Source organism: Blastococcus atacamensis, assembly GCF_002938425.1.
Classification (GTDB): domain Bacteria; phylum Actinomycetota; class Actinomycetes; order Mycobacteriales; family Geodermatophilaceae; genus Blastococcus; species Blastococcus atacamensis.
The window spans coordinates 1-57,671 of sequence record NZ_POQU01000011.1 but is presented as its reverse complement, the minus strand read 5'-3'; the positions used below and the strand labels follow the sequence as shown (position 1 = coordinate 57,671).

The following is a 57,671-nucleotide window of genomic DNA, read 5'->3' as shown; positions in this document are numbered from 1 at the left end:
CGGGGTGGCCAGGCTGGCCATGACCCCCGGCACCAACACCGGCTCCTGGCTGTCGACGCTGGGGCAGACCAGCGCGGACGTGCGCACCTCCTTCGTGCTGGCGGCCGTGCCGACCGGTGGCGGTGCGATGGTCTACGTGAACCCGCGGCAGGTCGACGCCTATGTCGCCTACAAGGCCCGGGTCCGGGTCTTCTCCGACGGCACGGTGCGGGCCGGCCTGCTGCGGCAGACCACCAGCGGTGACGAGGCGCTGGTGGGGGGCGAGGTCCTGGTCCCGGGGATCACCTACACCCCGGGCATGGAGATCGCCGTCCGGACGCAGGCCTCGGGCACCGGCACCACCCAGCTGGCGATGACCGTCTGGGCGGCGGGTGCGGCGGAGCCGGCCACGCCGACGGTCACCCGCACCGACACCACCGCGGCGCTGCAGGTCCCCGGTGGGGTGGGTCTGAGCGGCTACCTGTCGGGCAGCGCCGCGGCGGTCGATCTGCGGTTCACCGACATCCGGGTCGCCCCGGTGGGTGCCGTTCCGGTGACGCCGCCGGCGAACGCCGCGCCGAAGGCCGCCTTCACCTCCTCGGTGAACGGCCTGACCGCGTCGGTCGACGCCTCGAGCTCCACCGACTCCGACGGCACGATCGCCTCCTACTCGTGGGCGTTCGGTGACGGCCGGACCGGTACCGGGGTGACCGCGTCGAACGCGTACGCCGCGGCCGGCACCTACACGGTGCGGCTCACCGTCACCGACGACAAGGGTGCGACGGCGACCAGCGAGCGAGCGGTGACCGTGGCCGCCGTCGCGCAGCCGGAGCAGCCGGAGCAGCCGGAGCAGCCGCAGGAGCCGGGCGAGCCCGAGGCCGTGGCCCGTGATGCCTTCGACCGGTCGGTGACCGGTGGGCTGGGCACCGCGGACCTGGGCGGCGCGTGGACCTCGTGGTCCGGTGCGGTCCGCCAGTCGGTGGCCGACGGGGCGGCCACGCTGGCGCTGACGAAGGGCACGAACACCGGGTCCTACCTGGCCGACCTGAAGCTGACCAGTGCCGACGTGCGCACCTCGTTCTCCCTGTCGGGCGTGCCGACCGGCGGCGGGGCGATGCTCTACGTGGGTGCTCGCCAGGTGGAGGTCTACCAGTCCTACAAGGCGCGGGTCCGGGTCTTCGCGGACGGCAGTGTCCGTGCCGCCCTGGTGCGGCTGAGCGGTTCCACGGACGAGGTGCTCATCGGTGCGGAGGTCCTCGTGCCCGGTCTGACCTACACGCCGGGCATGGAGATCGCCGTCCGGGTGCAGGCGTCGGGCACCGGCCCCACCGACCTCGCGCTGAGCGTCTGGGCGGCGAGCGGGCAGGAGCCGGCGGTGCCGACGCTGACGCGGACCGACAGCACGGCGACGCTGCAGGCGCCCGGCGGCGTGAGCCTGGGGGGCTACCTCTCGGGCAGCGCCACGGCCGGTGTGGACGTCCGGTTCACCGACATCCGGGTGACGCCCGTCGGCTGACGGGCCGGTTCCACCGGCAGCCACCTGGTCGAGGGTTCGTCCCCCGACCAGGTGGCTGCCGCGTTCCCGGGGGGAGAGGACGACCGCGGTGCCCAGTTGGGGTGAGGTCGGCCCGCGATCCCGACCGGTCGCCCGGGAGCGGGGGCAGGATGGGTCCGTGAGGGCCGTGCTGCGTCTGCTGCGCCGGCCCGCGACCGGCGCGCTCGCCGGTCAGGCGAGCCAGGCCGTCGCCGGGCTCGCCCTCCAGGTCGCCGCCGCGCGTGAGCTCGGGGCCGCCGGCCTGGCGACCTTCTCCCTCATCTACGGGGCGATCGTGCTGGCCACCGCCGTCTGCAGCGGGCTGGTGGGCGACTCCCTGACCGTCCTGGACCGCAGGGCTCCGGGCATCCGCGCCGCGCTGCACGTGGGCACTGTCTCGGTCTCCGTCGTCGCGGCGGTGGGAGGCGGCGTGCTCGGCGTCGTCACCCATCTCGTACCGCCGGAGGCCGGTCTGCTGCTGGGCCTCGCGACGGCCGCGTTCGTCGTCGAGGACACCCTCCGGCGCCTGCTGATGGCCTGCGGCCGGTTCTGGTCGCTGCCCGTGGTCGACGGCACCAGCCTCGTGCTGTCGCTGGGCTGGTTGGTGCTCCAGGCCAACTCCGGCGAGTTGACCGTCACCTCGTTCTTCGGAGCCCTGCTGCTCGGTCAGACCGGAGCGGCGGTGGTCGCCTGGCTGCTGACACCGCGCGACGAGCGGCCGCGCGGGCCGTGGCGGCGACCCGGCCTGGCCGAGGTGGCGTCGTTCGGCGCCTGGCGTGCGGCCGCGCAGACGATCCGCCCGGCGATGCTGACCGTGCTCCGGCTGCTGGTCATCGGCGTCGCCGGGGCCGCGGCGTACGGCCCGCTGGAGGCCGCCCGCGTCTACACCGCCCCGACGCTGGTTCTGGTGGCCGGCATGGGCTCCTTCCTGCTCCCGCACTTCGTGTCGCTGCGGCCCCGGGGACCGGCCGTGGGGCTGAAGGCCGCCGACCGTGCGGCCGCCGGGCTCGCGCTGGGCGTGGGGGGGATCGGCCTCGCGGCGCTCGTCCTCCTCCCGTGGGCCGGCCCGCTGCTCACCGCCGGCTCCTATCCCGTGCCCGCGGCCGCCGTGGCGGGGTGGTCGGTCTACGCGGTGGCGAGCGCGGCGCTGCTGCCGTACTCCTCGCTGGCCTCCGTGCACGGCGGCCAGCGCCAGGTCCTCGCGCTCCGCTCGCTGGAGTTCGTGTCGCTGGGGGCGGTGCTGGTCCTCCTGCTGGTCGTGGGTGACGGCGCCGTCTGGGCGCCGCTCGCCCTGGCCCTCGGGCCCCTGCTCACCGCCGGGGCCGTGCGCCGGCTCGTCCTGACGCCCGGCAGCCGCGACTCCGCCGAACATCCGGCCGGCGCGCCGGCCGCGGGCTGAGGTCACCGTGCCTCCCCCCGCTCGGGAGCGCGTGGCGCCGCCACCGGCGGTCCCCGGCTCTCTAGCATCTGCCCGCGTGACGACGCCCGTGCGAACCCGTGCCCAGCCCCGGGCCGCGGCCGACCCCCGCGCGGACCGCGTCGTGTCGACGGCGGCGCTGCGCGCGGTGGCGCTGCTGGTCGTGGTGGGTGCGGTCGGCTGGCGCCGGGGCGAGTACTTCTCCGGCTCGGCCGACCCGGTGGTCGTCGCCAAGGCCGTCGTGGGGCTGATCGCGTTCGGCCTCGCCTTCCTGCTGGCCCAGTCGGGTCCCCGCCGTCGGGTCGGGACCGGGTCCTTCTGGGTGGCCGGTCTCCTGCTCGGCGGCTCCGTCGTGGGCGCGGTGACCGCCGACAACATGCCGGCCGGGGGAGTGGTCGCCGTCCGTGTCGCGCTGCTGGCCGGCACCACGTTCTTCCTGGTCCGCGCCGCACCGGCGGTCAGGGTGCTCACCACCCTGGCCTGGGCCTGCGGGGTGGTCGCCACGGTCGCGGCCGTCACCGGCTGGTCCACCGTCGCGGAGGGGCGCCTCGCCGGGGGTGTCCCGGCGATCGACCCGAACGACCTGGCTCTGCTGGCCGGCGTCGCGGTCGTCGTCCTGGTCTGGCGGTTCGTGCAGGATCAGGTGTCCGCACCGGAGATCGCCGCCGCCCTGTTCCTGCTCGCCGTCGTCTGGGCCACCGGTTCCCGCACCGGGTTGCTCATGCTCGTGCTCGGGATGCTGCTGATGGCCGCGCACATCCGGCGGCCCCGGGTGGGCCTGGTCGTGGCGGGGCTGGTCCTGGCCGCGGCCGCGGCGGTCGCGGTCGCGACGACCGGGGTCATCGAGGGGTTCGCGGCGCGTGGCGGCGACGGCACCAGCACCCTGGGGTCCCGCTTCATCGCCTGGCGGGCGTCGCTGACCTGGGCCGACTCGGACTGGCAGCAGATCTTCGGCGGCGGCCTGTCGGTGAAGATCATTCGCGTCTACGGGCAGTTCTGGGACACCCAGCCGCTGGACAGCAGCTGGGTCTCGCTGCTGGTGCAGGCCGGCGTCCTCGGCGTCGTCACCGCCGCGCTGTGGGTGGTGTGGGTGCTCCGCGGGGCCTTCCGCGCGCCCCGGCCGCACCGGATCCTCTTCCTGGGGATGCTGGTGTTCCTGCTCGGGCGCAGCGTCCTGGAGAGCGGGCTGTTCGACGCGACGCCCGCGTTCCTGTTCTTCTTCGCCCTGTCGCTGCTGGGTGAGGGCGGCACGCGGGAGCGGCTCCGCGCGGAGGCCGCCGGGCCCGACCGGGTCTGAGCAGCCCGGGGTGGGCGCGCTCCCCGGCGGGCCGGGGAGCGCGGGTCAGCGACCCGCGAGCGCGGTGCTCTTGCCGGCAGGCTGAGCCGGGCGCGAGGGCGTCGGGTCCTGACCGATCCCCTCGGGCGCCGTGTCCGGCGTCCACCGGCGGGCCCGGGGCGGGCTGAGGACGACGGCGAACAGCCGGGTGCCGGCGGCGGTGAGCACCGACCGGATCTCCTGCAGGTCGGCGCGGTCGGTGTGGCCGGCCTGGGCGACGAGCACCACGCCGTCGAACTCGCGGCCGATCCGCCGCCACTCCTTCAGCGAGGCCTGCGGCTGACCGGTCGCGAGCTGGACGCCGGCCGTGGCACCGCGGTCCTTGGCGCCGCGCGCCGGACCGGCGACCTCGACCGGCACCCCGCCGGAGGTGAGGTCCTCGGCGATCTGCTGGACGAGGGTCCGGGCCGGCTCGTCGTCGTCGGGGGAGGCGCTCAGCACCACGGCGCGCACCGGGCGGTCGTCGGCCAGGGAGCCGAGCCGGCGGGCGACCAGGGCGGCCGGCCGTGCGGAGAGCTGGCCCGAACGCCTCCGACGGTCGGGCGTCGGGTGCACGGTGAGCTCGTCGGCGCCTTCGCCCCAGGCGGTCCGGACGTCGTCCTCGGTGTGGAGGCGGGTGTCGACCCGGCTGCGCACGACCGCGATCGCCGCGCCGATCGCCAGGCCGACGACGAGGCCCAGACCCAGGAGCAGCGCCGGCACGGGGAACACCGGCGTCGAGGGCACGGTGGCCGGGTCGGTGACGGTCAGGTCCACCGGCGACCCGCCGGTCCCGGGCCGCTCGAGGTCCTCGACCGTCGAGCCGAACTCCTCGGCGATGGCGTTGGCGATGGTGGCAGCCCGCACCGGGTCGCTGTCGGTCACCGAGATGTCGATTTGGGAGCTGTCGAGCGGGTTGGTGGCCGAGATCCGCAACCGGAGCTGGGAGACGGTCTCGGAGAGCTCCTCCTCCTCGATGACCGTGCCGAGCACCGCCTGGCTGCGGGCGACGTCGGGGTAGCTGGTGACCCGCTGGCGGATGAACTGCGCCCCGCTGGTCGCGTCACCGGACGTCGCGGCGACGAACACCGACGCCGTGGCCTGGTAGGAAGGGGTGCTGACCACCACCACGCCGAGGGCCAGCAGCAGCGCCGCGAGCGTCACACCGACCCAGGTGGTCCAGTACCGACGCAGCGCCGCCAGGTAGTCGCGCAGTTCCATGTCGCCCGCTTCCTCATCCGTGCACCCGAGGGACGCGGTGGCGGGTCCCCCGGTCGTGGCACGCCTCGCGCGCCACCGATTCCTCCAGAGGCTAGGGCGCTGACCAGCGCGGCGACCCGGATCCGGCCCATGCCCTCACCCCTATGGGGGCGGGTCGGCAGTCGTCGCCCCGCAGTGCGGGCCAGGCCCGCCGGCGAGCACCCCCCGACGGGGTGAAAGCCTGCGCGAACCTCACTGGCCGTGATCGACCGCGGCTAGATTCTGCTGGTCACAGCGGACTGGACCGGTGCGCTGCGCCAGTCTGATCACTGAGCGTGCTCATCAGGGGGAACTTCATGGCGACGGACAGCGCATCTCGGCGGAGCGGCGAGGTCATCGGGTACGCCCCTGGTGCCTACGACCTCTTCCACGTCGGGCACCTGAACCTGCTCAAGCACGCCGCCGAGCACTGCGACCGGCTGATCGCCGGGGTGGTCTCCGACGAGATGCTCCTGCTGACCAAGGGCCGCGCTCCGGTCATCCCGCTCGCCGAGCGCATGGAGATCGTCAGCAACCTGCGGTTCGTCGACGCCGTCCACGCCGAGGTCGTCCCCGACAAGATCGACACCTGGCGCGACGTCCGGTTCGACGTCATCTTCAAGGGCGACGACTGGCGGGGCACCGCCAAGGGCGAGAAGCTCGAGCGCGACTTCGCCGAAGTCGGCGTCCGGGTGCACTACTTCCCGTACACGATGCACACCTCGAGCACGATCCTGCGCAAGACCCTGGCGGCCATCGACGCCGGTGAGCCGGTGGGTCGGAAGGCCTCGGCCCGCACGTCCTGAGCTCGACGGCGCGTGTCGGCCCCGCCGTCTAGCCTGGGACCGGCCCCTGCCGCATTCGGCGGCACCGTGCGGCCGTCCGAACCTCAGGAGTAGAGAAGCGTGACCCTGCGCGGCGTGCTCGACGTCGTCCTCACCGACCCCGGCATGGCCCGCGTGGCGGCTGCCGCGGGCAATGCGGAGCTCGCCGTCACGGCGCCCCCGGCCGTACAGCCGCTCGTCGCCGCGGTCCTGGCCGCCGCCGGCGGGGGCGACGGCGTGCCGGTCCTCCTGGTCACCGCCGGCGAGCGCGACGCCGACGCGGCCGCGGACCTGCTGCGCTGCTTCCTCCCGCAGCGGCGGATCGAAACCTTCCCCGCGTGGGAGACCCTTCCGCACGAGCGGCTCAGCCCCCGGGCCGACACCGTCGGCCGCCGGCTGGCCGTGCTGCGCGACCTCACCCACCCGGGTGCCAACGGCACGGTCGACGTCCTCGTCGCCCCCGTGCGCAGCGTGCTGCAGCCGCTCGCTCCGGGGCTCGGCGACCTGGTGCCGGTCGAGCTGCGGCCGGGGGACTCCGCCGACCTGGAGACGGTCGCCCGAGCGCTGTCCGACGCCGCCTACACCCGCGTGGAGCTGGTGGAGAAGCGCGGCGAGTTCGCCGTCCGCGGCGGTCTGCTCGACGTCTTCCCGCCCACCGAGCCGCACCCGGTCCGGGTGGAGTTCTGGGGCGACGAGGTCGACGAGCTCCGGTACTTCTCCGCCGCCGACCAGCGGTCCCTCGACGAGCGGCCGGAGCGGCTGTGGGCCCCGCCGTGCCGCGAGCTGCTGCTCACCGAGGAGGTCCGTGCCCGCGCGGCTGCCCTGGCGGTCGAGCACCCGGGCCTGATCGAGGTGCTCGGCAAGCTGGCCGAGGGCATCGCCGTGGAGGGCATGGAGTCCCTGACGCCCGCGCTGATCGGTGCCGGCGGGGCGGGTGGGGGCAGCTCAGCGGCGATGCAGCTGCTCACCGACCTCGTGCCCGCCGGCACCCACGTGCTGGTCTGCGACCCGGAGCGGGTGCGCAGCCGTGCCGCTGACCTGGTCAGCACCGCCGAGGAGTTCCTCGCCGCGTCCTGGGCGATGGCCGCCGAGGCGGGGGAGGCCCCGCTGGACCTGGGGGCGTCGTCCTTCCGCGACCTCGCCGATGTCGAGTCCGCCGCCCGCAGCCGCGGCCTGCCCTGGTGGACCACCGGGTCGTTCACGCTCCAGGCGGTCGACGACGACCGGCAGGTCACCCTCGACGCGACCGTCGTCGACCGCTTCGCCGGTGACGTCGGCACGGCGATCGAGCAGCAGCGCGCCTGGCACCGCGACGGCTGGCGGGTCGTCGTCACCTTCGCCGGTCCCGGTCCCGCGCAGCGGGCCGCCGACCAGTTCGGCCAGGCCGAGCTCGGTGTCCGGCTGGTGCCCGACCTCGACCGGGCGCCGGACGCGGGGCTCACCCACGTGACCCAGGGCAACATCGAGACGGGCTTCGCCTTCCCCGGCATCGGCCTGGCGCTGGTGACCGAGCACGACCTCACGGGCCAGCGCGGCACCTCGATGCGCGACGCCACGAAGATGCCCGCCCGCCGGCGCAACGCCGTCGACCTGGTCCAGCTGCAGCCGGGCGACCTCGTCGTCCACGAGCAGCACGGCATCGGCCGTTACATCGAGATGATCAGCCGCACCGTCAACGGCGGGCAGCGCGACTACCTGATCGTGGAGTACGCGGCGTCGCGGCGGAACCAGCCGCCGGACCGGCTGTTCGTCCCCACCGACTCCCTCGACCAGCTCACCCGGTACGTGGGCGGTGAGGCCCCGGCGCTGTCCAAGCTCGGCGGTGCGGACTGGAAGAACACCAAGAGCAAGGCCCGCAAGGCGGTCAAGCAGATCGCCGGCGAGCTGATCCGGCTCTACTCCGCCCGCATGGCGACGAAGGGTCACGCCTTCGGCCCGGACACCGTCTGGCAGCGCGAGCTGGAGGACGCCTTCCCCTTCCAGGAGACCCCCGACCAGCTCGCCGCCATCGACGAGGTCAAGGCCGACATGCAGCAGACGGTCCCGATGGACCGGATCATCTGCGGCGACGTCGGTTACGGGAAGACCGAGATCGCCATCCGGGCGGCGTTCAAGGCCGTGCAGGACGGCAAGCAGGTCGCGGTCCTCGTGCCGACGACGCTGCTGGCCAACCAGCACGTCAAGACCTTCTCCGAGCGGGTCGCCCAGTTCCCCGTGACGGTGAAGGTGCTCTCCCGGTTCCAGTCGGACAAGGAGACGACCGAGATCCTCCGCCAGCTGGCCGCCGGCGAGATCGACATCCTGGTCGGCACGCACCGGCTGCTGCAGCCGACGACCCGGTGGAAGGACCTGGGCCTGGTCATCGTCGACGAGGAGCAGCGGTTCGGCGTCGAGCACAAGGAGTACCTGAAGACGATGCGGACGGCCGTCGACGTCCTCTCGATGTCGGCGACCCCGATCCCGCGCACCCTGGAGATGAGCCTCACCGGCATCCGTGAGATGTCGACGATCCTCACCCCGCCCGAGGAGCGGCACCCGGTGCTCACCTACGTGGGCGCCTGGAACGACAAGCAGATGGCCGCGGCGATCCGCCGCGAGCTGCTCCGCGACGGCCAGGTCTTCGTGATCCACAACCGCGTGCAGTCCATCGACAAGGCCGCCGCGAAGATCCGCGCCCTCGTGCCCGAGGCCCGGGTGGCCGTGGGCCACGGCCAGATGAGCGAGGCCGAGCTGGAGAAGGTGATGGTCGGCTTCTGGGAGAAGGAGTACGACGTGCTGGTCGCGACCACGATCGTCGAGTCCGGCCTGGACATCCCGAACGCCAACACCCTCATCGTCGACCGCGCCGACACCTTCGGCCTCTCCCAGCTGCACCAGATCCGCGGTCGCGTCGGTCGCGGGCGGGAACGCGCGTACGCCTACTTCACCTACGACCCGTCGCGCACGCTCACCGAGACCTCGGTGGACCGGCTCACCACGATCGCCAACAACACCGACCTCGGCGCCGGCATGGCCGTGGCGATGAAAGACCTGGAGATCCGCGGCTCGGGCAACCTGCTCGGCGGCGAGCAGTCCGGGCACATCGCCGGCGTCGGCTTCGACCTGTACGTGCGGCTGGTCGGCGAGGCCGTGGCCGACTACCGCGCCCAGGTCACCGGCGAGGAGGCCCCCGCCGAGCCGGTCGAGGTCCGGGTCGACCTGCCGGTGGACGCGCACCTGCCGCACGACTACGTGCCCGGCGAGCGCCTTCGGATGGAGGCCTACCGGAAGGTGGCCGCCATCTCCGACGAGGAGCAGGCGCACGCGGTGCTCGACGAGCTCACCGACCGGTACGGCGCTCCGCCGGCGCCGGTGCTCAACCTGCTCGCCGTCGCCCGGTTCCGGGTCGCCATGCGGGCGCTGGGCATCACCGAGGTGTCGCTGCAGGGCCGGGCGATCCGGGTCGGCCCGGTGGCGCTGCCGGAGTCCAAGCAGATGCGGCTGGCCCGCCTGGCCGAGGGGGCCTCCTACAAGGCCGCGGTGGAGACGATCGTGCTCAAGATGCCGGTCGGTCCCGACCGCCGCACCCCGCTGCGCGACGTCGCCCTGCTGGACCACCTGCACTCGGTGCTGACCGCGGTCCTCGACGTCCCGGTCGCCGCCGCCTCCTGACGAAGGACCCCGTCCCTCTTCCCGCTCGCACGCTCTCGGCGAGCCTCCGGACGGGGCCGGACCGGGGCGGCTGCGGCGCGGGTCACACGAGGTGTGGGAGTCTCCCCGCGTGCTGACGCGTCGAGCTCCCCGCGCACGGGCCGCCGTCCTGCTGGTGGCCGCTGCCCTGCCGATCCTCGCCGGCTGCCGATCCGCGCCCGACGTCGCTGCGTACGTCGGCGACGAGCAGGTCACGGTGGCCGAGCTGGACGCCGCTGTCCGCGAGCGGCTCGCGGAGGGCGGCGTCGCCGCCTTCGCCGAGGGCCGGGAGGACGACTTCACCCGGCGGGTGCTGGACACCCTGGTCGACTCCGAGGTCTACGCCGCGGCGGCCGAGCGCTACGACGTGCGCATCGACGAGGACGACGTCTCCCGGCGGATCGGCCAGCTGCTGGGCACCGACGACCCCGACGCGGCCTACCGGGCGGTCGCCGAGCAGCAGGGCCTGAGCCGGGCCGACGTGCGCGAGACCGTGCGCCAGCAACTGCTGCGGCGGGAGCTGGCCGACCGCGAGGGCGAGGCCGGACCGCTGGCGGAGGAGGCCCTGCGGGCGCGGTACGAGCAGGTCCGGCCCGAGCTCACGACCCTCGAGTTCGGCTACGTGACGGTGCCCGACCAGCCCACGGCGACCGCACTGCTCGCCGAGCTCACCGGTGCGCCCGGCCGGTACGCCGAGGTCGCCGCCCGGTACCCCGGGCAGTACACGCTCCCCGAGCTGCGGTCCCAGCGGATCCAGGAGATCCCGCCGCTGCTGGCCGACCAGCTGCAGCTCACGCCGCCCGGCTCCGGGTTCACGCTGCCGGTCCCCGAGGTCGGCGGCGTGGTCGTGGGCTTCCTCGTCTCCTCGACCGTCCCGACGTTCGAGGACACCCGGGTGCGGCTGGAGGAGGAGGCCGCCGGTCCGGTCGACGCCGCGGGTGCCGAGCAGGTCGACGAGGTGCGCGAGGACCTCGACGTGCGGGTGAACCCGCGGTACGGCGTCCTCGAGGAGGGCCGGCTGGTCGTGGGCGAGGGCGGCGTGGTCGACCTGCTCGACGACGCGGCCGCCGACGCCCCGGAGGGCGGCGCGGCAGACTGACCGGGTGCCCGTAGCGCTCGCCGTTCCCGTCAGCCCCCGACTCCCCGGCCTGCTGGGCCCCGCCGGCTGGCGGGCGGTCTCCTCCGGAGCGCCGCTCGCGGCACTGCCCGGCGCAGCCGCGACCGCCGAGGTGCTGCGCGCCGACGGCCTCGAGGTCGTCGACGTCGCCGACGCGGCCGCGGCGGGGGCGCTGCCCGGGGAGGTGGTGCTGCTGGTCGCGGCCGGGGACGACGTGGCCGCGCCCGCGGTGGAGGGCACGCCCGAGCCCGCCGGTGCCCGGCTGCTGGACGTCGTCGCCGTCATGGACCGGCTGCGCTCGCCCGGAGGCTGTCCCTGGGACGCCGAGCAGACGCACGCCTCGCTGCGCGGCTATCTGCTGGAGGAGGCGCACGAGGCCTACGACGCGATCGTCGACGACGACGCCGTCGGCATGCGCGAGGAGCTGGGCGACGTGCTGCTGCAGGTCGTCTTCCACGCGCGCGTCGCCGCCGAGGCCAGCCCCGACCGCCGCTTCGACGTCGACGACGTCGCCGGCGACCTCGTCGACAAGCTGGTCCGCCGGCACCCGCACGTGTTCGGGGACGCAGGCCCTCGCGATGTCGCGCAGGTCGAGGCCGGCTGGGAGGAGATCAAGAAGGCGGAGAAGCAGCGCAGCTCGCCGACCGAGGGGGTCTCCCGGTCGCAGCCGGCCGCCTCCTGGGGTGCGGCGCTGGTGCGGCGGGCCGGGCGTGCCGGGCTCGCGACACCCGCGCCGGCGGAGGTCTCCGCGGGCAGTCCCGAGGAGCTGGGGGAGCGGCTGCTCGCCGTCGTCGCCGCTGCTGAGGGCCGCGGTTGGGACGTCGAGGACGCGCTGCGGGAGGCCGTGCGCCGCTACGCAGGGGAACTGGACGCGCAGGCGGCGGCCCGGTCGCACTAGGGGGACTTCGTACGGTGGGTCCGCGCCGGCGACCCCTCCCGACCGGCGCCGTGCCATCGAGAGGAGTGATTCCCTGGTGTCGGACACCGCCCGCCCGCCCGTGAACCTGGCCGTCGCCGACGTCGAGGTCGCCATGCCGGCGGAGACCTGGCAGGTGCTCCTCGTGCTCGCCGGCGCCGTCGCCGTCGCCTGGCTGGTCGGGCTGCTGATCGGCGCCGTGACCGGCCGGCTGGCTCGGCGGTCGCCGGTGCTGGCCGGCCTCTCCCGGCGCGGCCGGACGCCGCTGCGGCTGCTGCTGGTCACCGCCGCCGTCATCACCGTCCTGCAGGCCGCTACGGAGGTAGGGGAGTGGCGTGGACCGGTCGTGCACGCGCTCGCGCTCGGTCTCATCGCCGCGATCGGCTGGCTGGTCGCCGCGGTGGTCTACGTGGCGGCGGACCTCACCCGGGCGCGGTACGACGTGGACGTCGTGGACAACCGGCACGCCCGCCGGGTCCGCACGCAGATCTCGCTGCTGCGGAGGCTGGGCGTCGTCCTCGTCGGTGTCCTGACGGTCGCCGCCATGCTCCTCACCTTTCCGGCCGCCCGGGCCGCCGGGGCCGGCATCCTGGCCAGCGCGGGCGTCATCTCGATCGTCGCCGGCCTGGCGGCGCAGACCTCGCTGGCCAACGTCTTCGCCGGGCTGCAACTGGCGTTCACCGACGCCATCCGGGTCGACGACGTCGTGGTCGTCGAGGAGGAGTGGGGCCGGATCGAGGAGATCACGCTGACCTACGTCGTCGTCCACGTCTGGGACGACCGGCGGCTGATCCTGCCCTCCACGTACTTCACGACGACCCCGTTCGCCAACTGGACGCGCACCGCATCAGCCCTCCTCGGCACCGTCGAACTCGACGTCGACTGGAACGTGCCGGTGGAGCAGGTGCGCGGTGAGCTCGCCCGGCTCCTGGCCGGCTCGCAGCTGTGGGACGGGCGCACCGGGGTGCTCCAGGTGACCGACGCCGTCGGCTCCGTGGTGCGCCTGCGTGCGCTGGTCAGCGCCGGGGACGCCGGGTCGCTGTGGGACCTGCGGTGCGAGGTGCGCGAAGGGCTGGTCCGCTGGCTGCGTCAGCAGGCCACGGCTCTGCCGCGCGTGCGCCTGGAGCGCGCGGTGCCGGTACCCGCGCCCGAGCCGGCCGGAGCGCCGGGACCTGCGGACGAGCCGGCCGGAGTGCCGGAATCCGCCGAGAACACGACGGTCTTCTCCGGCAGCGCTGAGGGGAAGGAGCGCTCCCAGACGTTCGCCGGACCCGGCGGGCACGAGGAAGCCGATCGCCACCGTTCCGGCGACGCTCCGCACTGAGACGGGCGAGTCGACGTCATCCACACGTCGATGACAGCGGTGGTGCGACCGGCGTCTCGACGGTAGGATCGAACACACGTTCGATGGTGCGGTCCTCGACGACGGGGACGTCAGGTCCCGGGTCGAGGGTGCCCTGGCCGGTGTGCTGACTCGCCGCACGCGGTTGGTGATCGAACTGATCCACCCGCTCCCGGAGGTGTGGGAATGGGCTGCCGGTCAGTCCGCTTCGGGTCCGCACGGCGGGGACGACGCCGCGGCCGAAGAGGCGGGGCCGACGGATCTGCGGCGGTTGCTGGAGGTCGGCGCCGACCACCTGGAGCGGGCCGCCGAGGCGTCACGGCAGATCGCCCGGCTGTCTGCTGTGGTCGCGACCTCCCTGGCCGCCTTCGCCGGGTGCCGCCCGTCCTCGGTGCTGGACCGGCAACCCGGCGAGCGGGGGGCCATGTCGGCGGCCACCCGGGCCGCCCGGCCGGCCGTCCTGTCGGAGGTGAGCGAGTGGGCGGTCGACGAGGTGGCGCCCACGCTGGGGATCACCTCGGCGGCCGCAGGTGCTCAGCTGTCTGATTCGCTGGTGCTGGCGGATCGGTTGCCGGGAACCCTCGCCCTGCTGGCCCGCGGTGAGCTGAGCCCGGCTCATGCGCGGCAGATGGTGAACGTCGTGGGGCCGGTCGAGGACGATGCGCTGCGCGCCGAGATCGAGGCGCACGTGCTTGGCCTGCGCGGTCGCAAGACGCCCCCTCAGCTGGGCGACTGCGCGCGGCGGATCGTGCTCCGCAAGGACGCTGATGCCGCCGCGCGCAAGCTGGTGGCCGCGGTCCGGGAGCGGGGCGTGCGGTTGCACGACCGCCGCGACGGCACGGCGACGATCTCCTTGGACCTGCCGTTGCCGGCCGCGGCGGCCATCTACCGAGCGCTGGAGGAGTACGCGGAGGCGGCCCGGGTCGAGGGGGACGAGCGGACCAAGCAGCAACGCATGGCCGACTGCGTCCAAGAGCTGATCCTGCGGCGGGGCGAGCACGGGATGCCGCCGGTCACCGTCGCGCTCACCCTCGTGGCCACGCTGGAGACGATGCTGGGTGGGGCCGAGCCGGGGCAGGTCGAGGGCATGCTGGTGTCGGCCGCGATGGTTCGCGAGCTCGCGTACACGCTCGGCCTGCTACCCCGCCCCGCGCCCGATGTCGCGGAGGTGCCCGACCCCGCGCCCGATGTCGCGGAGCTGCCCGACCCCGCGCCCGATGTCGCGGAGCTGCCCGACCCCGCGCCCGGTGTCGCGGAGCTGCCCGACCGAGACCTCGAGCCGCCCCATGCGCTCCGATCCCCGTCAGCACTCACGCCCACGCCCGTGGAGGACCGCACGCTGAGTGAGTGGCTCGCGCTGGCCCGGGCGCGGGACGAGGCCGCGGCGGGGGAGGCGCTGACCGGTGCGAAGCAGGCGGTCCTCGACGGCACCTGGACCGACGGCGAGCAGCGCGCACTCCTGGACGTGGGAGCGCTGATCGGCGTGCGCGACGTCGACGGGACGGGTCTCGCGCACCGGCCGCAGATCGCCGTCGTGGACAAGCTGCGGGGAAGTCTGGTCGCGCTGACCGACGCTGCGGGCATCCGCTGCGGATCGGCCCTTGGCCCGCCCTCACCGAGTGACGGGTACACCCCGGGGGCGGCTCTGGATCGCTTCGTCCGACTGCGCGACCGGCGCTGCCGTTTCCCGGGTTGCCGCGCCCGTGCGCGCACCTGTGACCTCGACCATCGGCGCGAATGGCCCCACGGGACGACCTCGCACGAGAACCTCTGCTGCCTGTGCGAACACCATCACCGGCTCAGGCACCAGGCGCCGGGCTGGCGCTTCGACGAGGGCGAACAGGGTGCTCTGGCGGTCACCATGCCCAGCGGGCAGGTGCTGGTCGGCCACGTGCCCCGCTTCGGCAGCGACCTCGACCTCCCGCCCTTCTGACGTCCCTGACGCCGCCTCCGGGGCAGGCGACGGGGTCTCCAGGGGAGCGAAGCGCGTGGAGCGGGTCAGGGCACGGGGTCACGCCGTCGCGCGTTGGACGCCCGGTGGTGCGCTGGTGACGAGCGGGACTGGCCGGCGTGGTTACGCTGTCCGGCGTGCCGAGCATCGATGCCGTAGGCGCGCGGGAGATCCTGGACTCGCGCGGAAACCCCACCGTTGAGGTCGAGGTCGCCCTCGACGACGGGACCATCGCCCGGGCCGCCGTGCCCAGCGGGGCCTCGACGGGCGCCTTCGAGGCGGTCGAGCTGCGGGACGGAGGTGAGCGCTACGGCGGCAAGGGCGTGACCAAGGCCGTCGACGGCGTCCTCGACGTCATCGGCCCCGAGCTCGTCGGCTACGAGGCCACCGAACAGCGGCTGGTCGACCAGCGGCTGATCGACCTCGACGGCACGCCGGACAAGTCGCGCCTGGGCGCCAACGCCATCCTCGGCGTCAGCCTCGCCGTGGCCCGCGCCGCCGCGGACTCCACCGGCCTGCCGCTGTTCCGCTACGTCGGCGGCCCCTCGGCCCACCTGCTGCCGGTGCCGATGATGAACATCCTCAACGGTGGTGCCCACGCCGACAGCAACGTGGACATCCAGGAGTTCATGATCGCCCCGATCGGCGCCGCGACCTTCGCCGAGGCGCTGGCCATGGGCACCGAGACCTACCACGCCCTCAAGTCGGTCCTGAAGGGCCGCGGGCTGGCGACCGGCCTGGGTGACGAGGGCGGTTTCGCACCCTCGCTGCCGAGCAACCGCGACGCCCTGGACCTGATCGCCGAGGCCGTCGAGAAGACCGGCTACGCGCTCGGCACGGACATCGCCTTCGCGCTGGACGTCGCCGCCACCGAGTTCCACGGCGACGGCGGCTACGACTTCGAGGGCCAGACCCGCTCGGCCGAGTACCTCACCGACTACTACGCCGAGCTGGTCTCCTCCTTCCCGATCGTCTCGATCGAGGACCCGCTGTCGGAGGAGGACTGGGAGGGCTGGGTGGCCCTCACCGAGACCCTCGGCGACAAGGTGCAGATCGTCGGTGACGACCTCTTCGTCACCAACCCGGCCCGGCTGGCCGACGGCATCGCGCAGGGTGCGGCCAACGCCCTGCTGGTGAAGGTCAACCAGATCGGCACGCTCACCGAGACCCTCGACGCGGTCAACCTGGCCCACCGCAGCGGCTACCGCAGCATGATGAGCCACCGCTCGGGCGAGACCGAGGACACCACGATCGCCGATCTCGCCGTCGCCACCGACTGCGGGCAGATCAAGACCGGCGCGCCCGCCCGCAGCGAGCGCGTCGCCAAGTACAACCAGCTGCTGCGCATCGAGGAGGAGCTCGACGACGCCGCCCGCTACGCCGGGGCGTCGGCCTTTCCTCGGCTGAAGGGCTGAACGGGAGCGGATGAGCAGCGTTCGGGGGCGGCGGGGCGGCTCCGCGGCCGACGGACACCGCGGCAGCGGCCGGGTGTCCCGGGCGACCGGCCGGGTGCCGCGGGTGCACTCCACCCGGCCGGTGCACACCGGGCTGCGGTCGGGTGCCTCCAGCCGTCCTGGCCAGCGGCGCACCGACCGCCGCCCCGAACTCCGGTCCTCCGGGACCTCGGCGCGGCGCCGGCCGCTGGTCACCGGCCGGGCCGTGCTGCTGGTCGGGCTCGTCCTGCTGCTGGCTCTCACGCTGGCCGGCCCGATCCGGCAGTACCTGGCCGGTCGGGCCGAGCTGGCCCGGCTGGCCGCGGAGGGCGAGGCGCTGGACCAGCGTGCCGCCGACCTGCGGGAGCAGCTGGACCGGCAGTCCGACCCGGCCTACGTGGAGCGGCAGGCGCGGGAGCGGCTGGCCTACGTGCTGCCCGGTGACCGGCTGGTGATCGTCGTCGACGGCGAGGCCGTCGAGGGTGACGCCGGCACCCTCGCCGAGGCGACCGAGGAGCCCGAACCGCTGTCCTGGTACGAGGGCCTGATGGAGTCGGTGGCCTCCGCCGACGGGTGAAGGACCCCGTCACCCCCCACCGCTCGCACCCTCGCGGCGGGGCCCTGCGACGGGGCCGGTTCCAGCACGTCGCTGCGGGCCGTTCCAGCACCTCACCTGGGGCCGGTTCCCGCGCGTTCCCCGGCCTGCCCCAGACTGGTGGCGTGAGCTCTTCCCCTGTTCCCGCCGAGGACCGGGAGGTCGTCGAGCGCCAGCTCGGCCGCGCCCCGCGCGCCCTGACCGCTGTGGCGCACCGCTGTCCGTGCGGGCAGCCCGACGTCGTCGAGACCGCGCCGCGGCTGGAGGACGGCACCCCGTTCCCGACCCTGTACTACCTGACCTGCCCCCGGGCGTCGGCCGCCGCCAGCCGGCTGGAGTCGGCGGGACGCATGCGGGAGTGGCAGGAGGAGCTCGGCACGAACCCCGAGCTCGCCCACGGCTACCGCGCGGCGCACGAGACCTACCTGGCCACCCGCGACGCCAAGGACGTCCTGCCCACCCGCGCCACCGCCGGGGGGATGCCGGACCGGGTCAAGTGCCTGCACGCGCTGGCCGGGCACGCCCTGGCGGCCGGCCCCGGCGTGAACCCGATCGGCGACCGCGCGGTCGAGGAGATGGGGGAGTGGTGGGCCAAGGGCCCCTGCGCGCTCCCGGACGGCGGCACGGACGACGGGGCGGACGAGTGACCCGCGTCGCGGCCATCGACTGCGGCACCAACTCCATCCGCCTGCTGGTCGCCGACGTGCCGGCCGAGGGCGGGCACACCGATCTGCTGCGCCGCATGGAGGTCGTACGCCTGGGCCAGGGCGTCGACGCCACCGGCCGGCTCGCCCCCGAGGCCATCGAGCGCACCCGCCTCGTGCTCGCCGAGTACGCCACGGCGGCCCGCGAGCTCGGGGCCGACGCCGTCCGGATGGTGGCCACCAGCGCGACCCGGGACGCCGCCAACCGCGCCGACTTCGAGGGCATGGTGCGCGCGACCCTGGGTCGCGCGCCCGACGTCGTCACCGGGCGGGAGGAGGCGGAATTGTCCTTCCTCGGTGCCACCGGTTCGATCGCGGCCGCCGCGGCCGCCCACGGGCTGGACGCCCCGCCGGCGCCGTGGCTGGTCGTCGACATCGGTGGCGGCTCCACCGAGTTCGTGCTGGGCGACGCCGACGGCGTGACGGCGGCCCGCTCGGTCGACATCGGCTGCGTGCGGCTGACCGAACGGCACCTGCGCGACGACCCGCCGACGGCCGAGCAGATTGCGCTGACCGAGCGCGACGTCCGGGCGGCCCTGGCCGAGGTGACCGCCGAGGTGCCGGTGGGCACGGCGGTGAGCCTGGTCGGGCTGGCCGGCTCGGTCACCACGGTGGCGGCTCTGGCGCTCGGCCTGCCCGGCTACGACTCCGAGGCCATCCACGGGTCGCGGATCCCCGTGGACGACGTCCGCCGGGTCTCCGCCGACCTGCTGGCCGCCACCCGGGAGCGCCGGGCCGCCGAGCCGGTCATGCACCCCGGGCGGGTCGACGTCATCGGCTCCGGCGCCTTGATCCTGCGGGTGCTCATGGACGAGTTCGGGTCGGCCGAGGTGACGGTCAGCGAGCACGACATCCTCGACGGCATCGCCCTGCGGCTGGCCCGCTGAAGGAGGACCCCGGTGCCCCCCACGACTCGCAGGCTCGCCGCGGGCCCCTCCACCGGGGCCGTTCCATGACCTCCCGGGACGCCGGGGGTTTCCCGGCCACCCGCAGCCCCGCCGGCGTCGTGCGCTCCGCCCGGAGCACCCCGGACCTGACCGTCCTCGACGCGCGGATCTCCGGCTGCTACGCCTGCCCACGGCTCGTCGCCTGGCGCGAGGAGGTGGCCCAGGTGAAGCGGGCCTCGTTCCGGGACCAGGACTACTGGGGCCGGCCGGTGCCGGGGCTGGGCCCCGCCGACGCCCGGATCGCCGTCGTCGGGCTCGCGCCCGCCGCGCACGGCGGGAACCGGACCGGTCGTGTGTTCACCGGTGACCGCAGCGGGGACTGGATTTTCGCCGCGCTCTGGCGGGCGGGACTGGCCAACCAGCCGACCTCGACCTCCATCGGCGACGGCCTGGAGCTCACCGACGTGCGGGTCGCCGCCGCGGTGCGCTGCGCGCCACCGGCGAACGCGCCGACACCGGAGGAGCGGGACACCTGCTCTCCCTGGCTGGCCCGCGAACTGGAGTTGCTGCCCCGGCTGCGCGTGGTCGTCGTGCTGGGTGGCTTCGGCTGGACGGCGCTGTGGCCGGTGCTCGCCGCGGCGGGCTATGCGCTGCCCCGTCCGCGACCGGCCTTCGGGCACGGGGTGGAGGTGGCGCTGGAGGGCCCGCGCGGACCGCTGACCCTGCTGGGCAGCTATCACGTCAGCCAGCAGAACACCTTCACCGGCCGGCTCACCGAACCGATGCTCGACGCCGTCCTCGGCCGGGCGACGGAGCTCGCGCGCGCAGCCGGCTGATCAGCTCGCCGACAGGTGCGCCGCGAGCGCCTCGCCCAGCGCGGTGACGGCGGTCGTGGACTCCCGGACGGAGCCGGCCGAGAGCTGGAAGACGTGCCACATGCCGTCGAACCGGCGCAGGTCCACCGGCACCCCGGCCGCCCGGGCCCGTTCGGCCAGCCGCACCGCCTCGCCGAGGAGGATCTCCTCGCCGCCCACCTGCACCACCAGGGGCGGCAGTCCGGTCAGGTCCGCCGCCAGGGGACTGAGTTCCGGCGAGCGCAGGTCCCGGTCGTGTGCGAAGTCGGCGGCGCAGCGGGCGAGCCACGCCGGCTGCAGCATGGGGTCGACCCGGTCGTCGCGCCGGGCGGCTCCGGACAGGTCCAGCCAGGGTGAGACCAGCGCGAGCGCCGCCGGGAGCGGGCTGCCCTCGTCGCGCAGCCGCAGCGCGGCGGTGAGGGCGAGCCAGCCCCCGGCGGAGTCGCCGGCGAGGACTGTCCGCCCGGGGCGGTCGGTCCGCTCGCGCAGCTCGCGGTAGGCGGCCAGCGCGTCGTCCAGCGCCGCGGGGAAGGGGTGCTCGGGGGCCAGCCGGTAGTCGAGCAGGTGCACCACCGCGCCGGACGTCGCCGCCAGACGGGTGGCCAGTCCGCGGTGGGTGGCTGCCGAGCCGGTGGTGAAGCCGCCTCCGTGCAGGTACAGCACCTCGCCTGTCGTCGGCGTCGCCGCCGGCACCAGGACCTCGGCCGGCCGGCCGCCCAGCCGGCCGGTGCGCACGTCGACCCCCGCGGCGGGCGGGTTCGTGGCGCTCACGATGTCGAGCCAGCGTCGCTGCGCGCCCACGGGCACGCGGGGCCCCAGCACCGGGCGCACGAGGGTGCGGACCGCGGTGCGCACGAGGCGCGCGGGCAGCTGGGGCGGTCGTCTCCTCGGCAACGTGTCCTCCGCAGGGGGGTCGGGGCAGCGAGCCCACCGTAAGGGGAGGAGCGGCTAGCGTTGATCCCGCGCCCTCGTAGCCCAATCGGCAGAGGCAGACCCCTTAAAAGGGTTCGAGTGTCGGTTCGAATCCGACCGGGGGCACCGTAGCCCTGTGAGGAACGGCACCGACCTTTCCGTGCGGTAAACCGACCATATCGGTCGGTCGGTCGTATCGTGGGCTGGTGGCGCGTCCGTTCCGGCAGCAGATCGACGAGGGCATCCTCGATCGGGCCGCCGCGCTGTTCGCCCGCCAGGGGTTCGCCAAGACCTCGGTGCAGGACATCGCCGACGCCGTGGGCCTGTCCAAGGCCGGTCTGCTGCACCACTTCCCGAGCAAGGACGCGCTGCGCGAGGCGGTGGTGGCGCAGGTCGGCACCGTGGCGCAGCGGGTGCTCGACGAGGTCCGGCATCTGCCGTTCGGTGCCGAGCGGGACCGGTTCGCCATCGACGTCGTCGTCGACTCCGCCCTGGCGCACCCCGGGCTCGTGGCCCTGCTGATCGCCCCCGTGACGCGGGCCGACGGCGGTGCCCTCGCGGAGGACGTCTCCCCGGAGATCGCCGTCCTCGAGGCCTTCGGGGTCGATCCGGCCACCACCGCGCCCGAGCGGGTGGTCCGGGTGATCGGGGCCCTCGGCGCCCTCGCCGTCCTCACACTCGCTGCGCAGACCGACGACCAGACCACCGCGTGGCGGGCGCACGTCGCCGCCACCTGCTTCGACGCGCTCGGCCACCGCCGACCCGGCGCCGCTCTTCCCAGCCCCGACCAGGTGGAGGCCTGATCCGCATGGCTCTCGTGTTGTCCCGACTCGGCGCGTTCTCGCACCGGCACCGGCTCGCCGTCGTCCTCGTCTGGCTGGCGGTCCTCGTCGGCGGCGGCGTCGGCGCGGTCACCCTGGCCGGCGAGACGTCCAGCAGCTTCTCCATCCCCGGGCAGGAGTCCACCGTCGCCCTCGACCGCATCGGCGACGAGTTCGGCGCCGGCGGCGAGGGAGCCACCGCGCGCGTGGTCGTCGTGGCCCCGGACGGCCAGACGCTGACCACGCCCGAGGGCGCCGCCACGATCGGCCGGCTCGTCGCGGAACTGGACGAGCTGCCCGGCGTCGTCTCCGCGACCGACCCGCTGGACCCGGCGGCACCGTCGGTCAACCGCGAGCAGACCACCGCGTTCAGCACGGTCACCTACGAGTCCGCGCCCGGCGAGGTCACCCCTGCCCAACAGGAGGCGCTGCTCGAGGCCGTCGACGGCGCCCGTGACGGCGGGTTCACCGTGGAGGTCGCCGGTGAGGCGACCCAAAAGGCCCCGCACGTCGGCGGCCCGAGCGAGGCGATCGGTGTCGTCATCGCCCTGCTGGTCCTCGCCGTGACCTACGGCGGACTGGTCCTCGCCGGCATGAACCTGCTGACGGCGATCGTCGGCGTCGGCATCGGTGTCCTCGGCGTCACCATCACCACCGGCTTCACCGAGCTGTCCTCGACCACCCCGACCCTGGCCGCGATGCTCGGCCTGGCCGTCGGCATCGACTACGCGCTGTTCATCATCACGCGCCACCGCCAGGAGCTCCGCCAGGGCGCCGACGTCGCGACGGCCCTCTCCACCGCCGTGGGCACCGCCGGCTCCGCCGTGGTGACCGCTGGCCTCACCGTGATCATCGCGCTGGCCGGGCTGTTCGTCGTCGGCATCCCGTTCCTGACCCAGATGGGTGTCGCGGCCGCGGCCACCATCGTCGTCGCCGTCCTCGTCGCGTTGACCCTCGTGCCGGCCGTGCTGGGCTTCCTCGGCCGGCGGGTGCTGCCGCGCAGGCAGCGCGACGCCGCGCCGGGGAGCGCTCCGGCCGGGCGGGGCTTCCTCGCCGGCTGGGCCGCGACGGTCTCCCGCCACCGGTTCGTCAGCCTGCTGCTGAGCATCGTGGTGCTCGGCGTGCTCGCGGTCCCGTTCTTCTCGATGCAGACGACGCTCGTGCAGCAGCCGCCCGCCGACAGCACGCAGGCACGGGCCGAGCAGCTGCTCTCCGACGGCTTCGGCGAAGGCTTCAACGGCCCGCTCGCCGTTCTCTTCGAGGGCGACCGCGCGGCCGAGGTCGCGGCGGGGGTCAGCGGCGCCATCGGCGAGCTGGACGACGTCGTCACGGTCACCCCGCCGACCCCGAACGCCGACGGCACGGCCGCCCTGCTCAGCGTCATCCCGGAGTCCGGCCCGACCGACCCGGCCACCGAGCAGCTGGTCGCGGACCTGCGTGCCGAGCTGGCCGACCTCGACGCCGGTGTCGAGGCCTCGGTCACCGGTGCGACCGCGGTGAGCGTGGACGTCGCGCGCAGCCTGGACGAGGCGCTGCCGGTCTACCTGGGCCTGGTCGTCGGCCTGGCGCTGGTCCTCCTGGTGCTGGTCTTCCGCTCGCTGCTGGTGCCGCTGGTCGGCGTGCTGGGCTTCGTGCTGACCGTCGGCGCCTCGCTCGGGGCAACCGTGGCGGTGTTCCAGTGGGGCTGGCTGGCCGACGTGGTCAACCTGGACACCACCGGCCCGCTGATCAGCCTGACGCCGATCCTGGTGATCGGGATCCTGTTCGGCCTGGCGATGGACTACCAGATCTTCCTGGTGTCGCGGATGCACGAGGCGCACAGCCACGGTGCCGCACCGCTGGACAGCATCCGCACCGGTTTCCGCCAGGCGGCGCCGGTCGTCGTGGCGGCCGCGCTGATCATGTTCTCGGTGTTCGCCGGATTCGTGCCCGCCGGCGAGGCGACGATCAAGTCGATCGCCTTCGCGCTCGCCGCCGGCATCCTCTTCGACGCCTTCGTCGTCCGGATGGTGCTGGTCCCCGCCGCCCTGGCGCTGCTGGGGGAGCGGGCCTGGTGGCTGCCGCGCTGGCTGCGCTGGCTCCCGGTGCTCGACGTCGAGGGGTCGGCGCTGGAGAAGACGCCCTCGGGCCGCCACGCGGCGCCGGACCTGGTCTCCGCCGAGAACTGACCTCGCCGGCACGGGCGTATCCGCCGCGATGCGGGTACGCCCGTTCCATGGCAGGCAACGCGGCGGTGGCGGCGACCGGGCAGTGGACCGATCCCGACGACGGGATCCGCTACCCCTCCGGCGAGGTGCACGCCTGGGAACGCGGCCGCAACGAGACCGTCTGCGGGCTCGCGCTCAGCAAGTCCCGGCTGGGCCGCTTCCCGCACGTCCCGTGGGCCGACGTCCAGCCGGAGTCCGGACGCCACGCCGAGGAGGTGCAGGTGGTCTGCCGCCGGTGCCGGGCGGGACAGGGCGCCCGCCGCGACGAGCGCCGCTGGCAGCGGACGAACCCACGTCCCTGAGCAGGGGGACCGCAGCCGGCCCGTCCGGGGGACGCCGGGCCACCCCGGAACGCTTTCGGCGTGTCGGGCGTTGACCAGACCGAGTGGAGTGCACGAGGTTGGCTCCACGACCAGTGAGTCCTCTCGAGGAGATGACGATGCCCAGTAAGAACCCGGCGTTCAGCCGAGGGTTCGGGAACAACGCCGGCCCCGGCCAGCAGTCCGCCGGATGGGGCAACGCGCCCCAGTACGGCGCGCCGCAGTACGGCGCCCCGGGCCAGTACGGCGCCCCCGGCCAGTACGGGGCCCCGGCCCCGCAGGACCAGTACGCAGCTCCGTCGCCCTACGGCACGACCCCGGCGACGCGGTACATGACCATGGACGACGTCGTCACCAAGACGGGCCTCTCGTTCCTGGTGACCGTCCTGGCCGCCGCCGTCACGTGGGCCCTGCCCGGCCAGGCCGCATGGGGGCTGGCGCTCCCGGCGGTCCTCGTCGCCTTCGTGCTCGGCCTGGTGATCGCCTTCAAGCAGATCGCCAACCCGGCGGCGACGCTGGCCTACGGCGCGCTCTACGGCGTGGCGCTCGGCGCGATCAGCGAGGCCTTCAGCCTGCAGTTCGGCAGCAGCATCGTCACCCAGGCGCTGATCGGCACCTTCGGTGTCTTCGCCGGCATGCTGGTGGTCTACAAGACCGGCGCCGTCCGGGTGACCCCGAAGTTCACCCGCTGGATGATGGCCGCCCTGATCGGCGTGCTCGTGCTGGTCGTGGCCAACCTGGTCGCCGGCTTCTTCGTCGAGGGCGGCCTCGGGCTGCGTGACGGAGGCCCGCTGGCCATCATCTTCAGCCTGGTCGTGATCGGTGTGGCGGCGTTCTCGCTGCTGCTCGACTTCGACATGGCCGACGAGGCCATCCGCCGCGGCGCCCCGGCGAAGTTCGCCTGGTACATCGCCTTCGGCCTGCTGGTCACGGTGGTGTGGCTGTACCTGGAGATCCTGCGTCTGCTGTCCTACCTGCAGAGCGACTGACGACGGACCCCTGCTCCGGCCGGGGTCTGAGAGCGACAGTGGCCCGGTCCCCCTGAGGGGGCCGGGCCACTGTCGTGTCCGGGGGCTTCCGTCGCGGAAGCCCCCGGTCGGGGGTCAGGAGAGGCGCTCCAGGACCATCGCCATGCCCATGCCGCCACCGACGCACATGGTCTCCAGGCCGAAGGTCTTGTCCTTCGTCCGGAGGCCGTTGATCAGCGTGCCGGTGATCCGGGCGCCGGTGCTGCCGAACGGGTGTCCGACGGCGATGGCGCCACCGTGCACGTTCAGCTTGTCGATGTCGATGTCCAGGTCCCGGTAGCTCGGGATGACCTGGGCGGCGAAGGCCTCGTTGATCTCCACGAGGTCGATGTCGTCGATGGTCATGCCGGCCCGCTTGAGCGCCAGGCGGGAGGCGTCGACCGGGCCGTAGCCCATGATCTCCGGCGAGAGGCCGGTGACCGCGGTGGAGACCACGCGGGCCAGCGGGGTGAGGCCCAGCTCGGCGGCCTTGGTGTCGCTCATGATGATCACGGCCGAGGCGCCGTCGTTGAGCGGGCAGGCGTTGCCGGCGGTGACCCGGCCGTCGGGGCGGAACACCGGCTTGAGCCCGGAGATGCCCTCGAGCGTGGTGCCCGGCCGCGGGCCGTCGTCCTTGGTGACGACCGTGCCGTCGGGGGTCGTGATCGGGACGATCTCGCGGTCCCAGAAGCCGTTGTTGATCGACTCCTCGGCGAGGTTCTGGCTGCGGACGGCGAACTCGTCCATCTCCTGGCGCGACACGCCCTTGAGCAGGGCCAGGTTCTCGGCGGTCTGGCCCATGGCGATGTAGACGTCGGGGACGTCGCCGTTCTCGCGCGGGTCGGTCCACGAGTCCGCGCCGCTCTCGGCGGTCTTCGCCACGCGGGCCTGCGCGTCGGCGAACACCGGGTTCTGGGTGTCGGGCAGCGCGTCGCTGTTGCCCTTCACGAAGCGGGAGACGGTCTCGACGCCGGCCGAGATGAACACGTCGCCCTCGCCGGCCTTGATGGCGTGCAGGGCCATGCGGGTGGTCTGCAGCGACGAGGAGCAGTAGCGGGTGATGGTCGTGCCGGGCAAGTGGTCCATGCCGAGCAGCACGCTCACGACACGGCCCATGTTGTAGCCCTGCTCTCCGCCGGGGAGGCCGCAGCCGAGCATCAGGTCGTCGATGTCGGTGGGGTCGAGTGCGGGCACCTTGTCCAACGCGGCACGGACGACGGCGGCGGCGAGGTCGTCGGGACGCATGTCCTTGAGCGACCCCTTGAACGCGCGGCCGATGGGCGAGCGCGCAGTCGAGACGATGACGGCTTCGGGCATGGGTCCTCCACGATGAGGGAGTCCGACACGGTCGCCGGACATCGGTCATCTCGGAACGTACCCCGGAGTAGCCGCGACGCATCCCGCCGTCGAGCGAGGAGGCAGCGGGTGTGCTCCGCGTCACGCCTCAGCGGAGGCCTGCGGACTCCGCCTCGGTCTCGGCACGCTCGGCCTCCTCGGGCGTCGGGACGTCGGTGGGCCGGGGCCGGCGGAGCAGCGCCCAGGGGCCGCGCGGCCCGGTGTCGGAGCCGGCGACCTCGGTGGCCTGCACCTCGGTGCCGGGCCGGCTCGCGGCCCGGGCGGCGGCACGGGCCACCGGCTTGACCGACTCCCCGCGCAGCGCGCGGAGCCGCCGGCCGGCGGGGGCCGGCCACACCCCGACGGCGTCGGCGACCGCCGGCAGCAGCACCGCCGCTGCCGCGGCGTAGCCGGCCGCGCTGGGGTGGAACTCGTCGTTGCTGAACATGCCGTGGTCGGAGGCGAACGCGGGACCGAGCAGCGAGCCGAGCGAGATGGTGCGGCCTCCGGCCTCGACGACGGCGATCGTCTGGGCGGCGGCCATCTGGCGGCTCCACCGGCGGGCGAAGCTGCGCAGCGGTTGCGCGATCGGGCGGATCGTGCCCAGGTCGGGGCAGGTGCCGACGACGACCTCGCAGCCGGCCGCGGTGAGCCGGCGGACGGCGTCGGTGAGGTGGCCGACCGAGACGGCGGTGGGCGTCCGACTGGTGACGTCGTTGGCGCCGATCATGATCAGCGCGACGGCCGGGCGCTCGGCCAGGGCTCGGTCCACCTGCGCCTCCAGGTCGCGGGCACGGGCGCCGGACACGGCCAGCCGCACCAGCCGGACCGGGCGCTCGGCGAGCTCGGCCAGGCCGGCCGCGACGAGCACCCCGGGGGTCTGCGAGGAGCGGGTGACGCCCAGGCCGACAGCGCTGGAGTCGCCGAGGACGGTGAACACGATCGGCTTGCCGCGGCCGCGCCCGTAGACGCCGTCGCCGGACGGGGGGTCGGTCTTGTCGGTGCGGGCCTCGACCTTGCGGCGGGCGGCGCGGGCCTCCTCGTGGAGGAGGGCGACCAGGGCCGCCCCGGCGATCCCCACGCTGCCACCGCCGTAGGCGGCGCTGGTCCTGAGGAGTCGGGCGGTGTCGGTACGCATGATCGTCCCTCCGTCCCTGGTCGTCGGCACCCTGGTGGCACCACTGACGTTATCGGCCCCCTACGGTGCGACCTGTGGCCTCCTCCCTCGCTGGTGTGACCTCTCCCACAGACGACGACGAACGCACGCGGCAGATCGTCGGCGTCCTCGTCGATGCCTTCGGCGAGCTCATGGACGCCGACGCCGACGCCTTCCGCACCAAGTTCCGCAAGATGGCGGCCGATCCGTTCGCCTTCTACCGGGGGAGTGCGCCCCTGTTCTACGCGGACATGGCGGCATTCGACGACCGCTGGAGTGACGAGCGGACGTCACGCGTGTGGATCCAGGGTGACCTGCACGCGGAGAACTTCGGCACCTACATGGACAGCGCAGGCCGGATCGTCTTCGACGTCAACGACTTCGACGAGGCCTACCTCGGGCACGTGAGCTGGGACCTGCGCCGGTTCGCGGCCAGCTTCGCGCTGCTGGCCTGGCGCAAGGCGCTGGGGGACGACGTCATCGGCGACCTGCTCGGCGGCTACCTGCACGCCTACCTGGACCAGGTCGAGGCGTTCACCCGCTCCGATGAGGACCGCTCCTTCGCGCTGCTGTCGGACAACACCGAGGGGGCGGTGCGCGAGGTCATCTTCGAGACCACGGCCCGTACCCGCCTCGGGCTCCTGGAGCGCGTGACGGTGATCGAGGGCTATCAGCGACGCTTCGCCGACCGGCCGCGGAACCGCCGGCTCGACGACGAGGAGCGTGACCGGGTGCTGGCCGCCCTCGAGCGCTACCGCGAGACCGTGCCCCAGGGTCAGCGGCGCCGCGAGGTCACCTACGACGTGAAGGACGTGATCGGCACCGGCGGGTTCGGCATCGGCAGTGCGGGGTTGCCGGCCTACAACGTGCTGCTCGAGGGGTACGACCAGGCCCTGGAGAACGACGTCGTCCTGTCGCTGAAGCAGGGCAACGTGCCGGCTCCCAGCCGGGTGGTCACCGACCCCGACATCCGGTCCTACTTCGAGAACGAGGGCCACCGGACGGCGCTGAGCCAGCGCGCGCTGCAGGCCAACGCCTCCCAGTTCCTGGGCTACACCGAGATCGACGGCCGCGGGTTCGTCGTCGCCGAGCTCTCGCCCTACGAGCTGGACCTGGACTGGGAGGACCTCACCGAACCCGAGGAGATCGCGCCGGTGATGGCCCAGCTGGGCCGGGCGACGGCGAAGCTGCACTGCGTGGGTGACGCCGACAGCGACCACACCCTGGTGCCGTTCCAGACGGAGGAGGCGATCACGGCGCTGATCGGCGACCGGCGTGCGGAGTTCGTCGCCGACATGGTCGAGTTCGCCCGGTCCTACGCGCTGCGGACCCAGGAGGACCACCGGTTGTTCGTCAACGCCTTCCGGGCCGGCCAGATCCCGGGGATCAGCTCGAGCGGCTCCCACCCACTGCCGGGGGACTGATCGCCGCTGCCCGGTCCCGCCCTGGTCGCGATCGCGCCGAGTGACCAGTTGCGGTCGGGGACACGCTCGGACACGCCGACGCGGGCGACGACAACTGCCCACTCGGCCGCGGGCGCCGGTCAGCGCGACCGGCGACCCCTCCGGGTCCGCAGCAGAAGGACCTGCTCCTCCCCAGCCCTCGCACGCTCGGGCCGGGCCCGGGGAGCAGGCCTCACCGGGACCGACGGCCCCTCCGGGACCGCAGGTAATCGGCGACGACGTACTCGCCCAGCCGGTCGGCGTCGGGCTGGAACACCCTGCCACCGGCCCGCTGGGTCAGATCGTGGACGAAGTGGACCAGCCCCGGGTCCGGATCCAGCGCGAACACGTTGACCGTCGCCCCGGACCGCGCCACCCGCTCCACCTCGGCCACGGTGCGCGCGATCGTCTCCGGCATCGGCGGCCAGCAGAAGAACGGCGTCCCGTCGTCCTCGAGGTGAGCGGTGGGCTCGCCGTCGGTGACCACCAGGACCACCGGCTCGGCGTCCCGGTGCTTGGCGAGGAACCGCCGGGCGAGCATCAGGCCGTGCTGCAGGTTGGTGCCCTGCAGGGTGTCGACGCTGAGCTCGGCCAGGGTCGCAGGTGCCAGCACCTGGGCGGTGGAGGAGAAGCCGATGATCTCGATGGCGTCCTGCGGGAACCGGGTGGTCACCAGCGAGTGCAGCGCCATCGCCGTCGACTTGGCCGCGCCCCAGGTGCCGCGCAGCGCCATCGAGTAGGAGAGGTCGACGAGCAGGGCGACCGCGGCACCGGTGCGGCGCTCGGTCTCCACCACCTCGAAGTCGTCGACGGAGATCTGCACGCGGCTGCCGGTCCGCGGCTCGTGCGCCGTCCGCAGGACGGCGTTCTTCACAGTGCGGACGACGTCCAGCGGCTGCTCGTCGCCGAACCGCCACTCCCGCGAGCTGCCGGTGAGCTCCCCGGCCGATCCCGCGTCGGCGACGTCGTGCTCGCCGCGCCCGGTGGCGTCCAGCTGGGCGAACACCCGGCGCAGCGCGGTGGCGCCCAGCCGGCGCACCGCCTTGGGGGAGAGCTCCAGCTTGCCCTCGGTGCGGTTCAGGTAGCCCTGCCGCTCCAGCTCCCGCTCCAGCTCGCGGAGCGCGGTCAGGTCGTCGGCGGCCGAGCGGCCCAGCGCGCGCTCCAGCAGCTCCTCGTCGACGTCGGCCAATGAGGCGCCCGCATAGCCCTGGGAGAGCTGGTTGGACAGCGCCTCCAGGTCGGCGAGCTCGGCGACGGCGCTCGTGGCGTCGCCCAGGCCGAGCGAGGGCTCGCCGTCGGGCACCTGGCCGCGCTGGCCCCACGGGAGGTCGGGCCGGGCCTGGCGCAGCGCGTCGGAGAGGTGGGCCATCTCGCTGGCCAGGCCCATGTCCTCCATCGTCTGGGCCATCAGCTCGCCCAGCTCGGCGCGCTGCTCGGGGGAGAGGCCGGCCATCATGCGTTCCTGAGCGGCGGCACGGCGGGCGAGGGAGTCGATCAGCTCCTCGACCGTCTCGGGCTGGTCGGGGAAGAACTGGCCGTGCTGCGCCATGAAGTCGGCGAACTGCTGGTCGGTGTCCTCGCCGCGGTTGTGCGCGTCCACGAGCCGGGACAGGTCGGCGACCATGTCCTTGACCGCCTGCAGATCCTCGGGCGTGGCGTTCTCCAGCGACTGCTTCATGGACGCGAAGGAGCTGTCGAGCACCTCCCGGCGGAGCAGGTCCTGGATCTGCTCGTAGGCCTGCCGTCCCTCCTCCGAGCGCCACGACCAGTCCTTGAGCGACCGCACGGCGCCGGCGGTGTCCTCCGGCAGCGCGTCGAGTTCCGACTCAGCCAGTCGCGCGGCGTCGTCGGGGTCCGGGAACAGCTCGCGGCGCTCGGCCGCCACGGCTTGGTCGAGCAGCTCGCGCACCTCCTGGAGGGTGCCGTCCATCCGGCCCGCGCTCCGGGCCGTGCGCAGCCGGTCGCGCACCGCCCGCCGCAGCTCGTCCAGGCCGCGGCGGCCCTCGGCGCCCCGGCGCAGCAGCTCCCGCAGCGCCTCGCGCACACCGCTGCCGCCGAGCACCGAGTCACCGATCTCGTCGACGGCGTTGCCCAGGTCGTAGGGCGGGGCGAGCGGGTCGGGCCCGCCCTGCCACCGCCCGTACCGGTAGCCCTTCGGGGCACGGTGCGCCACGTCAGGCCCCGTAGACCGTGCGGCCGCCGTCGGTGTCCTTGGCCAGCCGGCGGGTCAGGTAGAGGCCCTCCAGGGCGAACTCCACCGCGGCCGCGGCCTGCTCGGCGGAATGGTCCCCCTCGGGCACCCCGAGCCGGCCGAGCAGCTCGGCCAGCTTCGGGATGGTGCCCAGCTGGCCCAGCAGTGCCGGAGCCGGGACCAGCTCGCCGGACTCGACGGTCTCCCCGCCGGTGAAGTGCTCCTGCAACCCGGTCAGGTCCAGTCCCGCGCACCGGGCACGGAAGGTCTGGGCGGTGGCCTGCCGCAGCAGGTGGTCGAGGATCTCCAGCTCGCGGTCGTCGTCCGGGTCGGCGCCGGCGTCGGCGAACTCGACCTTGCCGCGGCTGGCCGGCACGATCGCCGGCAGGTCGACGACCCGCGCGACGGGCCGGGTCTCGCCGGCGACCGCCGCCCGGCGGACGGCGGAGGCGGCGACGGTCTCCAGACCCGCGATGGCGAACCGGGCGCTCACGCCCGAGCGCTGGTCGACGTGGCTGGACTCCCGCACGAGCCGGGTGAAGCGGGCGACGATCTCCACCAGGTGCCCGGGGATGACGGGCGTGGCGAGGGCGGCGTCCCCTGCCCGGACGGCGCCGTCGACCCCGACCCAGCTCGTGTGCGCCTCCTGCTGCAGCAGGCGGATCTCGTTGGCGAGCTCGATCGGGTAGTGCGTGCGCACCTCGGCGCCGAACCGGTCCTTGAGCGGGGTGATGATCCGGCCGCGGTTGGTGTAGTCCTCCGGGTTCGCGCTGGCCACCAGCAGCAGGTCCAGCGGCAGCCGGACGCGGTAGCCGCGGATCTGGATGTCGCGCTCCTCCAGCACGTTGAGCAGTGCCACCTGGATGCGCTCGGCGAGGTCGGGCAGCTCGTTGACGCTGAAGATGCCGCGGTTGGTGCGCGGGACCAGGCCGTAGTGGACGGTCTCGGGGTCGCCCAGCGTGCGGCCCTCGGCCACCTTGATCGGGTCGACGTCGCCGATGAGGTCGCCGACGCTGGTGTCCGGCGTCGCCAGCTTCTCCCCGAAGCGGTCGCTGCGATGCAGCCAGCCGACGGGGGTGGCGTCGCCGTGCTCGGCGATCTGCCGGTGCGCCCAGACGCTGATCGGGGCCAGCGGGTGCTCGTTGAGCTCGCTGCCCACGAGCACCGGCGTCCACTCGTCGAGCAGGCCGACGAGGGTGCGGATGAGCCGGGTCTTGCCCTGCCCGCGCTCGCCGAGGAGGACGAGGTCGTGACCGGCGATCAGGGCCCGCTCGACCTCGGGCAGGACGGTGTCCTCGAAACCCACCATGCCAGGGAGCGAGGGTTCGCCGGCGGCCAGGCGGGCCAGCAGGTTCGCGCGGATCTCGGCCTTGACCGGCCTGGGGGTGGCGCCGCTGGCGCGCAGCTCGCCGAGGGTGGTGGGTGCGGGGGAGGGGGATGCCGGTGCGGGCGTGTCCGTCACCCCCGCCACGGTACGACGGTCGCGCGCGTCCTGGACGGTCGTCGGCAACGGGTGCTGCGAGGATCGCCGCCGTGACCGGTTCCGGAGGTGTCCCCCTGGTCAGCGGTGCCGACGTCGAGGCGGCGGCCGCCCTGATCGACGGCGTCGTCCGCCGTACCCCGCTGGAGCATTCCCGGGGCCTGGCCGACCGGGTCGGTGGCCCGGTCTGGCTGAAGTGCGAGAACCTGCAGCGCACCGGCTCGTTCAAGATCCGCGGCGCCTACACCCGCATCGCCCGGCTGACCGACGCCGAGCGCGCGCGGGGCGTGGTGGCCGCCAGCGCCGGCAACCACGCGCAGGGGGTCGCCCTGGCGGCCCGGCTCCTCGGTGCGGAGGCGACGGTCTACATGCCCGAGAGCGCCCCCCTGCCCAAGCTCGCGGCCACTCAGGCCTACGGGGCGCGGGTGGAGATGCTCGGACTGTCGCTGGCCGAGCCGCTGCTGGCCGCGGCCGAGCACGCCCAGCGCACCGGCGCGGTGTTCATCCACCCCTTCGACCACCCCGACGTGATCGCCGGGCAGGGCACCGTCGGCCTGGAGATCCTCGAGCAGTGCCCCGAGGTCGCCACCGTGCTCGTGTGCGCCGGTGGCGGGGGGCTGGTCTCGGGGATCGCCGCCGTGGTCAAGGAGCGCCGTCCCGACGTCCGGGTGGTCGCCGTGCAGGCCGAGGAGGCCGCCGCCCTGCCGGCGTCGCTGGCCGCGGGTCGTCCGGTGGCGCTGCCATCGATGAGCACGATGGCCGACGGGATCGCCGTCCCGAAGCCGACCGACCTCAGCTTCGCCCACGTGCAGGGGCTCGTCGACGAGGTGCGCACGGTCAGCGAGGAGGACCTCTCCCGGGCGCTGCTGTTCTGCCTGGAGCGGGCCAAGCTCGTCGTCGAGCCCGCGGGGGTGGCGGCGGTCGCCGCGGTCCTGGCCGACCCCACCGCCTTCCGGGCCCCGCTGGCCGCCGTCGTCTCCGGCGGGAACATCGACCCGGTGCTGTTGCTCAAGGTCGTGCAGCACGGCATGGCCGCCGCGGGACGCTATCTGTCGCTGCGCCTGCGCGTGCCCGACCAGCCCGGTTCGCTGGCTGCCGTACTTGCCGAGCTCGCCGCCGTGGGGGCGAACGTGCTCGAGGTCGGGCACGAGCGCACGACCACCCGACTGGGGATCGGGGAGGTCGAGATCTTCGTCGTGCTGGAGACCCGCGGTCCGGTGCACGCCGGCGAGGTCATCGGCGCACTGCGCAGCGCGGGGTACGACGTCACCCCGGAGTGAGCCGCGCGGCGACCGATGAGTCCCGCCGTCCGCCGTGGTCCTAGTTCCTGTCCCGCATCCGCGGGGCGGGACAGGAGGGCGTGCTCGTGTACGCGAAGGAGAAAACCGGTGGGGAACTGTCAGTGGGCGGGCCTAGCGTCCGCGGCATGACGAACGCGATCGTGGTCGAAAGGCTGGTCAAGCGCTTCGGTGCCACCACCGCTCTCGACGGAGTCGACCTGACCGTCGCCGAGGGGTCGGTGCTGGGCCTTCTCGGCCCCAACGGCGCGGGGAAGACGACTGTCGTGCGGGTCCTCGCCACGCTGCTCGTGGCGGATGGGGGGCGGGTCGAGGTGGCGGGCCTCGACGTGGGTCGCCACGCCGACCAGGTGCGCGCGGCCATCGGCCTCACCGGCCAGTACGCGGCTGTCGACGAGTACCTGACCGGGTTCGAGAACCTGGAGATGGTCGGGCGGCTGTACCGGCTCGGCAAGCGCGAGTCGCGGAAGCGAGCCGGTGAGCTGCTGGAGCGGTTCGACCTGATCGATGCCGCGAACCGGCCGGCCAAGACCTACTCGGGCGGCATGCGGCGCCGGCTGGACATCGCCGCCTCGCTGATCAACCGGCCGCGGGTCCTCTTCCTCGACGAGCCGACCACCGGCCTCGACCCGCGCAGCCGGCTGGCCATGTGGGAGTTCATCGCCGAGCTGGCCGACGGCGGGACGACGATCCTGCTCACCACGCAGTACCTGGAGGAGGCCGACCGGCTGGCCGACCGCATGGTGGTCATCGACCGCGGCCGGGTGATCGCACGCGGCACGTCCGACGAGCTCAAGGCCCAGGTCGGCGGTCAGCGGCTGGAGTTCACCGTCACCGACGCCGCGGTGCTGCCCCGCATGGTCGAGCGGCTGCGCCCGCTGGGGGTCGACGACCCGGTCGTCGACGAGCAGGCCCGCCGGCTGTCGCTGCCGGTCAGCGGCGGCGCCGAGGTGCTGGCCGAGGCCCTGCGCCTGCTCGACGGCGACACGTCCCGGATCTTCGACGTCGGGCTGCGCCGCCCCGACCTCGACGACGTGTTCCTCGCCCTCACCGGTCGCGCGGCCGAGGAGGTCGCCTCCGATGACGACACGACGGCCGAGCCGGCCATGACCGGAGGTGCCCGATGAGCAGCCTGGCCGCGACGCTGTCCGACAGCGTCGTCATCACCAAGCGGAACCTGATCAAGGTCAAGCGCGTCCCCGACCTGATCGTCTTCGCCACGCTCTCGCCGATCATGTTCGTGCTGCTGTTCCGCTACGTGTTCGGCGGCGCGATCGGCGGGCTGCCGCCGGGGGTCTCCTACGCGGAGTTCCTGCTGCCGGGGATCTTCGCCCAGACGATCGTGCTCGGTTCCACCACGACTGGCGCGAGCATCGCCGAGGACCTGCAGAAGGGCCTGATCGACCGCTTCCGCTCCCTGCCGATGGCCCGCTCGGCCGTCCTCGTGGGGCGCACGGTGGCCGACCTCGGACTCAATGCCATCTCCATCGTCGTGATGGGGCTGACCGGGCTGGTCGTGGGCTGGCGGATCAACTCCTCGGTGGGGGAGGCGGTCACGGGCTTCCTGGTCCTGCTGCTGTTCGCCTACGCCGTCTCCTGGCTCATGGCGCTGGTGGGTCTGCTGGTCCGGACGCCCGAGGTGGTCAACAACGCCAGCTTCATCGTGATCTTCCCGCTGACGTTCGTGGCCAACACCTTCGTCCCGCTGGAGTCCTTCCCCTCGGTGCTGCGCACCTTCGCGGAGTGGAACCCCGTGTCGGCCGTCGTGCAGGCGGCCCGGGACCTGTTCGGCAACACCTCGCCGCTCGCGCCGGTGCCGGACGCGTGGTCGCTGCAGCACCCGGTGCTCTACACGCTGATCTGGGTGGTTCTCATCCTGGCGGTCTTCGTGCCGCTGTCGGTCCGCGGCTACGGACGGGCCGCCGGCCGCTGAACGACCGGCCGGGCGGGGGTGGAGACTGGCGCGCGATGAGTGCCGATCCCGCCCCCGCCCTCTCCGCCGACAACCCGCTGGCCTCCTCGTCGGAGCTGCCCTTCCGGCTGCCGCCGTTCGGCGACATCACCCTCGAGCACTGCCGCGAGGCGCTGCTGGTGGGCATGGCCGACCAGCGGCGGGAGGTGCAGGCCCTCGTCGGGTCGGCCGAGCCGCCCACCTTCGAGAACACGATCGTCGCGCTGGAGCGGTCGGGCGCGCTGCTCGACCGGGCCTGGTCGGTGTTCGGCAACCTGTCCTCGTCGGTGGCCACGCCGCGGCTGCGCGAGATCGAGCGGGAGATCGCGCCCCTCGCCGCCGCGCACGACGACGCGCTGCGCCTGGACCCGGCGCTGTTCGCCCGCGTCGACGCCGTGCACGCGGGCAGCGCCACCGCCGGCCTCGACGCCGAGTCCCTCCGGCTGGTCGAGCGGTACCACCTGGACTTCCTCCTCGCCGGCGCCCGGCTGGACGATGCGGGCCGGGCGCGGCTGAGCGAGCTGAACCAGGAGCTGTCGGAGCTGTCCACCAGCTTCGGGCAGAACCTGCAGCTGGCCACCGAGGCGGCGGCGGTCGGCGTCGCGGACGCCGCCGAGCTGGCCGGCCTGAGCGAGGAGGAGGTCGCCGCCGCCCGGCGCGCCGCCGCCGACCGCGGCCTGGACGGCTACCTGCTCACCCTCGTGCTGCCCACCGGCCAGCCGCTGCTGGCCAAGCTGCGGAACCGGGAGCTGCGCCGCCGGGTGTTCGAGGCGTCGATGGCCCGGGCCGCCGGCGGCGAGCACGACAACCGGCCGGTCGCCGAGCGGATCGCCCGCGTGCGTGCCGAGCGGGCCCGGTTGCTGGGCTTCGGCACCCACGCCGACCTCGTCCTCGCCGACCAGACGGCGGCCACCACCGAGGCGGTCGACCGGATGCTCGCGTCGATGGTGCCCGCGTCGGTGGCCAACGCCGAGGCCGAGGCGGAGATCCTCCGCGAGGCGGCGTCGCGGGACGGCGTCGAGCTCGCCGCGTGGGACTGGGCGTACTACAGCGAGCGGGTCCGGGCCGAGCGCTACGCCGTCGACACCGCTGCACTGCGGCCGTACTTCGAGCTGGACCGAGTGCTGGTGGACGGCGTCTTCCACGCCGCCGAGCTGCTCTACGGATACCGCTTCGCTCCGCGCCCGGACCTCGCCGGCTACCACCCCGACGTCCGGGTCTGGCAGGTCACCGGCGCCGGCGGCGACGACGTCGGGCTGTACCTCGGCGACTTCTTCGCCCGCGAGGGCAAGCGCGGCGGGGCCTGGATGAGTTCGTTCGTCCGCCAGTCGGCGCTGCTCGGCACCCGGCCCGTGGTGGTGAACAACCTCAACGTGTCCCGGGCACCCGAGGGGCGGCCCACGCTGCTGACGCTGGACGAGGTCAACACGCTGTTCCACGAGTTCGGTCACGCCCTGCACGGGCTGAGCTCCGCCGTCACCTTCCCGCGCTTCTCCGGCACCAGCGTGCCGCGCGACTTCGTCGAGTTCCCCAGCCAGGTCAACGAGATGTGGGCGTTCTGGCCGGAGGTGCTGCGGCACTACGCCCGGCACGTGGAGACCGACGAGCCGCTGCCGTCATCGGTCGTCGGGGCCATCGACGCCGCGCAGCTCTGGGGTGAGGGGTTCGGGACGCTGGAGTACCTGGCCGCCACCCTGCTCGACCAGGCCTGGCACCGGATCACGCCGGAGACCGGGATCGGCGACCCGGGTGAGTTCGAGGCGCGGGCCCTGCGCGAGGCGGGGGTGGCCTCGGACCTGGTGCCCCCGCGCTACCGGACGACCTACTTCCAGCACATCTTCGCGGGGGGCTACTCGGCCGGCTACTACTCCTACATCTGGTCGGAGGTCCTGGACGCCGACACCGTGGAGTGGTTCAAGGAGAACGGCGGTCTCCGCCGGGAGAACGGCGACGCCTTCCGGGAGCGGCTGCTGGCGGTCGGCGGCTCGGTGGACCCGCTGGCCGCCTTCCGGGCGGTGCGCGGGCGCGACGCCGACCCGGGTCCGCTCCTGCGCCGCCGGGGCCTTGCACGGGCCTGACCCGGGGCAGCGGTGGTCGTGCCGAGTGGGCCCCGGAGGGGTCCGCGCAGGCAGGACGCAAGGGCTCACCGGTGGTCGGGGACGGCTCCTGACCGCCGTGCGGTCCGGAGGACCGCAGTGTCGTGGCGGTGCGGTCCGGAGGATCGGCATGCCATCGCTCACAACCAGGGGAGCCCGAGGACGAGGTCCAGGTCGTCGGGGGCGTCGCCGTCGCGGACCAGCCGGTTGGGCTGGCGGTGGCCGCAGGCCGTGCAGCGGTGGACCACCTGCCAGCCCTTGCCCGACTTCTCCACCAGCCCGATGGGCTCCATGGGCTGCCGGCACTCGCTGGCCCGGTCGCCGGGCAGCTCGTCGACGTGCAGCGACCACAGGCAGTACGGGCAGTGGTTGCGGTAGTGCCCGTCGGTGTTGGCCGGCACCGGTGCGCTGCAGTGCACGCAGCCGAACGAGGTGTTCTCGGCCTGGCGGGAGCGTGCCCCCATCGTCGACGTCAGGGGACGAACGGCTCGATGCCGACGACCTCGACGGTCATGTCGCGGCCATTGGGGGTCGTGTACGTGACCTTCTTGCCCGGCTTCGCGCCCATGATCGCCGCACCCAGGGCCGACTCGGGGGAGTAGACCGTCAGGTCGGTGGTGCCCGCGATCTCGCGGGAGCCCAGCAGGAACTTCTCGGTGTCGTCGTCGCCCTCGAACCGGATGGTGATGACCGTTCCGGTCGCGGCGTGCGTCACCTGGGTCGGCGGCTCGCCAACGTGGGACTTCCGCAGCAGGTCGGTCAGCTGCCGGATCCGGCCCTCCTGCTTGCCCTGCTCGTCCTTGGCCGCGTGGTAGCCGCCGTTCTCCTTGAGGTCGCCCTCCTCGCGGCGGGCGTTGATCTCGGCGGCCATCGCCGGGCGGTTCGCCACCAGCTGGTCGAGCTCGGCCTTCAGCCGGTCGTAGGCGTCCTGGGTCAGCCAGATGCCCTGGTCCTGCTCGTCAGTGGGGGTGGACACGGGGGAGAACTCCTGGAACTCGTGGGTGGCAGCCGGGGATGGGCGGCCGCTGGTCGATCCGGCCAAGCTAACACCGCCGATCCGGACGCTGCAGGGATCCGACGCGGAGGCGGCGGCAGCGGAACCGCACGGTACCGGCGCGGGCCGGAGTCCCGGAGGCGTCCGTCCGGGTGGTCCTCCGTCCGAGGTGTGGGCCACACCTCGGAGGCATCCGTCATCCACGCCGCCCGGCGAGGGACACTGTGCGGGTGACCCAACCCGACCAGCTGCGCCTGCTCGCCGTGCACGCACATCCGGATGACGAGTCGAGCAAGGGCGCCGCCACGATGGCGAAGTACGTGGCCGAGGGCGTTCGCGTGATGGTGGCCACCGCCACCGGCGGCGAACGGGGCTCGGTGCTGAACCCGGCCATGGACCGCCCCGAGGTGTGGGAGCGGCTGCCGCAGATCCGCGCCGAGGAGATGGACCGGGCCCGCCAGATCCTCGGGATCGAGCAGGAGTTTCTCGGGTTCGTCGACTCCGGACTCCCCGAGGGCGACCCGCTCCCGCCGCTGCCGGAGGGCTGCTTCGCCCTGGTCCCCATCGAGGAGGCCGCCGCGCCCCTCGTCGCGCTGATCCGCCGGTTCAAGCCGCAGGTGATCACCACCTACGACGAGCGGGGCGGCTACCCCCACCCCGACCACATCAAGACCCACGACATCTCGGTGCACGCCTTCGAGGCGGCCGGCGATCCGGATCGCTACCCCGAGCTGGGCGAGCCGTGGCAGCCGAGCAAGCTCTACTACCACATGAGCTTCACGCTGCCCCGGACCAAGGCGCTGCACGAGGCGATCCTCGCGACCGGCGCCGAGTCGCCCTATGCGGAGTGGCTGGCCAACTGGGACCCGGCGCACGACATCTCCCACCGGGTCACGACCCGGGTGCCGTGTGCGGAGTACTTCCCGGTCCGCGACGCGGCGCTGATCGCGCACGCCACGCAGATCGACCCGCTCGGCCGCTGGTTCGCCTGCCCGGTGGAGACGCAGCAGGAGGTGTGGCCGACCGAGGACTACGAGCTGGCCCGCTCCCTGGTGGACACGACCCGCCCCGAGGACGATCTGTTCGCGGGCATCCGCAGCGAGGTGACCGTCCGATGACCAGCGCCGTTCTCGCCGCTGCCCAGCAGCAGCTCCCCGAGGACGTCGGCAAGGCCGGTCCGTTCGGCCTGCTGCTCCTCGTGCTGCTGATGATCGCCACCGCCCTGCTGGTGCGGTCGATGAGCCGGCACCTCAAGAAGCTGCCGCGCAGCTTCGACCCGGCCGACCAGGAGCCGGCGGTCGTCGTCCCCGACGACATCTCCGAGCTGGACCAGCCGCGGCCGGGTCAGGAGCTGCTCGACACCCTGCGCCGCGCGCCGCTGGCCATCGAGCCGCCCCGGAACGCCGACGACGACGGCGGGCAGGGCGCTCCCGGCCGGAGCTGAGCGGGCGGGGCGACGACGGCAGGGCCCAGCCGGGCACCTGCGCGACCCGTCGTCGTCACCAGGGAGACTGGGCCGGTGACCTCCCTGCCCGTGCCGTCCGCGACCGACGTCCTCGTGGTCGGTGCCGGGCCGGCCGGTTCGTCGGCCGCCGCCTGGGCGGCCCGTGCCGGGCACGACGTCGTCCTCGCCGACGCGGCGGTCTTCCCGCGCGACAAGACCTGCGGTGACGGTCTGACCCCTCGGGCCATCGCCGAGCTCGACCTGCTCGGGCTGGGGAACTGGGCGCGCTCTCGGGCGCGCAACCGTGGCCTCCGGGCAGCCGGCTTCGGCCGGGAGTGGGAGCTGCCCTGGCCCGGCGGCGAGTTCCCCGACCACGGCAGCGCGGTGCCCCGCACCGAGCTCGACGCCCGCATCCGGCAGGTGGCGGTCGAGGCCGGGGCGGTGCCGGTGGACGCGGCACGTGCCGTCGACGTCGAGCGGGACGGCGACCGCGTCACCGGCGTCGTCTTCGAGCTCGCCGACGACAGCCGCGTGACGGTCGGCTGCCGTCGCCTGGTGGTCGCCGACGGTGTCCGCTCCCCGCTGGGCCGGGTGCTGGGCCGGACGTGGCACCGGGACACCGCCTACGGGGTGGCGGCGCGCAGCTACGTCCGCTCGGGCCGCAGCGACGACGAGTGGATCAGCTCGCACCTGGAGCTGCGCGGCACCCAGGGCGAGCTGCTGTCGGGCTACGGCTGGGTGTTCCCGCTGGGCCGGGAGGCGGGTGAGGTCAACCTCGGCGTCGGCACCCTGGCGACCGCACGCCGGCCGGCCGGGGTGCAGCTCAAGTCGCTGCTCGAGTTCTACGCGGAGACGCGCCGCGAGGAGTGGCAGCTCGACGGTCCGGTGCGCGACGTGACCTCGGCGCTGCTGCCGATGGGCGGCGCGGTCTCCGGCGTCGCTGGCCGCAACTGGGCGCTGGTGGGCGATGCGGCCGGCTGCGTGAACCCGCTCAACGGCGAGGGGATCGACTACGGCATGGAGACCGGTCGCACGCTGGCCGGGATGCTGGACGAGGACGACTGGACGTCGGCCTGGCCGGCCACGCTGCGCCGGCACTACGGCGAGGCGTTCTCCATCGCCCGGCGGCTGGCCGGTCTGCTCACCGTGCCGCGTTTCCTGCCCGCGGCGGGGCCGGTGGGCATGCGTTCCCGGCCGTTGATGACGGTGGCCCTGCGGGTCATGGGCAACCTGGTCACCGACGAGGACCGCGACCTGACCGGCCGCCTCTGGCGCCTGGCGGGCAAGGCCTCGGTACGGCTGGACGACCGCCGGCCGTTCAGCTGACCTCGCTCACACGAACGGGCTGTTGAACACCGCGAAGTAGACGGCGATGTAGTGGCAGATCGCCGCGACGACGGTCATCGCGTGGAAGACCTCGTGGTAGCCGAAGGTGTCGGGCCAGGGGTCGGGCTTCTTGATGGCGTAGGCGATGCCGCCGAGGGTGTAGAGCACGCCGCCGACGGCGAGCAGCACCATCGAGGTGACCCCGGCGATGTGCAGGATGTCGGTCAGCACGAACACGGCGACCCAGCCCAGGCCGATGTAGAGCGGCACCCCGACCCAGCGCGGCGCGGTCGGCCAGCTCATCTTCAACACGACGCCGGCGAGCGCGCCGGCCCAGACGAAGGCGAGCACCCAGTAGCCGGTGGGCTGGTCGACGGCGAGCAGGGCGAAGGGCGTGTAGGTCCCGGCGATAAACAGGAAGATCATCGAGTGGTCGAGCCGCTTCATGATCTTCCAGCCGCGGGGTGACCAGCGGCGGCGGTGGTAGAGCGCGCTGATGCCGAACAGGCCGCAGATCGTCACGCAGTAGACGGCGACCGACCAGCCGGCCCGCGCCCCCTGGACGGAGGCGAGCGGGATGAGCACGGCGCCGGCGACGATCGCGCCGAAGAACGAGAAGAGGTGGATCCAGCCGCGTGCCCGGGGGCGCGTGTCGGGGTGGGTCCAGTCGGAGTCGGCGAAGTCCGCGGCGTCCCAGGCGCGCTCGACCTGCTCGCCCTCGGAGACGACGGTGGCGATGGCTTCCTGAGGTGGTGCCTCGAGCTCCGAGCCGTCCGCCTCCACCCGGACTGCGTCGCGATCGTGGGGAGAGACGCTCATGGTGCGAGGTTACGGAGGCGTAGGTACGACGTCATCCCGGCGTCGCTGTGAGCTGCGCGTCGCTGCCCCGAGGCTCGCCGGGAGGCCGCGAGTGAAGAGCCAGGAGGAGCTCCTGTCACTAGGGTGGCCCGCGTGGGGGTGCGTCAGCGGGTGCGGGACGCGCTGATCCAGGTGTACGAGCGCCGCCTGGCACGAGCGCTGGTGGATGCGCAGGTTCCCCGGCACGTCGGCGTGATCATGGACGGCAACCGCCGCTGGGCCCGGTCGATCGGGCTGGACGACGTCGCGCACGGGCACCGCCGGGGCGCGGACAAGATCGTGGACCTGCTCGGCTGGTGCGACGACGCCGGGGTCCAGGTGGTCACCCTGTTCATGCTGTCCACCGACAACCTGCGTCGTCCCGAGTCCGAGGTCGAGGCGCTGCTGGGCATCATCGAGGACGTCGCCGTCGACCTGTCCGGGCCGGGACGTCGCTGGCGGGTGCGCTCCATGGGCGCGCCCGAGGTGCTGCCACCCCGGACCGTCGCCGTGCTGGAGCAGGCCGAGCGGGACACCTGCGACCGCACCGGGGCGACGGTGAACCTGGCCGTCGGCTACGGGGGTCGTCAGGAGATCGCCGACGCCGTCCGCTCGCTGCTGGCCGAGCACGCCCAGCGGGGCACCTCGCTGGAGGAGCTGGTGCAGGCGCTGGAGGTCGAGCACATCGCCGAGCACCTCTACACGCGCGGTCAGCCCGATCCCGACCTGGTGATCCGCACCAGCGGCGAGCAGCGGCTGTCGGGCTTCCTGCTGTGGCAGACGGCCAACACCGAGTTCCACTTCACCGACGTCTACTGGCCGGACTTCCGCCGGGTCGACTTCCTGCGCGCGCTGCGCGACTACTCCGCCCGGCACCGCCGCTTCGGCGGGTAGCGGCGGCTGCAAAACTGCGTCCATGACCGCCGGAGCCCTCGACATCGCCCTCGAGTACGTGCTGCTGGGGCTGCGCTTCGACCGGCTGGAGCCCGGCTTCGTCGACGCCTACACCGGCGACCCGCGCATCCGGGCCCAGGTCCTGGACGAGGCGGCGCCGACGCCGCAGCAGCTGCGGGACCGGGCGCGGGAGCTGCTGGCCGAGCTGGACGCCGCCGGGCTCCCGGAGGACCGGGCCGACTTCCTGCGCGGGCAGCTGACCGGTCTGGAGTGCAGCGCCCGGAAGATGAACGGCGAGCCGGTCGGCTTCGTCGAGGAGGTGTACCGCTACTTCGAGGTCGACGTCGAGCTCGGCGACGAGGCGGCGTACGCGGCGGCGCACGCGGAGCTGGACGCCCTGCTGCCGGGGGACGGCACGCTCGCCGAGCGGTACGCGGCGCACCGCCGTCGCGAGGAGTGCCCGCCGGCCCGGCTGGAGACCGCGGTGCACGCGCTGTCCAGCGCCCTGCGCGACCGGGTGCGGGGCCGGTACGGGCTGCCCGAGGTGGAGACCGTCCGGTACGAGGTGGTCACCGACAAGCCGTGGTCGGGCTTCAACTACTACGAGGGTGGTTACCGCTCCCGGGTGGCGATCAACGCCGATCTGCCGCACCGGCTCTCCCAGCTGCCGCACCTGGTGGCGCACGAGTCCTATCCGGGCCACCACACCGAGCACTGCCGCAAGGAGCGCGGGCTGGTGGAGCGCACGGGCCGGCTGGAGCACACGGTCTTCCTGGTCAACACCCCCGAGTGTTTGATGGCCGAGGGGCTGGCCGACCTCGGGGTGCAGGCGGCCATCGGAGAGGGCTGGGGACCGTGGGCCGCCGAGATCCTGGGCGACCTGGGCCTGCGCTTCGACGGTTTCCTCGCCGAACGGATCGCGGCGGCGGCCGGGCCGCTGAACCGGGTCCGGCAGGACGCGGCGGTGCTGCTGCACGACCGGGGCGCCGACGCCGACGAGGTCAGCGCCTTCCTGCAGCGCTGGTCCCTGGTCAGCCCCGAGCGCGCCCGCCAGCAGATCCGTTTCCTCACCGACCCGCTGTGGCGGGCCTACACCTCGACCTACGTGGAGGGCTTCGCGCTGCTGTCGCGCTGGCTCGACGCGCGGCCCGCCGAGCAGCCGGTCGCCGACCGGTTCCTCCGCCTGCTGGACGAGCCGTTGACCCCCCGCCGGATCTCCGCCGAGCTCCGGGCCGCCTGAGCCGTGTCCCGCCGGTCGCCTGCTCAGGCCAGGTTCCTCGGGCTGTGGTCCGCGGGCTGGCTGACGGTGCTGCTCGTGCTCGGCATGCTCCGGTTCGGCGACCCGGCCGTGCAGTGGCCGGTGCTGATCGTCCCGGCGGTGTGGGCGCTGATCGCGCTGCGGCCCAGGCGCCGGTCCCGGATGCCGGACGTCGAGCGGAGACCGCCGTCGCGGCGCGGGCGGGAGGAGCCGGAGGAATTCCCCTGGCCCGAGGACGACGGCGACCCCTACGAGGAGCCGACGTTCCCGCCGGGCATGCGCACCGACACCGTGGAGCGCCCCGCACTCCGCCGTCGGGAGGACCCCTACGACGACGACCGGTGGTGACCGGCGCGTCCTGACGCCGTCGGCGTTTCCGCCGCGAGCCAGCTGAGGAGGCCGTCGCATCAGCTGGGGCAGGTGTGACGGCGGTTACCCCGATGAGTGAACTCCAGGTTCCGACCTGGTCGGTGGGGGCGCTGTTGTCGGCGGGCGGGCCTACCGTCCGACGTGGAAGGCGAGGTGTCCTCGTCCTCCACGGGAGGCCCGGTTGGTTCTGACGAGTTCGTCGACCAGGGGGCCGGTACCCGGCCTCCGAGCCGGGGCCCGGCCACCAACGATTCGGGGCGTGCCGTGCGCCCCACGGGAGTCGATCCGTGACCACTCGCCGCACGTTCGTCCTCGACACCTCGGTCCTGCTGTCCGATCCCCGCGCGCTGCTGCGCTTCGGGGACGCCGACGTGGTCCTGCCCCTGGTGGTCATCGGGGAGCTGGAGGACAAGCGCCACCACCCCGAGCTCGGCTGGTTCGCTCGGCAGACGCTGCGCATGCTCGACGACCTGCGGGTCACGCACGGCCGGCTGGACGCCCCGGTCCCCATCGGTGAGGACGGTGGCACCCTGCACGTCGAGCTGAACCACAGCGACCCGTCGGTGCTCCCTGCCGGCTTCCGCAACGACACCAACGACTCGCGGATCATGGTGGTCGCCCTGAACCTGCGCGCCGAGGGTCGCGAGGTCTGCCTGATCACCAAGGACGTCCCGCTGCGGGTCAAGGCGGCGGCGGTCGGTCTGGACACCGACGAGTACCGGGCGCACGACGTCGTCGACGCCGGGTGGACCGGCATGGCCGAGATCTCGATCGACGACACCGAGCTCGACGCGCTGTACGAGAGCGGGGAGGCGTTCCTGCCGGCGGCCGCGGAGCTGCCCACGCACACCGGGCTGGTGCTCCTCTCCTCGCGGGGCTCGGCTCTCGGCCGGGTGACGGCGGACAAGCACGTGCGGCTCGTACGCGGGGACCGCGAGGCGTTCGGCGTCCACGGCCGGTCCGCCGAGCAGCGGATCGCGCTGGACCTGCTGCTCGACCCGGAGATCGGGATCGTGTCGCTGGGTGGCCGCGCCGGCACGGGCAAGTCGGCGCTGGCCCTGTGCGCGGGCCTGGAGTCGGTCATGGAGCGCCGGGCGCACAAGAAGGTGGTCATCTTCCGCCCGCTGTACGCCGTCGGCGGCCAGGAGCTCGGATACCTGCCCGGCGGCGAGGGCGAGAAGATGTCGCCCTGGGCGCAGGCGGTGTACGACACCCTCGGGGCGCTGGTGTCGAAGGAGGTGCTCGACGAGATCGCGGCCCGCGACCTCATCGAGGTGCTGCCCCTGACCCACATCCGCGGCCGGTCGCTGCACGACTCGTTCGTGATCGTCGACGAGGCGCAGTCGCTCGAGCGGGGGGTGCTGCTCACGGTGCTGTCCCGGCTCGGCACGAACTCGCGGGTCGTCCTCACCCACGACGTCGCCCAGCGCGACAACCTGCGCGTCGGCCGGCACGACGGCATCACCGCCGTCATCGAGAAGCTCAAGGGTCACGTGCTGTTCGCGCACACGACCCTCACCCGGTCGGAGCGCTCGCCGATCGCGGCCCTGGTCACCGAGATGCTGGAGGACCTGCCGCTCTGACGGCCCGCTCCGGGGGTGCACCTCGCGCTGGACGCGTCCGGCGGGGCGCGACGGCGGGAGGAGCACCCCCGGAGCGATCACCCGGTGCGCCGGCTCCGCTCGCGCGGACCCCGGGCGCCGGCTCGTCATCGGTCCAGTCCTCGGCCACGGCCGCGCGGCGGAGGAGGAGCGGAAAGTCGATCGGAGCTCGTCCACGTGCCGACCGTCGGGTGCGCGACGGGCGGTGCGCGAGGCGCGGTGCGACCCGGTGGACGAGCGCGGGGGCGGTGGACGCCCGCTCCGGGGGCGTTGCTCGTGCGCGCCGGGGCCTGCAGGACTTCCGCAGCGCGAGGAGGACCCGCAGAGCGCGATCAGGCGGCGGCCGACTCCTCGTCGGCGTCGTCGTGGGTGGCGGCCGGTCGGGGTGCCGGACGGCGCTTCGGCGCAGGCTCCGGCTTCGGGGGCGCCATCACGGCACGCACCAGCGCGACCGCGGCCCACCCGGCGAGCAGGCACCACGGCAGCCTGCCCACCGCCTCCTCGGGAGTGAAGTCCCCGCGCAGCCCGAGGGCCAGCACCGGCAGAGCCAGTACGAACCCGACGAGGAGGACGTCCCAGCGCAGCGGGCTCATGCCTGCGGGTTCTCCAGGCGCTCGCAGAGCAGCGAGGCCCAGCGGTGCGGGGTCGCCCGGACGCCGTCGAGCAGGGCCACCGGCACGGTGAGACGACGGAGGACCGCGGCCGGGTCGGCACTGAGGTCGGTGTCCTGCACGGCGAGCGCGTCGACCCGGACCAGCCCGTCGAGCCACGCCTCGACGTCCTCGGGCTTGCGGGTGGCCTCGACGACCGCCCACACCGCCGCCGGCGACCAGACGGAGAGCATCTGCGTCATCCAGTACGCGTCACCGCGCAGCGGGGCGTCGACGGCGACGATGGTCAGCGCGCCGCTCTGGGCGGTCTCCGCACGGCGCTCGATCGCCCCGTCGACGGTGGTCACGCGGCTGGCGCCGGGAGCCAGGCCGGCGAGGTCGCCGCGGGTCGCCCACTGCACCCGGTCGGGGTCCAGCCGGAGCGTCGCGGCCAGTGACTGCGCGGCGCGGAGGGTCTCCAGGCCGGGGCCCACGACGAACAGCACCTCACCGGCGCCGGAGGGGATCGCGGGAACCTCGGGGAGGATCCCGGCGAGGGTGCGGGTCAGCGCGGCGTACGTGCCGTCGGTGGCGAGGGCCTCGGCGAACGCGTCGTCGAGCAGCCGCTCGGGCAGGCCGAGGGCAGTCAGCCGGGACACGATCTCGCCGCCGGGCCGCGCCGCGGTGCGGGTCTCGGCCACGTCGAGGTCGTCGCTGTCGTCCAGCTCGGGCATGTCGGGCACGTCCGGGCCCGCCATCAGCGGCGCGACCGGCAGTCGGGTGACCGTCGCCAGGGCGCGGGGTGCCCGCGCCACGCGCGGCTCGGGCGCCGTGTCCTCGGCGTCGGCCGGCTTCTCGGTGCGCGCCGACCGCGACGGGGGGACGGCGGGACGGGACGACGGCGGCACGGGGGGCAGTCCGCGGCCACGGGAGCCGGAGCGCGACGGCAGCATCGAGATGCGCGGCATGACGGTCGTGGCGTCCAGCGCCATCGTCATCGGGGCGGGGTCGCTCGCGGTCCGGGCCAGCGTCGGGGCGACCTCGTCCAGCTCGGGGGCGGTGACCTGAGCGGTGACGACGGACTCCTCCGCGACGGAGACCTCCACCGCGGCCTGCTCCTCGACGACGGGGAGGGCCGCTTCCGCGGCAGGGGCCTCGGCCACGACGGCGGGCTCGGCCGGCAGCACGACGGCCGTGGGAGTAGTGGTCCCGAAGAGGTCGGCGCTCGTCGGCTCGGCGGCCGCCTGGACCGCCACCACCGGGGTGGGAGTGGAGTGGACGACGTCGGCCCAGATCGGGGACTCGGTGCGGGCGGCCGGCGGCGCGGCCTCTCCGACCGGCTCGCCCCAGAGCGGGGTGCCCGTGACGACCGGCGCGGGGACGTCCCAGCCCAGGCCGGTGCTGACGGTGGCCGGCGCGGGGGGTGCGAACAGCGAGTGGCTCGAGGTGACGGCGTCCCAGGCGGGCGCGGGCTCGGGAACCACCGGGCCGAAGAGCGATGAGGTGGTGGTGCCTGCGGCGGCGACGGTCGCAGGTGCGGCGGTCTCGATCACGACGGACGTGGGGGTCTCGATCGCGCTGAGCGGCTCGACGACGGGCTCCGGGACGACCGGCTCGGCGACGACCGGCTCGGCGACGACCGGCTCGGCGAGGGCCTCCTGCGGCGAGTCCCCGGCGAGCATCTTGCGCAGGATCCCGGCGAGCGCCTCGTCGGAGTGGCCCTGGGCCAGCGCCACCCGCAGCGCCTCGGCGATCTCCTCCTGGCGGGTGGACGCCGCCGGGGCCGGGGCCTCGTCCGCCCACGGAGGGACGGCCCGTGCCGACGCGCTGGTGGAGGGCGCCGTGACGACCTGTTCTCCCACGGTGTTCTCCTCCTGGTGCACGGCCTGGGACCGCATCGATGGATCTGCTGAACGGATGGCCGCGGCCAGGGACGGTCGACGCGCCGGGGTCTCCGGCATCTCGACCAGCTGCTTCTCGCGGCGGACGGGCGGCTCGGCGACGGAGCGGGGCGGCTCCGCCGGGACGAGCTCGGGCTCCTCGACGGCCGGGATCCCCGGCTCCTCCAGGGCCTGGGCGACGGCCTGCCGCACGTCCCGGTCGCCGGCCACCATGCGGGCCAGCGCGGCGGTGAACGGCGACGGGGCGCCCGAGGACTCGAGGGCCGCGGCGAACGCGGAAGGCGCGGTGGGAACGGGCGCGCTCTCCTCGCGGGGCGCCATCGCGGTGCGGGCGGCCTTGGTCGAGCCGGCCCGCGGGAAGGTCGCCCGGGGAGCGCCGCCCGCGACGGGGACGTCGTCGGCCGGGGCAGCGGTGGTGGCCGGCGTCCGGGGGGCCGGAGCGGCTGCGAAAAAGGGCGAGGACGAGGACGACGTCGTCGACGAGGAGGACGACGCGGCCGAGAACGACGACGCGGCCGGGAGCGACGGCGCGGACGACGGCTTCGGGCTCGACGACGGCGCGGGCGTGGCGGTCCGCGGGGTGGCCGCGGGCAGGCCGCCGAGCAGGCCGGCGAGCTCGTCCAGCCGCTCGGAGTCGGCCGCCGCGGGCGTGGCCGGCCGGGAGCCGGTGGCCGGACGGGATCCCGTGGCGGGCCGCGATCCGGTGGCCGGACCGCGGTCGGCGTCACCGGAGCGGGCCGCCTCGGCGGCCCACGCCGCGGCACCGTTGCGGGCCGGGGCGGTGGCGCGCGCCCGGGCCGGGGAGGCGGCGGCCAGCGGCGACTCGAAGGAGCTGACGGCGGCGGCCGGGGCCGGGCCGGTCGAGGGCGTCGGCACACCGGGGCGGACGAACTGGTCGGCGACCTCGGCGATGTAGCGCTCGGTCGCGAAGAACCCGAGCACACCACCCGAGCGCACGCGGCGGACCCCGACGACGCGCGCGTGGGGACCGAACTGCTCCCGCGCGGCGGCGATCGCATCGTCGCGCGTGGCGGCCTCAACGGATCGCAACGGCACCGCTCACCACTCCCAGCGACTCGATCTGCGCTGTCCGGGACACCTCCGAGTAGGAGATGACGGGCAGCCGAGGAAGAATCTGGCGCATCAGGCGCGACAGGGCGGCGCGCACCTGCGGCGAGCAGACGAGGACCGGCGAGAGGCCCGAGCGCTCGGCCTCCTCGAGCATGCCGCTGCAGCCGTGGACGAGGGCGTCCACCGCGCCGGCGTCGAGGGCCAGGACGGCGCCCATGTCGGTCTGGCGGACGGCCTCGAGGAGCCGCTGCTCGAAGCCCGGCTCGAGGGTGAACACGTGCAGTCGCTCGTCCGGGGTGACGTAGGGCTGGCTGATCGCCGCACCCAGTGCCGACCGGGCCGCCTCGACCAGACCATCGAGTTCGGTCGAGGACTTCGCACGTACAGAGAGTGCCTCGAAGATGCGGACCAGGTCCCGGATCGACACGCCCTCCTCGAGCAACGCGTGCAACACGCGCTGCACCTCTCCCAGGGTGAGCAGGGTGGGGGTCAGTTCCTCGACAACGATGGGGTGCGTCCGTCGGACCATCTCCACCAGCAGGCGCACGTCCTCCCGGCCGAGCAGGTCCGCGGCGTTCTGCCGGACGACCTCGGCGAGGTGCGTGGTGATGACGGAGGAGCGGTCGACGACGGTGGCGCCGGCCATCTCGGCGGCGCGCTGGAGCTCCGAGGGAACCCACTTGGCGGCCAGGCCGAACACCGGCTCGCGGGTCGGCTTGCCGGGCAGCCCGTCGAGCGCGTCCCCGATGGCGAGGACGGTGCCGGCGGGGGAGGTGCCCTTGGCAACCGGGACGCCGTTGAGCCAGATGACGTACTGGGACGACGGCAGGTCGAGGTTGTCGCGGGTGCGGACCAGCGGGATGACCAGGCCGGTCTCCATGGCGACCTTCCGGCGCAGCGCCTTGACACGGTCGAGCAGGTCGCCACCGCGGGCGGCGTCGACGAGGTCGACCAGGTCGAAGGCGACCTCGAGCTCCAGGGGGTCGACGCGCATCTTCTCGGCGATGGCCTCGGGGGAGTCCGGGGCCGGCTCGTTCTCGGCGGCCTCGGCGGCGGCCTCGGCCTCCTCGTCGACCTCCTCGACGTCGGCCATGCGGGTGGCGAGGAAGAGGAAGAGCCCGCCCACGAGGAGGAAGGGGAGCTTGGGCAGGCCGGGGATGAGGCAGAGGGCCAGCGAGGCGCCACCGGCGATCCGCACCGGCTGCTTGAACCGGCCCAGCTGGGCGATGAGGTCGGTGCCCATGTCGCCCTCGGTGGCCGAGCGCGTGACGATGATGCCGGTCGCGGTGGACATCAGCAGGGCCGGGATCATCGAGACCAGGCCGTCGCCGACGGTCAGCAGCGAGAACGTCGACACGGCCTCGGCCGGCGCCATCCCGCGCTGCATGACGCCGATGGCGAACCCGCCGATGAGGTTGACCAGGGTCACGACGATGCCGGCGATGGCGTCGCCCTTGACGAACTTGGAGGCACCGTCCATCGAGCCGTAGAAGTCCGCCTCGGCGGTGACCTCCTGGCGGCGCTTGCGGGCCTGCTTCTCGTTGATGAGACCGGCGTTGAGATCGGCGTCGATGGCCATCTGCTTGCCGGGCATGGCGTCGAGGGTGAAGCGGGCGCCGACCTCCGCGACCCGGCCGGCACCGTTCGTGATGACCACGAACTGGACGATGGTCAGGATCAGGAAGATGACCATGCCGACGATCAGCGAGCCGCCGATGACGATGTGCCCGAAGGCCTCGATCACCTTTCCCGCGTAGCCGTCGGTGAGGACCAGGCGCGTCGAGGAGACGTTCAGCGAGAGCCGGAACAGGGTCGCCACGAGCAGCAGCGAGGGGAAGACCGCGAAGTCCAGCGGCTTCTTGATCTGCATGGAGACGAGCAGGATGAGCAGCGAGACGGCGAGGTTCACGCCGATCAGCAGGTCCATCATCGCGGCCGGCAGCGGCACCACCAGCATGAGCACGATGGCGACGACGCCGATCGGGACGGCGGCCTTGCCGAGCCCCTTCACCGGCCCACTCCGGGCGCTGACGACGGACGCTGACTCACCCCTCCCTCATCGGCAGACCGACGACGGGCCGGTACCTCCCCGGAAGATGCCGTCCTGGCTCACCACGGAGGGTCCTGGCTCACGGTCGACGGTGAGCCAGGACCCGTGATGATCAGGTGGCCTGATCAATCACGGGTCTCACGCCGCGGTGGCGGTCCTCCGGCGGCCGGCCTTGGGCAGGCCCTCGGTGTCCGGCGCCTCGAACCCGGGCCGGTGGAAGCCGCCCTGCACCCCGCGCGCGCCCAGGTGCATGACGAAGGCGAGCACCCGCGCGACAGCGGTGAACAGCTGCGCCGGCACCTCCTGGCCGAGCTCGCAGGAGGCATGCAGCGCACGCGCGAGCGGGATGTCCTGGACCAGCGGCACCCGCGCCTCGGCGGCGCGCTCGCGCAGTTTGGCCGCGACCTCGCCGGCGCCCTTGGCCACCACCCGCGGCGCGCCCTTGGCGGCCTCGTACTTCAGCGCGACGGCGACGTGGGTCGGGTTGACCAGCAGCACGTCCGCCTCGGCGACGTCGGCCATCATCCGGTTCCGCGACATCGACATCTGGATGCCGCGGCGGTGGGCCTTCATGTGCGGGTCGCCCTCGGACTGCTTGTGCTCCTGGGTGATCTCGTACTTGCTCATCTTCAGCTGCTTCATCATCTTCTTGCGCACGACGACGTAGTCGGCGACGGCTAGCACCAGGCCGGTGACGGCCACGACCCGGAACATCAGGACGGCGGAGTCGGTGAAGGTGGCCGCGATGGCCGACAGCGGCAGCGCGCCGGAGGCCGATACCAGGGTCTGCGCCCGGTCGCTGGTGACCAGGACGACCGTCAGCAGCGCGGCGGTCTTGATGAGCGCCTTGCTGGTCTCCCACAGACCCTGCGTGCCGAACATGCGCTTCAGCCCGGGGAACGGGTTGAACTTCTTCAGCGTCGGCTTGATCGGCTTGGTCGCGAAGTGCACGCCCCCCTGGGCCGCGGAGGCGGCGACGCCGACGACCAGCAGCGCCATCGCGGTGGGCAGCAGCGTGGTCAGGAACGTCATCAGCGCCTCACCGAGCAGCGTCGTCACGGTCTCGACCTCGGGGGTTCTCACCACCGCGCCCACATGCACGAACAGCTCCTGGACCGCCTCGAACGCGTTGCCCACGAGCATCGGGAGCAGCGCGCTGGCCGCAGCGATCCCGAGCCACGTCCCCAGTTCCTGGGTCCGTGGGATCTGCCCTTCCTTGCGCGCCTTCTTCAGGCGCTGCGGAGTTGGCGCTTCTGTCTTCTCACCACCGGGACCGTCCTTGGCCATCAGCCGGCACCCAACGACGTCATGGCGCGGGCGCCGTGCTCGAGCAGGGTGTCCAGGGCCGGGGGGAGCAGCGGGAAGGTCAGCCCCAGCATGGTGAGCGTGAGCATGATCTTCACCGGGAAGCCCAGGGTGAAGACGTTCAGCGCCGGCGCGGCGCGGCTGAGCAGCGCGAGGGCGACGTCGGCCAGCAGCAGCACGGCCACCATGGGGCCGGCGATCTGGATGGCGGCGAGGAACATCATCGAGAACGCGGTGATGAGGACCGAGGCGATCTCGTCCACGGGGACGTCGCCGCCCACGGGCAGGCCCTCGTAGGACATGGCGAAGCCCTGGACCATGAGCAGGTGCCCACCGCTGGTGAACAGCAGGGTGCTGGCCAGCAGGTAGTGGAGCTTGCCCAGCGAGCTGTTCTGGGTCATCGCCATCGGGTCGTAGCCGGGCTGCAGCGAGAAACCACCGGCGACGTCGAGGATGTCGCCGGCCATCTGCACGGCGGTGAACAGCACCTGGACCACGAAACCGAGCGCGGCCCCGATGATCACCTCGGTGACGGCGGTGACCAGCAGGAAGCCGGCGGTGGGCTCGGGCAGCGTGGGGGCGATCTGGGTCGAGAGCAGCACCGACAGGGCCAGGGCGAGCGCGCCCTTGACCGCACCGGGGATGACCCGGGAGTTGAAGGGGGGCGCCAGCAGCACGAAACCGGCGGCACGCGCCGTCCCGAGGAGCAGGGCCGCGAGCGTGACTGCCGGGACCGAGAGGTCCATGGCGGCTACGTCCGGTCGAGCAGAGCCGGCAGCTGGTCGAACAGGGTCTGGGTGAAGCTGACCAGCTCGGAGAGCACCCAGTTCCCGGTCACGAGCAGGGCGAGCGAGACGGCGATCATCTTGGGGACGAAGGAGAGCGTCGCCTCCTGGATCTGGGTCGCGGCCTGGAACAGCGAGATCAGGAAGCCGACCAGCAGTGCGGTCAGCAGGATCGGGGCGGCGACCTTCGCGGCGACCATCATGGTCTGCGCCGCGATGTCGGTGACGTCGGCATCGCTCATGGCTAGCCCGCCCCTCCGTAGGAACCCACCAGTGCGGTGGTGATCAGCGCCCAGCCGTCGACGACGACGAAGAGCAGCAGCTTGAAGGGCAGTGACACGATGGTCGGCGGGACCATCATCATGCCCAGCGCCATGAGCGCGGCGCTGACGAGCATGTCCAGCACCAGGAACGGGATGAAGATGACCAGCCCGATGATGAAGGCGCTCTTGAGCTCGGAGAGCACGAACGCCGGGATGAGCGTGGTCATGCTGACCTGCGTGGGGTCGGCCGGGGCCTCCTCGCCGGAGAGCCCGATCATCAGCTTCAGCTCGTCCTCGCGGGTGTTGTCCAGGAGGAACTCCCGCAGCGGCACGACGCCGGCGTCGTAGGCCTGGGAGACCGACATCGCGCCGTTCATGTACGGCTGGACGGCGAGGTCGTTGATGTCGGAGAAGACCGGGCCCATCACGAACAGCGTGAGGAACAGGGCGATGCCGGTCAGCACCTGGTTGGGCGGCGAGGTCGCCATGCCCAGCGCGTTCCGGGTCAGCCCCAGCACCACGATGATCTTGGTGAACGAGGTGGCCAGCAGCAGCACCGAGGGGGCCACGGACAAAACCGTGATGGCCAGGATCAGCGTGATGGAGCTGGAGGGCGAGCCGTCGCCGATGGAGATGTCCACGGTGCCGTCGACCGCCGGGGCGGTGGGGGCGACGGGCGCCGTCGGCGCGGTGGGTGCCGCCGCGGCGGGATCGGCCAGCAGCAGCAGGGCCAGTGCGGCGAACAGCGTGAGCAGCAGGACCAGACCGGCGCGCCGGCGGGTCCGCGAGCCGGCCCCGGAGGACAGCGGGCGCACCGGAGCCGTCATGTGCGACGCACCGTCCGCTCGCGCAGCTCGTCGACCAGGGATCCCCAGCCGTTGCGGTCGAGGACCGATCCGGCCAGCACCCCCTCGGAGGAGCGGGCGGCCCGCGGGGAGGCGAGGGCCGGCGCGGGGGAGGCGGTCACCTCGTCGTCCTCGTCGTCCTCGGCGGCTGCGGCCCGGACCGGGCGCCGGTCGCGCATCGCCGCCTCGACCGCGTCGGGGTCGACCTCGGCGAGCAGGGTGACCTGCTCCTCCGTGGCGCCGATGACGAGCACGACGTCGGCGATCCGGACGACGTTGACGGTGCTGGTGCGGCCCATGCGCTGGCGGGCCACGACCTCGATCAGGCCGTTGCCCTGGCCGAGGCCGCGCTTCTTGGCCAGCTTGGCGGCGAACCAGAGCACGCCGCCGATCAGGGCGAGCGACAGGAACAGCCGGATGATCATCCAGGTCATGACGCCTGCCCGAGCTCGGCGGCGTCGGTGACGATCTCGCTGATCCGCAGGCCGAAGTCCTCGTCGACGACCACGACCTCGCCGCGGGCGATCAGGGTGCCGTTGACGAGCAGGTCGGCCGGTGCGCTGGCGGCCCGGTCGAGCTCGACGACCTCACCGGGGTGCAGGGAGAGCAGTTCCTGCACGGTCATCCGGGTGCGGCCGATCTCGACGGTGACCTCCATGGCCACGTGGCGCAGGAGCTCGAGGCTGCCGCGCTGCTCACGACCGCCGGTGGGCAGGGTGACCTGCAGGGCGAAGGTGGCCTGGTGCTCGCCGTCGGCCAGCAGGGGGACGGCGACGAACATGCCCTTGTCGCGCAGCCCGTCGAGCGCGGCGACCGGCTCCTCGGTGCGCTCGGAGGCGACCCGCACGCGGCCCAGGGTGGCGGCGGCGGCCTCGAGGGCCGGGCGCAGCGCCGAGGAGACGTCCATCTGGCCGACGGGGGAGTTCTCCAGGGCGTCGACGACCTCGCCGGACACCACCAGCACGACGTCGCCGGAGACCTCGCCGGACAGGCCGGCGGTGACCGCGAGCGCGGCCGCCGGCGGGAGGGGGACGGTGTCGGGGTCGGAGACCGGCGCGCCGGGGACGAGCGCGGAGGTCGAGGGGACCAGCGCAGCCGCGGCCCGGGCAGCGGCGGCGACGACCGCCGTGACGGTCTGGGAGTCCTGCGAGTCGTTGCGGGGCGCGGTCATGCGGAGTCCTTCGCGGCGTGCGGAGCGTGCGGGGTGGGGACGATCGAGGCGGCCAGTCGGCGCCGGTGGTTGCTGGCGATCGCGTAGGCGAACGTCACGTCGTTGGTGGTGACCTCCAGCGGGCTGTCCCGCGGGTGGCGGAGCAGCAGCACGTCGTCGACGGCGAGCGTGAGGAGGTCGGACGAGGACACGCTGAGCGGGGCGAAGCGGACGCTCACATCGACCGGCACCAGGTTCAGCCGGTCGGTGAGGGCCTCGCGGGCGCGCTGACGCTTGCGGAGCGCCTGCTCGGAGAGCTGCGGGGAGGCCGCGTTGTTCAGCGCCTGCGCGAACGAGGAGAACGGCAGCACGACCGTGGCCTCACCCTCGCGGACGCCCACGGCCATCTCGAAGGTGGCCACCATGACGGTGTCCGAGCCGGCCGCGGCCTGGGCGAGCTGCGGGTTGTACTCGCGGCCGACCAGCACCGGCTGGATCTCGGTGATCGGCTCCAGCGACCGGGCGAACTCGTCGAGCAACCGCTCGAGGAGGTGGTTGGTGATGCTGGTCTCCATCGCCGTCATCGGCCGGCTGGGCTGCGCGGCGTTGCCGGAGCCGCCCAGCATGTGGTCGACCATCGCCATGGCGATGTCGAGCGGGAAGGCCAGCAGGCCCTTGCCCGCCAGCGGCTCCATGGTGAACGTCGAGATGAACGACGGGTTGTCCAGTGTCCCGACGTAGTCGTCGTAGGAGAACTGCTCGATGCCGACGAGCTCGAGGCGGGCGCCGGCACGCAGGAACGTGGTGAGGATCGTCGTCGCCTGGCGGGCGAACGCCTCCTGGGCGATCTGCATGACCCGGACGTGCTCGCGGGAGAGCTTCGTGGGGCGGCGGAAGTCGTAGGTCCGCGCTGCACCGCGGGTGCGGCGGCCACCGGCCGCCGCACCCGCTGCGCCCGGTGGCCGGGGGAGCGGTGGGGGCCGCTGCCTGCGGGGC

Annotated in this window: 49 protein-coding genes and 1 tRNA gene (1 of these 50 running past the window's edge); 31 read left to right on the top strand and 19 right to left on the bottom strand. The window is 73.7% G+C overall.

Features of this window, described 5'->3' with window-relative positions:
- The 3 genes from C5508_RS05005 to C5508_RS04995 form a co-directional block, all read left to right on the top strand.
- Window positions 1-1,495 carry the final stretch of a PKD domain-containing protein gene (locus C5508_RS05005; RefSeq protein ID WP_104523846.1) on the top strand. 2,999 nt of this gene lie to the left of the window's left edge, so 1,495 of the gene's 4,494 nt are visible here — the last part of the coding sequence; its start codon lies beyond the left edge, outside the window; the stop codon is at window positions 1,493-1,495.
- Window positions 1,496-1,652: 157 nt separating this feature from the next.
- Entirely contained in the window at window positions 1,653-2,912 is a 1,260-nt protein-coding gene (locus C5508_RS05000) for an MATE family efflux transporter (RefSeq protein WP_104523845.1), read from the top strand.
- Between the two features lie 76 nt (window positions 2,913-2,988).
- A complete protein-coding gene (locus C5508_RS04995; RefSeq protein WP_157943994.1) occupies window positions 2,989-4,227 on the top strand; it encodes a hypothetical protein in 1,239 nt (412 codons plus the stop codon).
- A 45-nt stretch (window positions 4,228-4,272) separates the two neighbouring features.
- Here C5508_RS04995 and C5508_RS04990 read toward each other — a convergent pair whose 3' ends face one another.
- Window positions 4,273-5,466, bottom strand: coding sequence for a Wzz/FepE/Etk N-terminal domain-containing protein (locus C5508_RS04990; protein ID WP_104523843.1), 1,194 nt, complete (start codon window positions 5,464-5,466; stop codon window positions 4,273-4,275).
- Between the two features lie 335 nt (window positions 5,467-5,801).
- Here C5508_RS04990 and C5508_RS04985 point away from each other — a divergent pair, with 335 nt between their 5' ends.
- The 11 genes from C5508_RS04985 to C5508_RS04935 all read left to right on the top strand — a co-directional run bounded on the left by C5508_RS04985 (window position 5,802) and on the right by C5508_RS04935 (window position 19,758).
- On the top strand, window positions 5,802-6,290 hold the full coding sequence (locus C5508_RS04985; protein ID WP_104523857.1) for an adenylyltransferase/cytidyltransferase family protein: 489 nt from the start codon (window positions 5,802-5,804) through the stop codon (window positions 6,288-6,290).
- A 99-nt stretch (window positions 6,291-6,389) separates the two neighbouring features.
- Window positions 6,390-9,959, top strand: coding sequence for a transcription-repair coupling factor (gene mfd / locus C5508_RS04980; RefSeq protein ID WP_104523842.1), 3,570 nt, complete (start codon window positions 6,390-6,392; stop codon window positions 9,957-9,959).
- 109 nt (window positions 9,960-10,068) lie between these two features.
- On the top strand, window positions 10,069-11,076 hold the full coding sequence (locus tag C5508_RS04975; RefSeq protein ID WP_157943993.1) for a SurA N-terminal domain-containing protein: 1,008 nt from the start codon (window positions 10,069-10,071) through the stop codon (window positions 11,074-11,076).
- Between the two features lie 4 nt (window positions 11,077-11,080).
- A complete protein-coding gene (locus tag C5508_RS04970) occupies window positions 11,081-11,992 on the top strand; it encodes a MazG family protein (protein WP_104523840.1) in 912 nt (303 codons plus the stop codon).
- A gap of 76 nt (window positions 11,993-12,068) precedes the next feature.
- A complete protein-coding gene (locus C5508_RS04965; RefSeq protein WP_232796921.1) occupies window positions 12,069-13,334 on the top strand; it encodes a mechanosensitive ion channel family protein in 1,266 nt (421 codons plus the stop codon).
- Window positions 13,335-13,500: 166 nt separating this feature from the next.
- Window positions 13,501-15,285 carry an HNH endonuclease signature motif containing protein gene (locus C5508_RS04960; RefSeq protein ID WP_157943992.1) on the top strand — a complete coding sequence of 595 codons (1,785 nt, stop codon included), beginning with the start codon at window positions 13,501-13,503 and terminating at the stop codon, window positions 15,283-15,285.
- A 155-nt stretch (window positions 15,286-15,440) separates the two neighbouring features.
- Window positions 15,441-16,718: a phosphopyruvate hydratase gene (gene eno / locus C5508_RS04955; protein ID WP_104523838.1), complete on the top strand. Its 1,278-nt coding sequence runs from the start codon at window positions 15,441-15,443 to the stop codon at window positions 16,716-16,718.
- A gap of 10 nt (window positions 16,719-16,728) precedes the next feature.
- Window positions 16,729-17,313, top strand: coding sequence for a septum formation initiator family protein (locus tag C5508_RS04950; protein WP_104523837.1), 585 nt, complete (start codon window positions 16,729-16,731; stop codon window positions 17,311-17,313).
- 143 nt (window positions 17,314-17,456) lie between these two features.
- On the top strand, window positions 17,457-17,978 hold the full coding sequence (locus C5508_RS04945; RefSeq protein ID WP_104523836.1) for a DUF501 domain-containing protein: 522 nt from the start codon (window positions 17,457-17,459) through the stop codon (window positions 17,976-17,978).
- Window positions 17,975-18,922, top strand: coding sequence for a Ppx/GppA phosphatase family protein (locus C5508_RS04940; RefSeq protein WP_104523835.1), 948 nt, complete (start codon window positions 17,975-17,977; stop codon window positions 18,920-18,922). The genes C5508_RS04945 and C5508_RS04940 overlap by 4 nt, the downstream gene beginning before the upstream one ends.
- A gap of 65 nt (window positions 18,923-18,987) precedes the next feature.
- Complete coding sequence (locus tag C5508_RS04935; protein WP_104523834.1) at window positions 18,988-19,758, top strand: uracil-DNA glycosylase; 771 nt, start codon at window positions 18,988-18,990, stop codon at window positions 19,756-19,758.
- On the opposite strand, the gene C5508_RS04930 is transcribed toward C5508_RS04935, so the two are convergent.
- A complete protein-coding gene (locus C5508_RS04930) occupies window positions 19,759-20,670 on the bottom strand; it encodes an alpha/beta hydrolase (RefSeq protein WP_198597883.1) in 912 nt (303 codons plus the stop codon).
- A 70-nt stretch (window positions 20,671-20,740) separates the two neighbouring features.
- On the opposite strand from C5508_RS04930, the gene C5508_RS04925 reads away from it, so the two are divergent.
- From C5508_RS04925 to C5508_RS04905, 5 genes are all read left to right on the top strand, one after another.
- Window positions 20,741-20,814: transfer RNA gene (locus tag C5508_RS04925), tRNA-Leu, on the top strand.
- An 80-nt stretch (window positions 20,815-20,894) separates the two neighbouring features.
- Window positions 20,895-21,491: a TetR/AcrR family transcriptional regulator gene (locus C5508_RS04920; protein ID WP_104523833.1), complete on the top strand. Its 597-nt coding sequence runs from the start codon at window positions 20,895-20,897 to the stop codon at window positions 21,489-21,491.
- 5 nt (window positions 21,492-21,496) lie between these two features.
- Complete coding sequence (locus C5508_RS04915; RefSeq protein WP_104523832.1) at window positions 21,497-23,677, top strand: MMPL family transporter; 2,181 nt, start codon at window positions 21,497-21,499, stop codon at window positions 23,675-23,677.
- Window positions 23,678-23,724: 47 nt separating this feature from the next.
- Complete coding sequence (locus C5508_RS04910; RefSeq protein ID WP_104523831.1) at window positions 23,725-24,018, top strand: hypothetical protein; 294 nt, start codon at window positions 23,725-23,727, stop codon at window positions 24,016-24,018.
- A gap of 137 nt (window positions 24,019-24,155) precedes the next feature.
- Window positions 24,156-25,025 (top strand): Bax inhibitor-1/YccA family protein, encoded by an 870-nt coding sequence (locus tag C5508_RS04905; RefSeq protein WP_104523830.1) that lies wholly within the window; start codon window positions 24,156-24,158, stop codon window positions 25,023-25,025.
- A gap of 114 nt (window positions 25,026-25,139) precedes the next feature.
- On the opposite strand, the gene C5508_RS04900 is transcribed toward C5508_RS04905, so the two are convergent.
- Together C5508_RS04900 and C5508_RS04895 are read right to left on the bottom strand one after the other, a co-directional pair.
- Window positions 25,140-26,360, bottom strand: coding sequence for an acetyl-CoA C-acetyltransferase (locus C5508_RS04900; protein ID WP_104523829.1), 1,221 nt, complete (start codon window positions 26,358-26,360; stop codon window positions 25,140-25,142).
- A gap of 127 nt (window positions 26,361-26,487) precedes the next feature.
- Window positions 26,488-27,516, bottom strand: a complete 1,029-nt coding sequence (locus C5508_RS04895) for an SGNH/GDSL hydrolase family protein (RefSeq protein WP_232796920.1) — start codon at window positions 27,514-27,516, stop codon at window positions 26,488-26,490.
- A gap of 95 nt (window positions 27,517-27,611) precedes the next feature.
- Between C5508_RS04895 and C5508_RS04890 the strand changes: the two genes are divergently transcribed.
- Entirely contained in the window at window positions 27,612-28,958 is a 1,347-nt protein-coding gene (locus tag C5508_RS04890; protein WP_232796919.1) for a DUF2252 domain-containing protein, read from the top strand.
- 211 nt (window positions 28,959-29,169) lie between these two features.
- On the opposite strand, the gene C5508_RS04885 is transcribed toward C5508_RS04890, so the two are convergent.
- Together C5508_RS04885 and C5508_RS04880 are read right to left on the bottom strand one after the other, a co-directional pair.
- Window positions 29,170-31,149, bottom strand: coding sequence for a VWA domain-containing protein (locus tag C5508_RS04885; protein ID WP_104523827.1), 1,980 nt, complete (start codon window positions 31,147-31,149; stop codon window positions 29,170-29,172).
- 1 nt (window position 31,150) lies between these two features.
- Complete coding sequence (locus tag C5508_RS04880) at window positions 31,151-32,629, bottom strand: sigma 54-interacting transcriptional regulator (RefSeq protein WP_104523826.1); 1,479 nt, start codon at window positions 32,627-32,629, stop codon at window positions 31,151-31,153.
- Window positions 32,630-32,700: 71 nt separating this feature from the next.
- On the opposite strand from C5508_RS04880, the gene ilvA reads away from it, so the two are divergent.
- The 4 genes from ilvA to C5508_RS04860 all read left to right on the top strand — a co-directional run bounded on the left by ilvA (window position 32,701) and on the right by C5508_RS04860 (window position 37,974).
- Window positions 32,701-33,927: a threonine ammonia-lyase gene (gene ilvA, locus C5508_RS04875; RefSeq protein WP_104523825.1), complete on the top strand. Its 1,227-nt coding sequence runs from the start codon at window positions 32,701-32,703 to the stop codon at window positions 33,925-33,927.
- A gap of 146 nt (window positions 33,928-34,073) precedes the next feature.
- The gene (locus C5508_RS04870; protein ID WP_104523824.1) at window positions 34,074-35,072 is read left to right on the top strand and encodes an ATP-binding cassette domain-containing protein; all 999 of its coding nucleotides are present in this window, start codon (window positions 34,074-34,076) and stop codon (window positions 35,070-35,072) included.
- Entirely contained in the window at window positions 35,069-35,878 is an 810-nt protein-coding gene (locus C5508_RS04865; RefSeq protein WP_104523823.1) for an ABC transporter permease, read from the top strand. Before C5508_RS04870 ends, C5508_RS04865 begins: the two co-directional genes overlap by 4 nt.
- 35 nt (window positions 35,879-35,913) lie before the next feature.
- Window positions 35,914-37,974, top strand: coding sequence for a M3 family metallopeptidase (locus C5508_RS04860; RefSeq protein WP_104523822.1), 2,061 nt, complete (start codon window positions 35,914-35,916; stop codon window positions 37,972-37,974).
- 158 nt (window positions 37,975-38,132) lie between these two features.
- On the opposite strand, the gene C5508_RS04855 is transcribed toward C5508_RS04860, so the two are convergent.
- Both C5508_RS04855 and greA read right to left on the bottom strand, forming a co-directional pair.
- Window positions 38,133-38,456, bottom strand: a complete 324-nt coding sequence (locus C5508_RS04855) for an RNHCP domain-containing protein (RefSeq protein ID WP_104523821.1) — start codon at window positions 38,454-38,456, stop codon at window positions 38,133-38,135.
- Window positions 38,457-38,464: 8 nt separating this feature from the next.
- Window positions 38,465-38,968 carry a transcription elongation factor GreA gene (greA, locus tag C5508_RS04850; RefSeq protein WP_104523820.1) on the bottom strand — a complete coding sequence of 168 codons (504 nt, stop codon included), beginning with the start codon at window positions 38,966-38,968 and terminating at the stop codon, window positions 38,465-38,467.
- A 248-nt stretch (window positions 38,969-39,216) separates the two neighbouring features.
- Between greA and mca the strand changes: the two genes are divergently transcribed.
- From mca to C5508_RS04835, 3 genes are all read left to right on the top strand, one after another.
- Window positions 39,217-40,104, top strand: a complete 888-nt coding sequence (gene mca / locus C5508_RS04845) for a mycothiol conjugate amidase Mca (RefSeq protein WP_104523853.1) — start codon at window positions 39,217-39,219, stop codon at window positions 40,102-40,104.
- Window positions 40,101-40,430, top strand: coding sequence for a hypothetical protein (locus tag C5508_RS04840; protein WP_104523819.1), 330 nt, complete (start codon window positions 40,101-40,103; stop codon window positions 40,428-40,430). Before mca ends, C5508_RS04840 begins: the two co-directional genes overlap by 4 nt.
- Window positions 40,431-40,505: 75 nt before the next feature.
- Window positions 40,506-41,756: a geranylgeranyl reductase family protein gene (locus tag C5508_RS04835; RefSeq protein WP_198597881.1), complete on the top strand. Its 1,251-nt coding sequence runs from the start codon at window positions 40,506-40,508 to the stop codon at window positions 41,754-41,756.
- 6 nt (window positions 41,757-41,762) lie between these two features.
- On the opposite strand, the gene trhA is transcribed toward C5508_RS04835, so the two are convergent.
- Window positions 41,763-42,575 carry a PAQR family membrane homeostasis protein TrhA gene (gene trhA, locus C5508_RS04830; protein WP_104523818.1) on the bottom strand — a complete coding sequence of 271 codons (813 nt, stop codon included), beginning with the start codon at window positions 42,573-42,575 and terminating at the stop codon, window positions 41,763-41,765.
- 132 nt (window positions 42,576-42,707) lie between these two features.
- Here trhA and C5508_RS04825 point away from each other — a divergent pair, with 132 nt between their 5' ends.
- The 4 genes from C5508_RS04825 (at window position 42,708) to C5508_RS04810 (ending at window position 46,697) form a co-directional block, all read left to right on the top strand.
- Complete coding sequence (locus tag C5508_RS04825) at window positions 42,708-43,487, top strand: isoprenyl transferase (protein WP_104523851.1); 780 nt, start codon at window positions 42,708-42,710, stop codon at window positions 43,485-43,487.
- 22 nt (window positions 43,488-43,509) lie between these two features.
- On the top strand, window positions 43,510-44,727 hold the full coding sequence (locus C5508_RS04820) for a DUF885 domain-containing protein (protein ID WP_104523817.1): 1,218 nt from the start codon (window positions 43,510-43,512) through the stop codon (window positions 44,725-44,727).
- Window positions 44,728-44,793: 66 nt separating this feature from the next.
- Window positions 44,794-45,093 (top strand): hypothetical protein, encoded by a 300-nt coding sequence (locus C5508_RS04815; RefSeq protein ID WP_198597880.1) that lies wholly within the window; start codon window positions 44,794-44,796, stop codon window positions 45,091-45,093.
- A gap of 308 nt (window positions 45,094-45,401) precedes the next feature.
- Window positions 45,402-46,697 (top strand): PhoH family protein, encoded by a 1,296-nt coding sequence (locus C5508_RS04810; protein ID WP_104523815.1) that lies wholly within the window; start codon window positions 45,402-45,404, stop codon window positions 46,695-46,697.
- A 350-nt stretch (window positions 46,698-47,047) separates the two neighbouring features.
- On the opposite strand, the gene C5508_RS04805 is transcribed toward C5508_RS04810, so the two are convergent.
- The 10 genes from C5508_RS04805 to C5508_RS04760 form a co-directional block, all read right to left on the bottom strand.
- On the bottom strand, window positions 47,048-47,308 hold the full coding sequence (locus C5508_RS04805; protein ID WP_104523814.1) for a hypothetical protein: 261 nt from the start codon (window positions 47,306-47,308) through the stop codon (window positions 47,048-47,050).
- Window positions 47,305-50,256 (bottom strand): hypothetical protein, encoded by a 2,952-nt coding sequence (locus tag C5508_RS04800; protein ID WP_157943991.1) that lies wholly within the window; start codon window positions 50,254-50,256, stop codon window positions 47,305-47,307. Before C5508_RS04800 ends, C5508_RS04805 begins: the two co-directional genes overlap by 4 nt.
- Window positions 50,243-52,288: a flagellar biosynthesis protein FlhA gene (gene flhA, locus C5508_RS04795; RefSeq protein ID WP_104523812.1), complete on the bottom strand. Its 2,046-nt coding sequence runs from the start codon at window positions 52,286-52,288 to the stop codon at window positions 50,243-50,245. Before flhA ends, C5508_RS04800 begins: the two co-directional genes overlap by 14 nt.
- 177 nt (window positions 52,289-52,465) lie before the next feature.
- Window positions 52,466-53,614, bottom strand: a complete 1,149-nt coding sequence (locus C5508_RS04790) for an EscU/YscU/HrcU family type III secretion system export apparatus switch protein (protein WP_104523811.1) — start codon at window positions 53,612-53,614, stop codon at window positions 52,466-52,468.
- Window positions 53,614-54,378 (bottom strand): flagellar biosynthetic protein FliR, encoded by a 765-nt coding sequence (fliR, locus tag C5508_RS04785; protein WP_104523810.1) that lies wholly within the window; start codon window positions 54,376-54,378, stop codon window positions 53,614-53,616. The genes C5508_RS04790 and fliR overlap by 1 nt, the downstream gene beginning before the upstream one ends.
- A gap of 5 nt (window positions 54,379-54,383) precedes the next feature.
- A complete protein-coding gene (gene fliQ, locus C5508_RS04780; protein ID WP_104523809.1) occupies window positions 54,384-54,659 on the bottom strand; it encodes a flagellar biosynthesis protein FliQ in 276 nt (91 codons plus the stop codon).
- Between the two features lie 2 nt (window positions 54,660-54,661).
- The gene (gene fliP / locus C5508_RS04775; protein ID WP_104523808.1) at window positions 54,662-55,507 is read right to left on the bottom strand and encodes a flagellar type III secretion system pore protein FliP; all 846 of its coding nucleotides are present in this window, start codon (window positions 55,505-55,507) and stop codon (window positions 54,662-54,664) included.
- The gene (locus tag C5508_RS04770; RefSeq protein WP_198597879.1) at window positions 55,504-55,959 is read right to left on the bottom strand and encodes a FliO/MopB family protein; all 456 of its coding nucleotides are present in this window, start codon (window positions 55,957-55,959) and stop codon (window positions 55,504-55,506) included. Before C5508_RS04770 ends, fliP begins: the two co-directional genes overlap by 4 nt.
- Entirely contained in the window at window positions 55,956-56,696 is a 741-nt protein-coding gene (fliN, locus tag C5508_RS04765; protein ID WP_104523807.1) for a flagellar motor switch protein FliN, read from the bottom strand. Before fliN ends, C5508_RS04770 begins: the two co-directional genes overlap by 4 nt.
- On the bottom strand, window positions 56,693-57,671 hold a 979-nt coding region (locus C5508_RS04760), incomplete at its 5' end, for a flagellar motor switch protein FliM (protein ID WP_232796918.1). The genes fliN and C5508_RS04760, both read right to left, overlap by 4 nt.

Bases quoted from the DNA above. Each gene is read 5' to 3' on its own strand.
- C5508_RS04870 (WP_104523824.1), top strand. From the start codon at position 34,074: ATGACGAACGCGATCGTGGTCGAAAGGCTGGTCAAGCGCTTCGGTGCC.
- C5508_RS04915 (WP_104523832.1), top strand. From the start codon at position 21,497: ATGGCTCTCGTGTTGTCCCGACTCGGCGCGTTCTCGCACCGGCACCGG.
- C5508_RS04805 (WP_104523814.1), bottom strand. From the start codon at position 47,308: ATGAGCCCGCTGCGCTGGGACGTCCTCCTCGTCGGGTTCGTACTGGCT.
- C5508_RS04820 (WP_104523817.1), top strand. From the start codon at position 43,510: ATGACCGCCGGAGCCCTCGACATCGCCCTCGAGTACGTGCTGCTGGGG.
- C5508_RS04860 (WP_104523822.1), top strand. From the start codon at position 35,914: ATGAGTGCCGATCCCGCCCCCGCCCTCTCCGCCGACAACCCGCTGGCC.
- C5508_RS04905 (WP_104523830.1), top strand. From the start codon at position 24,156: ATGCCCAGTAAGAACCCGGCGTTCAGCCGAGGGTTCGGGAACAACGCC.
- trhA (WP_104523818.1), bottom strand. From the start codon at position 42,575: ATGAGCGTCTCTCCCCACGATCGCGACGCAGTCCGGGTGGAGGCGGAC.
- C5508_RS04990 (WP_104523843.1), bottom strand. From the start codon at position 5,466: ATGGAACTGCGCGACTACCTGGCGGCGCTGCGTCGGTACTGGACCACC.
- C5508_RS04770 (WP_198597879.1), bottom strand. From the start codon at position 55,959: ATGACCTGGATGATCATCCGGCTGTTCCTGTCGCTCGCCCTGATCGGC.
- fliR (WP_104523810.1), bottom strand. From the start codon at position 54,378: ATGGACCTCTCGGTCCCGGCAGTCACGCTCGCGGCCCTGCTCCTCGGG.
- C5508_RS04790 (WP_104523811.1), bottom strand. From the start codon at position 53,614: ATGGCCAAGGACGGTCCCGGTGGTGAGAAGACAGAAGCGCCAACTCCG.
- fliN (WP_104523807.1), bottom strand. From the start codon at position 56,696: ATGACCGCGCCCCGCAACGACTCGCAGGACTCCCAGACCGTCACGGCG.
- C5508_RS04910 (WP_104523831.1), top strand. From the start codon at position 23,725: ATGGCAGGCAACGCGGCGGTGGCGGCGACCGGGCAGTGGACCGATCCC.
- fliP (WP_104523808.1), bottom strand. From the start codon at position 55,507: ATGACGGCTCCGGTGCGCCCGCTGTCCTCCGGGGCCGGCTCGCGGACC.
- C5508_RS04895 (WP_232796920.1), bottom strand. From the start codon at position 27,516: ATGCGTACCGACACCGCCCGACTCCTCAGGACCAGCGCCGCCTACGGC.
- C5508_RS04840 (WP_104523819.1), top strand. From the start codon at position 40,101: ATGACCAGCGCCGTTCTCGCCGCTGCCCAGCAGCAGCTCCCCGAGGAC.
- C5508_RS04855 (WP_104523821.1), bottom strand. From the start codon at position 38,456: ATGGGGGCACGCTCCCGCCAGGCCGAGAACACCTCGTTCGGCTGCGTG.
- C5508_RS04865 (WP_104523823.1), top strand. From the start codon at position 35,069: ATGAGCAGCCTGGCCGCGACGCTGTCCGACAGCGTCGTCATCACCAAG.
- fliQ (WP_104523809.1), bottom strand. From the start codon at position 54,659: ATGAGCGATGCCGACGTCACCGACATCGCGGCGCAGACCATGATGGTC.
- C5508_RS04935 (WP_104523834.1), top strand. From the start codon at position 18,988: ATGACCTCCCGGGACGCCGGGGGTTTCCCGGCCACCCGCAGCCCCGCC.
- C5508_RS04950 (WP_104523837.1), top strand. From the start codon at position 16,729: ATGAGCAGCGTTCGGGGGCGGCGGGGCGGCTCCGCGGCCGACGGACAC.
- C5508_RS04900 (WP_104523829.1), bottom strand. From the start codon at position 26,360: ATGCCCGAAGCCGTCATCGTCTCGACTGCGCGCTCGCCCATCGGCCGC.
- C5508_RS04985 (WP_104523857.1), top strand. From the start codon at position 5,802: ATGGCGACGGACAGCGCATCTCGGCGGAGCGGCGAGGTCATCGGGTAC.